Source organism: Streptomyces chryseus (assembly GCF_014650755.1).
GTDB lineage: Bacteria > Actinomycetota > Actinomycetes > Streptomycetales > Streptomycetaceae > Streptomyces > Streptomyces chryseus.
In genome coordinates this window covers 111,622-165,705 of record NZ_BMVO01000009.1, presented here as the reverse complement: position 1 = coordinate 165,705, position 54,084 = coordinate 111,622, and the positions used below count along the sequence as shown (strand labels likewise).

Below are 54,084 nucleotides of genomic sequence, written 5' to 3'. Positions count from 1 at the left end.
CCATCCGAAGCAACGCCCGCGCCAGCAAGGTCTCCGAGGCGCAGTTCGGCCAGTTCCACAGCTGGCTGCGCCGCGCGGAGGGCCTGCTGATCGAGGTCTGCGCCGAGCATCCGGCGTACGCCCTGGCCTGGTGCCACCGTGTGACCACCGCTCGCGGCCTCCAACTCGGCGCGAGCGAGGCGCGCCGCCGCTACGACCGCCTCGCCGAACACCACCCGCACCACTACGCCGCCCAGGCCAAGCTCCTCCAGCAGCTCTGCCCCAAGTGGGGCGGCTCCTGGGAGGCGGCCGAGGGCTTCGCCCGGGCGTGCGCCGCCGACGCGCCGCCCGGCGGCAACAACGGTGCGCTCGTCGCCGAAGTGCACATGGAGCGCTGGCTCGACCTCGACGAAGGTCCGGACGCCGCCCACATGTCCGCCCACGCCGTACGTGACGAGCTGCTCGCCGCGGCCCGACGGTCCGTACTCCATCCCGAGTACCGGCCGGGGTTCCACTGGGTCACCGCACACGGCCACTTCGCCGCCGCCCTCTCCCTCGGCCGCCACCACGCCGAGGCCGCCCCGCACTTCCGGGCCCTGGGCAACATGGCCGGCACGTTCCCCTGGACCTACCTCGGCGACCAGGAAGCCGCCTTCATCAAGCACCGCAAGACCGCACTGGCAAAGGGCTGACCCATGGCCGAAGGCATCATCGAAACCGAGGTCGACGGCATCCGCACGGTTCTCGCGCACCGTCCCGGACCCGTCACCGCCGGCCTCCTCTTCCGGGTCGGCCGCGCCGACGAGACCCTCGCCACCAGCGGCATCACCCATCTGGTCGAGCATCTGGCGCTGCACGGGCACGGCATGAGCGACCTGCACTACAACGGCGCCACCGCCGGAACCCACACCCACTTCCACGTCCAGGGTGGCGACGACGAGATCGTCGAGTACCTCAACGGGGTCTGCGCGTCCCTGCGCGATCTGCCGCTGCACCGGCTGGAGACGGAGAAGGAGATCCTGCGCACGGAGGCCGCCGGGCGCGGCGCGGGACCGCAGCACGACATGGCCCTGTGGCGTTACGGCGCCCAGGGACACGGCCTGACCAGCTACCAGGAGCTGGGCCTGCGGCGGGCCGACGCGACCGCTGTGAGCGACTGGGCCCGTACGCGCTTCACCCGCGAGAACGCCGTCCTGTGGATCACCAGCGGCACCCTCCCCGAAGGTCTGGATCTGCGGCTCCCGTCGGGTTCGTGGCAGCCGCTGCCGCCCGTCACCTCCGCGCTGCCGCGCACCCCCGCGTACATCAAGGGGGACGACGGAGTGGTCGTCCTCGACGCGGTGGTACGCCGCTCCACCGCCGCGAGCGTCTTCTCCGCCGTGCTCGGCAAGGCGCTCTTCCGCGATCTGCGGCAGAAGGGCGGCTACTCGTACACCGCCGAGAGCGACTACACCCCGCGCGACGCGGAGTTCGCGACCATCACCGCGGTGGCCGACTCCCTGCCCGCCAAGCAGGACGCGGTCGTCGGCGGATTCGTCGACGTTCTGGCGGCACTGCGGGTGGGACGTATCGAGCAGGCGGACCTCGACGCGGCGCGCACCGCCGTGCTGAAGCAGTACGAGATACCCGACCTGGCCGCCGCGAAGCTTCCCTCGTACGCGCTCGGGCTGCTCACCCGTCACCCCGTCCAGTCCGACGAGGAGCACATCGCCGAGCTGCGGGCGCTCACCGTCGCGGACCTGCATGCCGTCGCCCGCGAGGTCAGCGCGAACGCACTGCTCAAGGTGCCCGGCGGCGAGGCCGACTGGGCCGGGTACGTCGCCGCCCCCAGCGACTCCGCCGAGCTCCTGACCGGCAGCCGGCACGCGTACCTGGCCGACGACACGGCCGCTCTGCTGATCGCGCCCGAGGGCGTCAGCCTGACCTCGCCGGGCAACCGGGTCACGGTGCGGTACGCCGAGTGCGCGGTGATGCTCGCATACCCGGACGGTGGCCGGCATCTGATCGGCAACGACGGTTTCTCGCTGTCCGTCGAGCCGACGCTGTACCGGATGGACGCGGCGGACCTGGCCCGCATCGACGCGGGCGTGCCACCGCACGCGGTCGTCCCGATGCCGCCGCGCGATCCGCAGCGCATCCCGGGTCCGCCGCCGGAGCGGGACCGCGAGGGCCGGAAGGACAGGGCCCGGGTCCACGCCACACCCGCATCCCCTGGATCACCGGCGTCCATGTGGGTCTTCGGCGTCCTGGCGTTCCTGTGGGGCCTGGTCGCCCTGGTGGCGACGTCCGAGGAGTTCGACAGCACGCTCTACGCGGCGCCCGACTGGGCCTTCGTCGTGTTCCTGTGGCTCCTGGAGGCAGGACTGCTGTTCCCGGTGGTCACCGCCTTGCGACGGCGTCGCCGCGTCGCCTGAGCACGGTCGTGCGAAGGGGCCCGGACCACGCACGGTGGTCCGGGCCCCTTCACCCACGTACGCGAAAGCGTCAGCGCTTGTGCTCGGCCGGGGAGACCGTCACCTCGACGCGCTGGAACTCCTTGAGCTCGCTGTAGCCCGTGGTCGCCATCGAGCGGCGCAGCGCGCCGAAGAGGTTCATCGAACCGTCCGGGGTGTGCGACGGGCCGAGGAGGATCTCCTCCGTCGTGCCGACCGCGCCCAGGTCCATGCGCTTTCCGCGCGGTACGTCCTCGTGGACGGCCTCCATGCCCCAGTGGTGGCCGCGGCCGGGCGCGTCCGTCGCGCGGGCCAGCGGGGAGCCCATCATCACGGCGTCCGCGCCGCAGGCGATGGCCTTCGGCAGGTCGCCGGACCAGCCCACGCCGCCGTCGGCGATGACGTGCACGTACCGGCCGCCGGACTCGTCCATGTAGTCGCGGCGGGCCGCGGCCACGTCGGCGACGGCGGTGGCCATCGGGACCTGGATGCCCAGCACGTTGCGCGTGGTGTGCGCGGCGCCGCCGCCGAAGCCGACGAGGACACCGGCCGCGCCGGTGCGCATCAGGTGCAGCGCGGCGGTGTACGTCGCGCAGCCGCCCACGATGACCGGGACGTCGAGCTCGTAGATGAACTGCTTGAGGTTCAGCGGCTCGGCGGCGCCCGACACGTGCTCGGCGGAGACCGTGGTCCCGCGGATCACGAAGATGTCGACACCGGCGTCCACGACGGCCTTGGAGAACTCGGCCGTACGCTGCGGCGACAGGGCGGCGGCGGTGACGACGCCCGAGTCGCGCACCTCCTTGATGCGCTGCCCGATCAGGTCCGCCTTGATGGGGGCGGCGTAGATCTCCTGGAGGCGGCGGGTCGCGGTCTCGTCGTCGAGCTCCGCGATCTCCTGGAGCAGCGGCTCCGGGTCCTCGTACCGCGTCCACAGACCTTCGAGGTTCAGTACGCCCAGACCGCCCAGCTCGCCGATGCGGATGGCGGTCTGCGGCGAGACGACGGAGTCCATCGGAGCGGCCAGGAACGGCAGCTCGAAACGATAGGCGTCGATCTGCCAGGCGATCGAGACCTCCTTCGGGTCCCGGGTGCGCCGGCTCGGCACGATGGCGATGTCGTCGAACGCGTACGCCCTGCGGCCGCGCTTGCCGCGCCCGATCTCGATCTCAGTCACGTGTGTGGCCTTTCCCTCTTGGTATGCCGTTCCAGTATCGCCGACACACACGCGAGGGGCGGCCCCGGGAATCTCCGGGGCCGCCCCTCAGCGTGTACGTGGGAGGTTACTTCCTGCTGTAGTTCGGCGCCTCGACCGTCATCTGGATGTCGTGCGGGTGGCTCTCCTTGAGGCCCGCCGAGGTGATCCGTACGAACCGGCCGTTCTGCTGAAGCTCCGGAATCGTCCGGCCGCCGACATAGAACATCGACTGACGCAGGCCGCCCGCGAGCTGGTGCACGACGGCGGACAGCGGACCCCGGTAGGGCACCTGGCCCTCGATGCCCTCGGGCACGAGCTTGTCGTCGGCGCCGACGCCCTCCTGGAAGTACCGGTCCTTGGAGTACGACCTGGCCTGGCCGCGGGACTGCATGGCGCCGAGCGAGCCCATGCCGCGGTACGACTTGAACTGCTTGCCGTTGATGAAGAGGAGCTCGCCGGGCGACTCCTCGCAGCCCGCGAGCAGCGAGCCGAGCATCACGGTGTCGGCGCCCGCCACGATCGCCTTGGCGATGTCGCCGGAGTACTGGAGGCCGCCGTCGCCGATGACCGGCACGCCGGCCGCCTTCGCGGCGAGCGAGGCCTCGTAGATCGCGGTGACCTGCGGTACGCCGATGCCGGCGACGACGCGGGTCGTGCAGATGGAGCCGGGGCCGACGCCGACCTTGATGCCGTCGCAGCCGGCGTCGATGAGCGCCTGGGCGCCGTCGCGGGTGGCGACGTTGCCGCCGATGACGTCGACCGCGGAGTTGGACTTGATCTTGGCGACCATGTCGCCGACCAGGCGCGAGTGTCCGTGCGCGGTGTCGACGACGATGAAGTCGACACCCGCCTCGATGAGCGCCTGGGCACGGTCGTACGCGTCACCGGCGACACCCACGGCCGCGCCGACGAGCAGTCGGCCCTCGGCGTCCTTGGCGGCGTTCGGGTACTTCTCGGCCTTGACGAAGTCCTTGACCGTGATGAGGCCCTTGAGGATGCCCGCGTCGTCGACCAGCGGAAGCTTCTCGATCTTGTGGCGGCGCAGCAGCTGCACCGCGTCGACGCGGGAGATGCCGACCTTGCCCGTGACGAGCGGCATCGGCGTCATGATCTCGCGGACCTGGCGGGAGCGGTCCGTCTCGAAGGCCATGTCGCGGTTGGTGACGATGCCGAGCAGCTTGCCCGCCGGGTCGGTCACCGGCACGCCGCTGATGCGGAACTTGGCGCAGAGCTCGTCGGCCTCGCCGAGCGTGGTGTCCGGGCGCACGGTGATCGGGTCGGTCACCATGCCGGACTCGGAGCGCTTGACGAGGTCGACCTGGTTCGCCTGGTCGGCGATCGAGAGGTTCCGGTGCAGCACGCCGACGCCGCCCTGGCGGGCCATGGCGATGGCCATGCGCGACTCGGTGACCTTGTCCATCGCGGCGGAGAGCAGCGGGACGTTCACCCGGACGTTCTTGGAGATGTACGAGGAGGTGTCGATCTGGTCGGGCGCCATGTCCGACGCGCCGGGCAGCAGCAGCACGTCGTCGTAGGTCAGCCCGAGCATCGCGAACTTCTCGGGCACTCCATCGACGTTGGCAGTCATGCCTGACACCTTCCCAAATGGTCTTGCTCGGCGCGGATGTCCATGCTAACGGGATAGCGGGGTGTCTCATTCCACGAGCAAGATCACCTGGCGAGTTTGTACGTTCACACGGACACCGGGGGCTCCGTGCGGCGCGGCTACTGTCCGGCGAGGGCGCGCAGGCGGCTGAGCGCGCGGTGCTGCGCGACCCGCACGGCACCGGGCGACATGCCCAGCATCTGGCCGGTCTCCTCGGCGGTCAGCCCGACGGCGACCCGCAGCACGAGCAGCTCGCGCTGCGCCTGGGGAAGATTGGCCAGAAGTTTCTTCGCCCACTCGGCGTCGCTGCTCAGCAGCGCCCGCTCCTCGGGGCCCAGCGAGTCGTCGGGCCGCTCCGGCATCTCGTCGGACGGCACGGCGGTCGATCCGGGGTGGCGCATCGCGGCGCGCTGGAGGTCGGCGACCTTGTGGGCGGCGATGGCGAACACGAACGCCTCGAAGGGCCGGCCGGTGTCCTTGTAGCGGGGCAGCGCCATCAGCACCGCGACGCAGACCTCCTGCGCCAGGTCCTCGACGAAGTGACGGGCATCACCGGGCAGCCGGTTCAGCCGGGTGCGGCAGTAGCGCAGGGCCAGCGGGTGGACCCGGGCCAGCAGGTCGTGCGTCGCCTGCTCGTCGCCCTCGACAGCACGGCGGACGAGTGCACCGATCACCGTCGTCTCGTCGTCGCGCATCGGTCCATGGTGCCTTGGCGCCGAGGCATCCGCGGCACCACGCCCGTAGTTGTGCACCGAAGCGTTATGAGCAGGTACGCCGGAACTCATCCTCTGAGCCCTCCCCTCCCGCTCGACCGAATCGTCCCCGAGGAACTCCACCCCTCAAGGATGCGGCATCGGCGGCGGAAAGGGGCACGGGCGTCCGCCACCCCGCCCGCCGGAGGGCGGACGGGGATCGAGACACCCGCGCGGGAGCGCACCGGCCGGTCCTATCGGACCAGGCCCCAGCGGAACCCGAGCGCGACCGCGTGCGCCCGGTCCGAGGCGCCGAGTTTCTTGAAGAGCCGCCGGGCGTGTGTCTTGACCGTGTCCTCCGAGAGGAAGAGCTCCCGGCCGATCTCCGCGTTGGAGCGTCCGTGGCTCATGCCTTCGAGCACCTGGATCTCGCGCGCCGTGAGCGTCGGGGCCGCACCCATCTCCGCGGACCGGAGCCGGCGCGGGGCGAGCCGCCAGGTCGGGTCGGCGAGCGCCTGGGTGACGGTCGCCCGCAGTTCGGCGCGCGAGGCGTCCTTGTGCAGGTAGCCGCGGGCGCCGGCGGCGACCGCGAGCGCGACGCCGTCCAGGTCCTCGGCGACCGTGAGCATGATGATCCGGGCGCCGGGGTCCGCGGAGAGCAGCCGGCGCACGGTCTCGACGCCGCCCAGGCCGGGCATGCGTACGTCCATCAGAATCAGGTCCGAGCGGTCGGCACCCCAGCGGCGGAGGACTTCCTCGCCGTTGGCCGCCGTCGTCACGCGCTCGACACCGGGCACGGTCGCGACCGCGCGGCGGAGCGCCTCTCGGGCAAGCGGGGAGTCGTCGCAGACGAGGACCGATGTCATGACTGTCCTCCGCGGCTCTCACAGCTGCTGCGCGTCACCTTGAGCCTCCAGGCTGGTACATATTTCGTCACCTGTGCGATTGACGCTCTCGGACACTTGCCCGATCGCTTGTACTTTCAACCGCCTCGCACTCTCAACGACGGTCACTCGAAAGAGTTACGGGTCGGACGGGCGCCATCGGCACTCTACGTGAGGGCCTGGTCGCACAGAAGCGCATCGAGGGTCGCCATGCCAAGTAAGTAAAGGTATGCCCCATTTAGCGGCTTTTCTTCCGTTTTGCTGGTGTCTGTGGCTAGATTCGCAATGAGTCATATTTACATCTACTTCCACAAGTAGACGCCGCCTCACGGTCCAGACGCTCTCGATGCATCGACGCAAGGGGACAAGCAATGGCAGATTTCTCCCGCCTTCCCGGACCCAATGCCGACCTGTGGGACTGGCAGCTGCTCGCGGCGTGCCGCGGGGTGGACAGCTCGCTCTTCTTTCATCCGGAGGGAGAGCGGGGCGCGGCGCGAAGTGCGCGTGAGAACTCGGCTAAGGAGGTCTGCATGAGGTGCCCGGTACGCGCCGAGTGCGCGGCGCACGCCCTGGCGGTGCGTGAGCCCTACGGCGTGTGGGGCGGCCTGACCGAGGACGAGCGCGAGGAGCTGATGGGCCGCGCCCGCACCCGCCTCATCGCGGCGTCGTCGGGGCCCGCCGGGACGCCTGACCCCTGAACCTCTGAAGGAACGTTTCTGCATCACAGGGCGGGTCCATGTCACCCGGAGGGCCTGCCTCACACGGCGCACGGCCCCTCCGCGCAACGCCCCGCCGCTCAGCGAGCCGCGGCCAGTGCCAGCTGGTCGAGCGTGGCCGCGACCGCCGGCACCTGCGCGAGGTCCGGGAGCGTGAGCGCCACGATCTCGCGCCGCACGGCGGGCTCCACCGCCACGGTGCGCGCACCCTTCGGGCGTACCGACTCCATCGCCAGCTCGGGCAGGACCGCCACCCCCATCCCGGCGCCGACCAGGCCGATCACGGCGGGATAGTCGTCGGTCGCGAAGTCGATGCGGGGCGTGAAGCCCGCGCTCTCGCACACCTCCACCAACTGCCTGCGGCAGCGCGGGCAGCCGGCGATCCACGGTTCGTCGGCGAGTTCTCCGATGCCGACCTGACCGGCGTCCGCGAGCCGGTGCCCCTCGGGGACCAGGCCGACGAGGCGATCGGTCAGCAGCGGGCGTACGACCAGGTCGTCCCAGTCCTCGGCGGCCCCGCCCGGCCCGTACCGGAAGGCGAGCGCCACGTCGCAGTCGCCCTCGCGCAGCATCTCGACCGAGCGCGGGGGCTCCGCGTCGACCAGGGAGACCCGGGTGCCGGGGTGGGCGGCGCGGAGGGCGGCCAGCGCGGTGGGGACGAGGGTGGAGCTGCCGCTGGGGAACGACACCAGCCGGACGCGGCCGGCGCGCAGCCCCGCGATGGCGGCGACCTCCTCCTCGGCGGCGGTCAGCCCGGCGAGGATGCCTGCGGCGTGCCGGACGAGGACCTCGCCCGCCTGCGTGAGGCGCATCTCGCGGCCGGTACGGATGAGGAGGGGAGTGCCCGCGGACTGTTCGAGGGCCTTCATCTGCTGACTGACGGCGGGCTGGGTGCAGCCGAGTTCGCGCGCGGCGGCGGAGAAGGAGCCGGTGGCGGCGACTGCGCGCAGGACGCGGAGATGACGGGCTTCGATCACACTCCGAGCATAAGCGACGCTTGGATGTGATGCGGAATAATGGCGAGCGACTTTGATTCACGGCCGGTTAGCGTTCGGCCATGAAGCTTTTGACCGTGAATCTGGGCCGCGCCGAGGCGGTCGGCTGGACCGACGCCCCGAGCGGCACGACCGGCATCCACAAGCGTCCGGCCGACGGGCCCGTACGGGTGGTGGCGCCCGGTCCCAAGGGGGTCGGCGCGAGCGGTCTCGTGGGGGACGCGGTGTGCGACACGCGCCATCACGGAGGGGACGACCAGGCGGTGTACGCCTTCGCCCGCGAGGACCTCGACGGCTGGGAGCGCGAGCTCGGACGCACGCTGGCCAACGGGGCGTTCGGGGAGAACCTCACCACCCTCGGCCTCGACGTGAACGGCGCGCTGATCGGTGAACGCTGGCGGATCGGGGCCGACTTGGTCCTGGAGGTGACGTGCGGCCGCATTCCCTGCCGTACGTTCGCGGACTCCCTCGGTGAGAAGGGCTGGGTCCGGCGCTTCACGCGGCGGGCCGCGCCCGGGGCGTACCTGCGGGTGATCGAGCCCGGTGAGATACGGGCGGGCGACGCGGTCGAGATCGTGCACCGCCCCTCCCACGACGTGACGGTGAACGTGCAGTTCCGGTCGGAGACGACGGAGCGCGAGCTGCTGCCGCGGGTTCTCGCGGCCGGTGACGCGCTGCACCCGGAGGCGCTGGCGGCCGCGCGCAAGTACGTCACCCGACAGTCATCGGCCGCGAAGCCTGGCGGGCGCCCGGGATCCGCGGGGCACTAACGTGCCCCGCATGACGACTGCACTGATTACAGGAGCGACAGCGGGCATCGGCGCCGCCTTCGCCCGGCGCCTCGCCACCGACGGGCACAACCTGGTGCTGGTGGCCCGCGACACCAAGCGGCTCCAGGAGCAGGCGACAGAGCTGCACGACCTGCACGGCATCGAGGCGGAGGTGCTGACCGCCGACCTGTCGACGGAGGCCGGCATCGCGTCGGTCGAGGCGCGGCTCGCGGACCGCAGGCATCCGGTGGATCTGCTGGTCAACAACGCCGGCTTCGGCAACAAGGGGCGCTTCCTCGAAGTGTCCATGGCCGACGAGCTGACCATGCTGAAGGTGCACTGCGAGGCGGTCCTGCGGCTGACGGCCGCCGCCACGGCGGGGATGAAGGAGCGGGGGCGCGGCGGCGTCGTCAACGTCGCGTCGGTCGCGGCCTTCGTGCCGCGCGGGACGTACGGCGCCTCGAAGGCGTGGGTCGTGCAGTTCACGCAGGGCGCGGCGCGGGACCTGGCGGGGAGCGGAGTGCGGCTGATGGCGCTGTGCCCGGGCTTCGTGCGGACGGAGTTCCACGAGCGGGCCGGGATGGGGACGGACAACATCCCGGGCTGGATGTGGCTCGACGCGGACAAGCTGGTGGCCGCGGCGATGGGCGACCTGGCGCGCGGGAAGACGGTGTCGGTGCCGGACCCCCGGTACAAGGCGCTGATGGGCGCGGTGAAGCTGGCGCCGCGCGGGCTGCTGGGAGGGATCTCCTCGAAGACCGGCCGCAAGTACGGGCCTCAGTAGTCCAGGGACAGCCGGGTGGCCGGGCCGTCCGCCCAGGTGACGTGCACGGTGCGGCCGGTGACCCGGACGTCGGCGAGCGTGGCGACCGGCGCCGGGCCGGGTTCGGCGGTCAGCGAGGCGAGGGCGACGAAGAGCGAGTCGCCCGCCGTGGTGTGTCCGTCGAGCGCGGCGGTACGGGTGCGGGGCGCGGCCAGGGTCGAGCCGGTCGGCGCGTCGTGCGCGCCGGTGTAGCCGTGGACCGGGTGCAGTTGGGCGGTCAGCCGGCCCTCGGCCGGGTGGAGCGGGTCGGCCGGCTCGGCGTCGGTGGCCCAGCCGGTCTGGCGTACGGGCGTGCCCTCGGGCGCGCCGGTGACGAGGTGGGCGCGCAGTTCGGCGCGGCCGTGGGCGGCGGTGGCGGACACCACGCGGACGCCGGGCGCGGGCGTGTGCGCGGAGGCGGCCCGGCCGGGGCCGTTGTCCAGCGGCCGGGCGGGGCCGCGCCGGGTCCAGGCGCCGTCGATGAGCAGCGCGAAGTGGTTGTCGGCGCTGTCGTGGGTGGGTCCGGTGCGGGTGGAGTAGGCGAAGCGGGCGTAGCCGGGGTCGTCGTCCGGGCCGACGTGGTTGCTGCCGTGGTTGTGCAGGCGTACGAGACCGTCGGCCACCGTGGACTGGATCAGCAGGTTGGGCGGGCCGAGGGTGGTGACGGCGTCGCCCCTCTCCACCGGCAGCGGCTCTTCGGGGTCCGTCCAGACCGGGTGGCCGGCGGGGAGCAGCAGGCCGAGGAAGCCCTTGGACGCCCAGTAGGGGGAGGCGGGGCCCGAGTAGCTCTGGAGGACCGGGGCGTACGGGCCGTGCCAGCCCGGCGTCAGCAGCCCCCGGTCGTCGACGGCGCCGCGGTCGAGGAAGTACCGCAGGGTGCCGGTGGCCAGGCGGCGGGTGGCGCCGGGGGTGAGCGGGGTGTGGCCGGTGAGCGCGCCGAGCCAGGGGGCGGCCGCGGCGGCGAAGCGGTAGGTGAGGGAGCGGCCGTACGGCATGGGGGCGCCGTTGGCGTCGAACATCCGGGTGTGGGCTTCGAGTTGGGCGTGCAGGCGGGGGCCGTAGCGGTCGAGGAGGTCCCGGTCGCCGGCGAGGTGGGCGTGCAGGACCGGATAGAAGTGCAGGGCCCAGGGGTTGTAGTGGTCGAAGGCGCGGTTCGGGCCGTCGCTGTACCAGCCGTCGCCCAGGTGCCATTCCTCGACGCGGGCGAGGGAGCGGTCGATCGTGGCCCGGGCGCGGTCCGTCTCGATGCCGGCGTCCTGGAGGAATCCGGCGACGGTGAGGCCGAAGAGCCACCAGTTGTTGTCGACGGGGGACGGGCCGAGGGCGGGCAGCAGCCAGTCGACGGCGCGGGCGCGGGTGCGTTCGTCGAGGGTGTCCCACAGCCAGGGGCGGGTGAGGCGCAGGGCGAGGGCGAGGGAGGCGGATTCGACGACGGCCTGGCGCACGTCGGCCATCAGCGGCCATGACTCGGGCGCTTCGGTGGTCAACTCGCGGTCGGGGACCGGGTTCTCGGTGCCGGCGGCGAGCCCTTCCGCGTAGCGGGCGAGGTGGCCCAGCGGGTCGTGGCCGCCCGCGCCCGCTACCCGCAGGGCGGCGAGCAGGAACGTACGGGCGAAGCCTTCGAGGCCGTCGGAGCGCGGACCGGAGCGACTGGGGCGGGAGCCGGGCAGGTTGATCAGGGCGCGGCGCGGGGTCGCGTAGGGGCGTACGGCCAGCAGGAGCTGGTCGGCGGTCGCCGCCCAGTCGTCGCGGTTCCCGAACGGCATGATGCTCCCCTGGGTGCTGTCTGTGCGTCCCGGAATCTAGGACCCGGGCTGATCGAACGTCAATGGATTGCGGTTGGATGATCGAAACTTCTATCGTTCGATCGCACTGCTTCACTGAACGCCGTGCCACACACCGCGAGGGGACCGCCGCCGTGCGCGAGAGTGCTGCTGAACGTCACGACCGACTGCTGGGCCTGGTACGGGAACGGGGCTCGGCCCGGGTCTCCGACCTCGCCGGCCTGCTGGGCGTCTCGCCCGTCACGGTGCGCCGGGACGTGGAGGAACTGGCGGGGCGGGGGCTGCTCGACCGGGTCCACGGCTCGGTGTCGTGGCCCCGGGAGCGTGGCGGCCCGGCCGCCGCGCCGGCCGGGGGCTCCGGCGGTGTGGTGCTCGGCATGCTGGCCCCCTCCGCGACGTACTACTTCGCCGAGGTCGTCCGGGGCGCGCACGAGGCCGCCGCGCGGGCCGGGGCCCGGCTGGTCCTGCGGATCTCGGACTACCGCCCCGAGGAGGACCAGGCGCGCACCGAGGGCCTGCTGGCGGCGGGCGCCGAGGGGCTGCTGGTGGCACCGGGGTGGCGGCGGCCGGGCGACCCGGCGGCGTACGGCGACTGGATCGCCTCGCTGCCCGTGCCCACCGTGCTGCTGGAGCGGCGGCCCCCGGCGGGCTCGGCGCTGGACGGCATCGACCGGGTCTGCTCGGACCACCGGCACGGAGTACTGCTGGCCGTGCGCCATCTGAGGGAGCTGGGGCACGGGGCACCGCTGCTGATGGCCCGCGACGACTCCCCGACGGCTCTGGCGGTGCGCTCGGGGTACGCGCAGGCGCTCGGCGTGCTGGGGCTGCGGGCGCCGCGGGAGGTGATCGACTCCGTACCGGCGGAGGTGAGTCCGGACCGCTTCGAGGCGGCGGTGCAGGCCCTGCGCGCGGCCGTCGCCTCCGGGGCGGCGACGGCCGCGCTGGTCCACAACGACGTGGACGCGATCCAGGTGGCGCAGCGGCTCGCGGAGCTGGGGGTGCGGGTGCCGCGGGACCTGGCGCTCGTCGCGTACGACGACGAGGTGGCGGCGCTGGCGGACACCCCGCTCACGGCGGTGGCGCCGCCCAAGCGCGAGGTGGGGCGGCAGGCGGCCGGGCTGCTTCTGGAGCGGCTCGGGCAGGCGCGGGGCGGGGACGGGCCGGAGCCGCGGCGGCACCTGGCGCTGCTTCCTCAGCTGCGCGTGCGGGCGTCCTGCGGCGCGGCGGCGGTCTGATCTTTTTTCGATCAATCGAACTTTCGCTCTTGACTTCGCTCACCGCTGGCTCAAAACTCACGGCCAACGCAATGTCGCCGCCCGTTCAGGAGCCGTGCCGTGAGCCTCAGTTGGAACAGAACGTCCCATGTCATAGTCGGCGCCGCCACCGCACTCGCCGTTCTCACGGCCTGCGGCGGCAGCGGTACGGAGGACAAGAAGTCAGCCGCCCCCGGAAGTGACGGCAAGCCCGTCTCGATCACCTTCTGGGGCTGGGCCAAGGGCTCGAAGGAGGTGGTCGACGCCTTCAACGCCTCGCAGAAGAACATCCGGGTGAAGTACGAGGAGATCCCCTCGGGCAACGCCGGCGGCTACGCCAAGATCTCCAACGCCGTGAAGGCCGGCAACGCCCCCGACCTGGTCTCCATCGAGTACCCGATGCTCCCCGAGTTCGTCAGCCAGGGCTCGGTCCAGGACATCAGCGGCCACCTCACCGATGACGTGAAAAAGAAGTTCCTGCCGCAGGCGGTCGAGCTGACGACCCTCGGCGGCAAGAACTGGGCCGTCCCCTTCGATGCCTCGCCGCAGGCCTTCTACTACCGCAAGGACCTGTTCAAGAAGTACGGCGTCGAAGTCCCCAGGACGTGGGACGAGTTCCGCGAGGCCGCCGAGAAGGTCAAGAAGGCCGACAAGAAGGCCCGCATCGGCACCTTCTTCCCCGACGACCCGTCCACGTTCCAGGCGATGGCCTGGCAGGCCGGGGCGCGGTGGTTCAAGACCGAGGGCGACACCTGGAAGGTCGACACGACCGACCCCGCGACGACGAAGGTCTCGGCGTACTGGCAGGGGCTCCTCGACGAAGGCCTCGTCCACAACAACGCCTCCTTCAGCCCCGAGTGGACCAACTCCCTCAAGAGCGGCGGCACCATCGGCTACCTCGGCGCCTCCTGGGGCGCCGGCGTCCTGACGGGCACCCTGCCGGAGCAGAGCGGCAAGTGGGCCGTCGCCCCGATGCCGTCCTGGGACGGCAAGCCGGCCAGTGGCATGCTGGGCGGCTCCACCTTCGCCGTGACCAAGGACAGCGGGAAGACCGAGGCCGCCGTCGAGTTCGCGACGTGGATGACGACCACCGAGGACGGCGTCGAGGCGCGGATCGCCTCCGGCACGTCGAGCGCCTTCCCGGCCGCGGCCGAGCTGCGCCCGGCGGCCAAGGCCGCCTTCGACGCGGGGTACTTCGGCGGCCAGGACATCTACCAGGTCTTCGAGAACGCCGGCGCGTCCATTACGCCCGGCTGGGCGTGGGGCCCGAGCACCGGCACCACCAACACCGTCATGAAGGACCGGTTCGGCAAGGTGTCCGACGGCGGCGCGACCCTCGCGGACGCGGTGAAGGCCGGGCACGAGGCGACCGTCTCCGAGCTGAAGAAGCGCGGCCTGAAGGTGGAGGGCTGAGAAGCACGTGAAGGCCCGCACCCGCACCCATGCCGCCGCCGGCGTCCTGCTGACCCCGTTCTTCGTCCTCTTCACCCTGGTGATGGTGGTGCCGGTCGGATACGCGGTCTGGCTGAGCCTCTTCACCGAGAAGCAGTCGGGACTGGGCTTCGGGGGAACGCGGACCGTCTTCAGCGGCCTCGCCAACTACACGGCGGCGCTGGGTGACCCGGCCTTCCGCGAGGGCTTCGTCGTACTCCTCGGATACTGCGTCCTCTACATCCCGCTGATGATCGGCGGAGCCCTCGCGCTCGCCCTGCTCCTCGACTCCACGCTCGCCCGCGCACGCCGCTTCTTCCAGCTCGCGCTGTTCCTGCCGCATGCCGTCCCGGGCATCATCGCGGCGCTGATCTGGGTGTACCTCTACACGCCCCAGCTCAGCCCGGTCGTCGACGCCATGGAGGCCGGCGGCGTCGGCTTCGACTTCTTCGCACCCGAGGGCGCCCTGCCCTCCGTCATCAACATCGCCCTGTGGGAATGGCTCGGCTACAACATGGTGATCTTCTACGCCGCCCTCCAGGCCGTCGACCGCTCCGTGCTCGAAGCGGCCACGGTGGACGGGGCGGGCGCCTGGCGCACCGCGTTCAGCATCAAGGTGCCGCTGATCCGCGCCTCGGTCGTGATGGTCGCGCTGTTCACGGTCATCGGCTCGCTCCAGCTGTTCACCGAGCCGCTGATCATCAACAAGGGCACCGGATCCTCCGTCACCTCCACCTGGACGCCGAACATGTACGCGTACACCGCGGCCTTCGACCGGGGCGACTACGGGCTCGCGGCAGCCGCCTCCGTGCTCCTCGCGCTCACCGCCGCGCTGCTGTCCTTCGCGGTCACCCGCTTCACCGGCCGGAAGGGGAGGAAGGCATGAGCACTCCGGCCACGATCACCGGAAGAACCACGCGCACCGGAGGAACCACGAGCAGCGCAGGAGGCACGAGCACCGGCAGCACCACGAGCACCGGCCCCCGCCCCTGGCTGTCCAGGACAGCGGTCAACGGCGCCCTCGTCCTCGCCACGCTCTACATGCTGCTCCCCCTCGTCTGGCTGGTCACCGCCGCCACCAAGGACACCGGCGGCCTGCTCGCCGGGAACGCCTTCTCCTTCGAGGACTTCAACCTCGGCGCGAACCTCTCCGCCCTGGCGACGTACGGCGACGGCGTCTACTTCCGCTGGTACCTCAACAGCCTGCTGTACGCGGGCGGCGGCGCCGCGGTCAGCTCGCTGATCAGCGTCGCCGCGGGGTACGCCTTCGACAAGTACCGCTTCCGGGGCAAGGAGAAGCTGTTCGGCGTCGTCCTGCTCGGGGTGCTGGTGCCGACCACCGCGCTCGCGCTGCCCATGTACCTGCTCGCCAGCGAAGTGGGCATCGTCAACACCTACTGGGCCGTGCTCCTGCCCGTGCTGGTCCACCCCTTCGGCGTCTACCTCGCCCGGGTCTTCAGCGCCGGCTACATCCCCGACGAGGCCCTCGAAGCCGCCCGTATCGACGGGGCCGGCGAGCTGCGCACCTTCTGGTCCATCGGTATGCGCATGATCATGCCGGGCTTCGTGACCGTGTTCCTCTTCCAGTTCACCGCGATCTGGAACAACTTCTTCCTCCCCCTGGTGATGCTCTCGGACCAGCAGCTCTTCCCGCTGAGCCTCGGCCTGTACGTGTGGAACAGCAACGCCCACGGCGAGCCGGAGTTCTACCCCATGGTCGTCACCGGCTCGCTCCTCGCCGTCGTCCCCCTGATCGTCGCCTTCGTCTCCCTCCAGCGGCACTGGAAGGCCGGGCTCACCGCCGGAAGCGTCAAGTGACCGAGCGACGCACGCCGAGCGACCGTCAAGCGACCGAAGAGGAGCCCGAGTCCCACCATGCACCACGCCACTGACAATCAGCCGTCCCTGCTTCTCGCCATGGGCCCCGGCATCGCGCAGCGCCTGTTCACCGACCGCCACCGGACCCGGCTTGCCGCGCTCGCGCGCACCGACCCGTACCTGGTGGCGCACGACCTCGCCGCCCCCGACCCGCAGGTCGCCGCCGCCCTCGCCGAGGCCGAGGTCCTCCTCACCTGCTGGGGCGCCACCCCGCTCACCGCCGAGGTCCTCGACACCGCGCCGAACCTGCGCGCCGTCGTCCACGCGGCGGGCTCCGTCAAGCACCACGTCACCCAGGCGTGCTGGGACCGCGGCATCGCCGTGACCTCGGCGGCGGCCGCCAACGCCCTGCCCGTGGCCGAGTACACGCTCGCCGCGATCCTCTTCGCCGGCAAACGCGTCCTGCACGCCGCCGCCCGCTACCGCGCCCTGCGCGCCGACCACGACTGGCGCGAGGAACTGCACGGCGCCGGGAATCACCGCCGCACCGTGGGGATCGTCGGCGCCTCGCGCATCGGCCGCCGGGTCGTCGAGCTGCTCCACCCCTTCGACCTGGACGTCCTGCTGTACGACCCGTACGTCGCCCCGCGCGAAGCCGCCGCCCTCGGCGTCGAGCTCGCGCCCCTCGACGACCTGTGCGCCCGCAGCTCGGTCGTCTCCATCCACGCCCCGCAGCTCCCGGCAACCCGCCACATGATCGGTGCGCGGCAGCTGGCCGCGATGCCGGCCGGCGCGACCCTGATCAACACCGCCCGCGGCTCCCTGGTCGACGAGGCCGCGCTGCTCCCGGAGCTCGCCTCCGGCCGCCTGCACGCCGTACTCGACGTGACACACCCGGAACTGCCGCCACCGGACTCACCGCTGTACGACCTCCCGAACGTCCTGCTGACCCCCCACATCGCGGGATCGCTCGGCGACGAGCTGCACCGCATGGCGGACCAGTCCCTTGACGAGCTGGAGCGTTACGCCGCCGGCCGGCCCTTCGCCGACCCGGTCCGGCCCGCCTCCTTGCATCATTCGGCCTGAAGACCCACAAACCGGTCACATCACTAGACTGGACCTATCTCACGAGGGTCGGGAGGCGTCATGAAATTCGTACAGATCATCGATTACAAGACCGAGCGCTCCGACGACATGAACCAGCTCATGGACCGGTGGGTCGAGCAGACCAAGGGCAAGCGGACCGCCACGCACAACATCATCGGCAAGGACCGGGCCCGGGCGAACCACTACGTCGAGATCGTCGAATTCCCCTCGCACGAGGAGGCGATGAAGAACTCGCAGCTGCCCGAGACCGACCGGATCTTCCGGGAGATGGTGGAGCTGTGCGACGGGATGCCGTCCTTCACCGACCTCGACGTGGTCCGTGACGAGCAGCTGAACGCGACGGCCGCCCGCCGGTTCTTCCACGAGGTCGCGGTCGGAGGCAACCTCGACACCATCGACGAGCTGTTCGCGTCCGACTACCGGGACCACGACATCTTCAAGGAGGAGGAGAGCACCGTCGGCGCCGACGTCATCCGCAGCGACGTGACCGGCTGGCGCGCGGCCTTCGACTTCCGCTTCGACCTCGACCGGCAGATGTCCGAGGGCGACGACGTCTGCACGCTGTGGACGTGGACCGGCACGCACAAGGGCGACTTCATGGGCATGGCGCCCACCGGCAAGCAGTGCGTCATGACCGGCACGACGGTCTTCCGCTTCCACGACGGGAAGATCGTGGAGGGCTGGTGGCACATGGACGCCCTGGGCCTGATGCGGCAGCTCGGCGCGCTCGGCTGAGCCGCGCACCCGCCGGTCCCCGCGCGTCCCACGCGCCCGTACGCGAAAGGCCCCCGCCCCCACCGCCGAGCGGTGGGAACGGGGGCCTCACACGTCGTACGACGTCAGGGGCCTCAGTGGCTGTGGCCGTGACCGCCGTGACCGGCGTCCGCCTCGTCCTCGGCCGGCTTCTCGACGACCAGGGTCTCGGTCGTGAGCAGCAGCGACGCGATGGACGCGGCGTTCTCCAGCGCGGAGCGGGTGACCTTGACCGGGTCGATGACGCCGGCCTTGACCAGGTCGCCGTACTCGCCGGTGGCGGCGTTGAAGCCGTGGCCCTTGTCGAGCTCGCTCACCTTGGCGGTGATGACGTAGCCCTCAAGGCCGGCGTTCTCGGCGATCCAGCGCAGCGGCTCGACGACGGCGCGGCGGACGACCGCGACACCGGTGGCCTCGTCGCCGGTCTTGCCCAGGCCGCCCTCCAGCACCTTGGCGGCGTGGACCAGAGCGGAGCCACCACCGGAGACGATGCCCTCCTCGACCGCGGCGCGGGTCGCGGAGATGGCGTCCTCCAGACGGTGCTTCTTCTCCTTCAGCTCCACCTCGGTGGCGGCGCCGACCTTGATCACGCACACGCCGCCGGCCAGCTTCGCGAGGCGCTCCTGGAGCTTCTCGCGGTCCCAGTCGGAGTCCGTGGACTCGATCTCGGCCTTGATCTGGTTGACGCGGCCGACGACCTCGTCGCCGTTGCCGCCGCCGTCGACGATCGTCGTGTCGTCCTTGGTGACGGTCACGCGGCGGGCGGTGCCCAGCACGTCGAGACCTGCCTGGTCGAGCTTGAGGCCGACCTCTTCGGCGATGACGGTCGCACCGGTGAGGGTGGCGATGTCGCCGAGCATGGCCTTGCGGCGGTCACCGAAGCCGGGGGCCTTCACCGCGACGGCGTTGAAGGTGCCACGGATCTTGTTGACGACCAGGGTCGACAGGGCCTCGCCCTCGACGTCCTCGGCGATGATCAGCAGCGGCTTGGAGGCGCCGGCCTGGATGACCTTCTCCAGCAGCGGCAGCATGTCCTGGATCGAGCCGATCTTGCCCTGGTGGATCAGGATGTACGGGTCGTCGAGGACGGCCTCCATACGCTCCTGGTCGGTCACCATGTACGGCGACAGGTAGCCCTTGTCGAAGGCCATGCCCTCGGTGAAGTCGAGCTCCAGGCCGAAGGTGTTGGACTCCTCGACGGTGATGACACCGTCCTTGCCGACCTTGTCCATCGCCTCGGCGATGAGCTCGCCGACCTGCGAGTCCTGGGCGGAGAGCCCGGCCACGGCGGCGATGTCGGACTTGTCCTCGATCGGGCGGGCGTTCGCGAGGAGGTCCTCGGAGATCGCCTTGACCGCGGCGTCGATGCCCTTCTTCAGGGCGGCCGGGGATGCACCGGCGGCGACGTTGCGCAGGCCCTCGCGGACGAGCGCCTGGGCCAGCACGGTGGCGGTGGTGGTGCCGTCACCCGCGATGTCGTTGGTCTTGGTCGCCACCTCCTTCACGAGCTGGGCGCCGAGGTTCTCGTACGGGTCGTCGAGCTCGACCTCACGCGCGATCGTGACACCGTCGTTGGTGATGGTGGGGGCGCCGAACTTCTTGTCGATGACGACGTTGCGGCCCTTGGGGCCGATCGTCACCTTCACCGTGTCGGCAAGCTTGTTGACGCCGCGCTCGAGGGCACGACGGGCGTCCTCGTCGAACTTCAGAATCTTCGCCATGGAGCTTCTCTGTCCTCTCAAACGAAATGCGCCCCGGGCCGCCCGGCAATCGCTGGGGGCCAGGGGCGCAGATCAAAAGCAATCTTCGGGCGAACTACTTCTCGATGATCGCGAGCACGTCGCGAGCCGAGAGGACGAGGTACTCCTCGCCGTTGTACTTCACCTCGGTGCCGCCGTACTTGCTGTACAGCACGACGTCGCCGACGGCCACGTCGAGCGGAAGGCGCTTGCCGTCCTCGAAGCGGCCCGGGCCCACGGCCAGGACGACGCCCTCCTGGGGCTTCTCCTTGGCGGTGTCCGGAATGACCAGGCCAGAGGCCGTGGTCTGCTCGGCGTCGAGCGGCTGGACCACAATGCGGTCCTCAAGCGGCTTGATGGCAACCTTGGAGCTGGTGGTCGTCACGGTCCGGTCTCCCCCTTCGGAGATCTCACGGGGTTAACTGATGTGGGGTGGCGACCAGGTGGATCCGTCGTCGCGGGTGCCGGACCTGCCCGTCGCTACTGTTGGCACTCCCCAGTGGAGAGTGCCAACGCCGAGACTATGACGCGGTTAGCACTCGGTCAAGCGGAGTGCCAATCCAACGCGGCCGGACGTGTTGACGAGCGGGGCGCGCGGCGGGCGTGCGGGGGTCAGAGATAGTCCTCCAGGCGGGCCACGGCGAACCCCTGTTCCTGGATGCGCCGCAGCATCCGCGCCGTCATCTCGGTGATCGTCGCGCCCTTGAGTTCGCCGGGTCCCCGGAAGTGCGCGAGCACGATCTCGCCCGGCCGCAGCCGGTCACCGTGCGCGTACCGCAGGTCGTTGATCTGCATCGACGCCCCCCACAGCACCACCGCCCGCGCCCCGCAGTCGCCCGCCGCCCGCAGCGTCTGGTTGTTGTACGCGCCGTACGGCGGCCGGAAGAGCCGGGGCCTGGCCCCGAAGCGGGCCTCCAGGCGGTCCTGCTGTCCGCAGATCTGGGCGCGCTGGCCGGCGTACGGCAGGCCGGGCAGGTACGGATGGTCGACGGTGTGGTTCTGCACCGTGCTGAGACCGCCGCCCGCCCGCCTCAGCCGGTCGAAGTGGTCGTACCCGGGCGACGCGACGCTGTCGGTCAGGAACATGCTGATGGGCAGGTTCAGCTCGTCGACCATGCGCACGAAGGCGGGGTCCCGCTCGGCGCCGTCGTCGAAGGTGAGGAAGACGACCCTGTCGCGGGTCGGCACGCGGTCGACGACGAAGGGGCGGGCCGGTTTGCGGGCCGGGGGCGGCGGCGCGGCGGGGAGCGGCACCCGCAGCCCCCACCGCGCGTACGCCGCGGCCCTTGGGGCGGGCGGGGCGTGCGCCGCGAGCGCTTGGCCTCCCGCGTCGCGCACCTTGGGGGCGACGCTGCGGACGGCCTTCCTGCCCAGCCGCTCGATCGGGTCCACGGACTGGGCGCAGCCGGTGAGCGTCAGCGCACCGGCCGTCAGCAGCCCGGCCGCCAGCCGGTGCGCGCGCCTCACAGGTAGTCCTCCAGCCGGGCGACGGCGTACCCCTTGGCGGTGACCGTCTTCATGACCCGGCGGATCATGTCCGGCATGGTGCCCTTCCAGTCCTCCTTGCCCCGGAAGTGCGTGAGGATGATGTCGCCGGGATGCAGGTCGCGGTCCCACTCCCGCCACTCCATCCGGTCCGGGAACGCCTCGGCGGCCCACAGCGGCACGGCCTTGATGCCGCAGGAGCGGGCCGCGCGCAGGGTGTCGGCGTTGTAGTTGCCGTACGGCGGCCGGAAGAGCCGGGGCCGCTTGCCGTACCGCTTCTGGATGACGTCCTGCATGCCGCAGATCTCGCGCTTCTGCTGGGCGTACGAGAGGCCCGGCATGTAGCGGTGGTTGAGGGTGTGGTTGTGCAGGGACACACCCCGGCCCTGCATGCGCGCGAAGTAGCCGTAGTTCTCGCGCACCAGGTAGTCGCTGAGGAAGGCGCTGTACGGGATGCCCAGCTCGGTCATCATCTTCAGCAGCCTCGGGTCCTTCTCCGCGCCGTCGTCCATCGTCAGGAAGACGACCCGCTTCTTGACCGGGACGGTGGTGAAGACCGGCGGCAGCCCCGGGCCCGCGCTGAAGCCCTTGCGGGTGGCGATCCTCGGCTTCACGGCGGGTGGCGGGGGCGCGGCGAGCGGGGGCCGCGCGAGCCCCCACTTCTTGGCGGCGGCGACGCGCAGGGTCTGGGCGCGCCGCAGCCGTTCGGCGTGTTGGGCCAGGTCGCGGGCGGGGCCCTGCCGGTACTCCTGCTGCTGGCCGGCGGCGGGCGGGGCGGGCGCCGGGCGCCGCTCGGCGGCGGGGGTGGCGCAGGCGGCGGCGAGGGAGGCGGCCAGCAGGACGCCGAGCCCCGCCACGTACCCCTTGCCAGTCTTTTTTACCTTTTGTCGTACTAGTCGCATGGCGCCGCATACTGCCAGCGCGTGCCCCCGGATCCCGGCCGACACCCGTGCCGGCGACGGACCGTCCCCCGGGTGGCCGACGCCGGCGCCGGGGCGTCAGCCGTACGTCGCGGCCCCTTCCGGCTCGCTCTCGCCGAAGCCGCGCGGCAGCTCCCACGCCCGCCGTCGGACGGCGGCCCGCCGCTGACAGGGAGAATGGTGCGTGTGGATCTCGACTCCTTCTCCGCCCTGCTGACCGACGAGGGCCAACTGCTGCTCGCCCTCCTGCGCGACCACGACCCCGCGCGGGAGCTGGCGACCGCGACCCGGCTGCGCCGTGACCACCCCGCCGCACTCGTGTCGGCGGCCCTCGGGCAGGCGCGGCTGCGGCAGCGGGCGGTGGCGAAGTTCGGCGCCGAGGACGCGTACCGGATGTACTTCACCCCGAACGGCGTCGAGCAGGCCACCCGCACGACGGTCGCGACCTACCGCGCCGGACGCTTCGCCGCCCTCGGCGTACGGAGCGTCGCCGACCTGTGCTGCGGCATCGGCGGCGACGCGATCGCGCTGGCCCGCGCCGGTGTCCGGGTGCTCGCGGTCGACCGCGACCCGCTGACGGCGGAGGTGGCCCGCGCCAACGCGGAGGTGCTCGGCCTGTCCGCGCTCGTCGAGGTCCGCTGCGCCGACGTGACCGGCGTCGACACCTCCGCGTACGACGCGGTGTTCGTCGACCCGGCGCGCCGCGGCGGCCGGGGCCGGATCTTCGACCCCGAGGCGTACTCGCCGCCGCTGTCCTGGGCGATCGAGGCAGCCCGTACGTCCGCGCACGCGGCGCTCAAGATCGCGCCGGGGGTCCCCCACGAGGCGGTGCCCGACGACGCCGAGGCGGAGTGGATCTCGGACGGCGGGGACGTGAAGGAGGCGGTGTTCTGGTTCGGCACCGCCCCCGGGGCGGTCCGCGCCACCCTGCTCCCCGGCCCCCGCACGCTGGTCGGCGCCGGCCTGCCGGACCCGGAGCCGGGCGAGGTCGGGCGCTACCTGTACGAGCCGGACGGCGCGGTCGTCCGCTCGCACCTGGTGGCGGACGTGGCACGGGAGGTGGGCGGCCGGCTGATCGACGAGACGATCGCGTACATCACGTCGGACGCGCTGCACGCGACCCCGTATGCCACGGCGTACGAGATCACGGACCGGCTGCCCTTCGGCCTGAAGAAGCTCAAGGCGCTGCTGCGGGAGCGGGGGGTCGGCGTCCTGACGGTGAAGAAGCGCGGCTCGGCGATCGAGCCGGAGGAGCTGCGGCGCAAGATGAAGCTGTCGGGGCCGCACTCGGCCACGGTCTTCCTCACCCGGGTCGCGGGCGCCCCGACGATGCTGATCGGCCACCCCGCGGCGTAACGCCGCCCTGCGGGACCCCTCCCGCACCCGCCCCGCGCACCGCCGCGCCCTCGTGTCAGCCCTTCGCCCCGCCCGCCGGACCCACCCGCACCGCCCACCGGTAGTGCCCCACGGCCTTCGCCGCGCCGATCAGGCCCGCCACCCACAGGATGACGCCGAGCCCGATGAAGAAGACCGCGTCCGCGTACGTGTCGGAGCCGGGCCGGGCGGTCAGCGCGAAGCCAAGCGACGACCACAGCCCGAGCCCGCACCCCACGACGGACGAGAGCAGCCACGCGAGGCTGAGCCCGGGAACGCGCCACGGGGCGGCGGAGAAGCCGTGGTCCCGCCCGACCCGCGCCCAGCCCACCAGCAACTGACGGACCGTACGGTCGCGGCGCACCCCCATGCCGAGGAAGATCCAGCAGGTCACGACGCCCCCGAGCCCGAGCGCGCCGAAGGCCGCGACGAACACGGCGGTCAGCGGGTCGCCCGGCCCCTCGAACGCCCGCAGGGCCGCTCCGACCGTCCCCCACCCGAGCACGGCGCCGCCCACCAGCAGCCAGAACCGCACCAGCCGGCCGGGGCCGAGCCCGCGTGCGGTCAGCTCGTCCAGGGCCCGTGCCCGGTCGGCGCGCATCGCCTCGGGTCCGGGCCAGACGCGCAGGTGCTCGGGCGGCGGGGGCGGGGGAAGCGGCGTACGGCGAGGCATGAGCACGACAGTACCCAGAGCCCGCCGGGCCGATCAGGCCACGTCCACCGACTCGAAGCGCCAGCGGTGGACCGCCCGCGTGATCAAGTCCGCCTCGGGTTCCGGAAGTTCCGGCAGGTCGGCGTTGAACTCAGCGTCCCACCAGGTCAGTACGAGCACGCGGTCCTGCGGCGCCCGCAGGATCTCCGTGCGCACCGGCTCCGCCGCCAGGATCCGCGCCCGCGCCCGGGCCCACTCCAGCAGTTCCGCGCCCCGGCCCTCGACCGCGCGGGCCTCCCACATCAGGGCGACGGTCATGAGTAGAGGTTGTCCTTGCTCATCTCGTGCACGTGGTCGTGGTCGTGCGTGTGACCGTGCCCGGTGCCCGGTACGTGCGGCTCGGTGACCGGCAGCGAGGAGTCCGCCGACAGGTCCCAGTCCGACGCCGCCCGGCCCCGCGCGACCATCTCCGCGCCGAGGGCCGCCACCATCGCCCCGTTGTCCGTGCACAGCCCCGGCCTCGGCACCCGCAGCCGGATGCCGGCCCGCTCGCACCGCTCCTGCGCGAGCGCCCGCAGCCGCGAATTGGCCGCCACACCGCCGCCGATCATCAGATGGTCGACGCCCTCGTCCTTGCACGCCCGTACCGCCTTGCGGGTCAGCACGTCGACGACCGCCTCCTGGAAGGACGCCGCCACGTCCCGTACCGGAACCTCCTCGCCCGCGCTGCGCTTGGCCTCGATCCAGCGCGCCACCGACGTCTTGAGGCCCGAGAAGGAGAAGTCGTACGCCGCGTCGCGCGGGCCGGTCAGGCCGCGCGGGAAGGCGATCGCCTTCGGGTCGCCCTCGCGCGCGAGCCGGTCGATGACGGGACCGCCGGGGAAGCCCAGGTCCAGTACGCGCGCGATCTTGTCGAACGCCTCGCCCGCCGCGTCGTCGATGGTCGCGCCCATCGGCCGTACGTCGTTGGTGATGTCCGGCGCGAGCAGCAGCGACGAGTGCCCGCCGCTGACCAGCAGCGCCATCGTGGGCTCGGGCAGCGGGCCGTGCTCCAGCTGGTCGACGCAGATGTGCGACGCCAGGTGGTTCACGCCGTACAGCGGCTTGCCCAGCGCGTACGCGTACGCCTTCGCCGCGGAGACGCCCACCAGCAGCGCCCCGGCGAGCCCGGGGCCCGCCGTCACCGCGATGCCGTCCAGGTCGGAGGCGGCGACGCCGGCCTGCTTCAGCGCCCGCTCGATGGTGGGAACCATCGCTTCCAGGTGGGCGCGGGACGCGACCTCCGGCACCACACCGCCGAAGCGGGCGTGCTCGTCGACGCTCGACGCGATGGCGTCGGCGAGCAGGGTCGTACCGCGCACGACGCCGACGCCGGTCTCGTCGCAGGAGGTCTCGATGCCGAGGACGAGCGGTTCGTCAGCCATGGTGATTCTCGGTTTCTCGTACGGAGGGCGCGGGGTTCGCCGGGTCGGTCGTCGTCGTCAGCCGCATCACGAGCGCGTCGATGTTGCCCGGCTGGTAGTAGCCGCGCCGGAAGCCGATCGGCTCGAAGCCGAAGCGCTCGTACAGCTTCTGCGCGCGGGTGTTGTCGACGCGCACTTCGAGGAGCACCTCGGCGCATTCGAAGGCGGTCGCGTGCCCCAGCAGATCGGTGAGCAGCCGGGCCCCGAGTCCGGTCCCCCACTGGTCCTTGGAGACGGCGATGGTCTGTACGTCGCCCTGCTCCCCGGCGGCGGCCAGGCCCGCGTACCCGACGATCCGGCCCGCCTCCTCGGCCACCACGTACCGGCGGGTGGCCTGCGGCCCGCGCGCGTGGGCGAGTTCGGACCAGAACATGCCGGGCGACCAGGCGTCCTCGGGGAACAGCTCGCGTTCGAGTTCGAGCACCGGGTCGATGTCCCACCAGCGCATTTCTCTCAGGCAAGCGGTCACTGGGGAGTGACCACCTTGTAGTTCTTGGGGACCTGGGCGTCGGGCCGGCGCAGGTACAGCGGCAGCGGCGGCAGGAAGGGCTCCCCCGCCGCGAGCTTCTCGGCGGCGAGCGACGCCAGCGCGCCCGCCGACTGGTGCTCGGGCCCGCGCGCGTCCCCGAACGCCTCGGGGTAGAGAAGCGCCCCGGAGCCGACCACCGGGAGGCCCGCGAGCTGCTCCGCGATGTCGGCGGGCCGGTCGACTGCGGGCTCGGACACACGGGTGCGGGCGTCGTCGTAGCGCGCCCAGTAGACCTCCTTGCGGCGGGCGTCGGTGGCCACCGCGAAGGGGCCGGTGAGCCCGGCGGCGTACGCCAGTCCGTCCAGGGTGCACAGGCCGTGGACCGGCACTCCGAGCACGAGGCCGAAGGTCTCGGCCGTCGCGAGCCCGACGCGCAGTCCGGTGTACGGACCGGGGCCGACGCCCACGACGACACCGGTCACGGCGTCGAGTTTCAGGCCCGCCCGGGCGAGCACGCGGTCGACCGTGGGCAGCAGCAGCTCCCCGTGGCGGCGGGCGTCGACCTGGCCGGCCTCGGCGATGACGGAGTCACCGTCGTGGAGGGCGACGGTGACGGCTGGGGTGGCGGTATCAACGGCGAGCAGGAGCACACAAACAGCCTACGGCCCGCGCGGAGGGAGCACGGCGTCCCCCGCCCCTGTCGGCCCCTGCGCTACCGTCACCCCAAACACGCGAGCGGTACGGACACGAGGTGGAGCAAGGTGGCAAGGAGCAGCTCGGGAATGGTGGCCGGGCTCACCGCGGCGGCCGTGGCGGCGGTCGCCTTCCTCGCCTACCAGGCGTCGGCGAATGCCCCCTCCCCCGCCCAGCTCGCCGAACCCCGGGCCGGCAAGGCCCCCGCGGCGCACGCCACGCACCCGCCCAAGGCGCCGGCGAAGAAGGACGCCCTCGCGGTGCCGGCCCAGTCGGGCACGGGCACGCGGGTGGTGTACGCGCTGGCCGAGCGACGGGTGTGGCTGGTGGACGGGAACGGCCGGGCCACCCGGACGTTCCGGGTGGCGCCGAGCACGGTCAGTCCGCCGCCGGGTTCCTACGCGGTGGGCTCGCGTTCGGGACTCATCACCGGCTCCGACGGGGTGCAGGTGGAGCACGTCGTACGGTTCACGACGGTCGAGGGCGTGCCGATCGGCTTCAGCGCGGCGGTGGACGGCTCGATGCGGACCCCGGACCCGCGGAACAAGACCGGCGGCGTCCGCATGCAGCGGCCCGACGGCGACGCGCTGTGGAGCTTCGCGACGGTCGGGGTGAAGGTCGTCGTCGTCCCGTAGATACGCTCGTACGAGCTACGGCGCCGCTGGTCTACGCGGCGTCGCGCCGCTGCGCGGGTTCCTCGGCCGGGGCCCCGGACGCCTCGCCCTCCTGCGGCTTCTCTCTCGGCGGCGTGGAGACGGCTGTGGCCGCCACGCACGAGGCGAGCAGGTCGCGCATGGAGAGCGGCGGGGTCACTTCTCGTTCTGAAGCCGGCATGGATGCCTCCTGGGCTCCGGTTGAGCAGGCGTGGTTAGGTAGACCTAACCAGGTCTCGGTATCCATGTGACCACGCCCGGCCTCACCGGCGCAACATCTTGCCGACGTCTTGTCGGAACGTACGGACGTCAGGCGCCCAGCGCGGCCAGGTCCTCGCCGGCCCACCGGGCCCCGATCCCGCTCACCGTCACCCGGCGCACGTCGTCGTCGGCGTCCCCCACGGCCCGGTGGATCACCACGTGGAGCCGGTCGTCGGACAGCTCCTCGACCTTCCCTTCGCCCCACTCCACCACGACCACGGAGTCCGGCAGCGAGACGTCGAGGTCGAGGTCCTCCATCTCGTCGAGCCCGCCGCCCAGCCGGTACGCGTCGACGTGCACGAGGGCGGGCCCGCCGGTCAGCGGGGGGTGGACGCGGGCGATGACGAACGTCGGCGACGTCACGGCGCCGCGCACCCCCAGGCCCTCGCCGAGGCCACGGGTCAGCGTCGTCTTGCCCGCCCCGAGCTCACCGGTGAGCATCACCAGGTCACCGGGGCGCAGCAGCTTCGCGAGCCGGCGCCCGAACTCCTGCATCAGGTCGGGCGAGTGGACGGTGAGGACGGCGGTGACGTCAGCCGCCGGGCTGTGCGGTGCTTCCATACGTCCCAACGTTAGCGTCTGCCGGTACGGCGCCCACCCGCGCCAGCAGGTCCGCGAGCCGGTCGGTGACCACCTCGGGGTGCTCCAGCATGACCAGGTGGCCGGCGTCCGGCACTATCACCAGCTCGGCGTCCGGCAGCAGACGGGCGATGCCCTCGCTGTGCTCACTGGGCGTCACGAGGTCCTTGTCGCCCGCGAGCACCAGCACCGGAACCTCCGCGAAGATCTCCAGCGCCTCGGCCTTGTCGTGGTCGGTGAACGCCGGGTAGAACTCCGCGACCACGTCGATCGGCGTTCCCTCGATCAGCCGCTCCGCGAACCGCGCGACGGCCGGGTCGACGTCCCTCGAACCGAACGAGTACCGCTTGATGAGACCGGCGAACAGGTCCGCGGTGGCCCGCCGCCCGCGTTCGACGATCTCCGCCTGCGTGCCGAGGGCGCGCAGCACGCGGGGCAGGACCCGGCGCACGGCGTTCACGCCGGCCACCGGCAGACCGAAGTTGACCTCGCCGAGGTTCCCCGACGACGTACCGACGAACACGGCGCCGACGACCCGCTCGCGGATGAGCTCGGGGTACTGGTCGGCCAGGGCCATCACCGTCATGCCGCCCATCGAGTGCCCCACCAGCACCAGCGGGCCCTTGGGCGCGGCGGCGTCGATCACGGCCTTCAGGTCGCGCCCCAGCTGCTCGATGTCGACCGCGACACCACGGGCCTGGGCGGCGCCGCGATCCGAACGCCCGTGACTGCGCTGGTCCCAGTGGACGGTCCGTACGACGCCCCGCAGCGCCGCCCGCTGGAAGTGCCACGAGTCCTGGCTGAGGCAGAAGCCGTGGCTGAAGACGACGGTGACCGGCGCCGGGGTCCTGCGCCCGAAGAGCCGGCGCCGGCGCGGTCCCGACGAGCCGCCGTCCGACTCCACCTCGTCCACTTCGTAGTAGATCTCGGTCCCGTCGTCCGCGAGGGCCTGCCCCGGCATGCCGCGCAGAGCGCCGTACGGCCCGACGGCGTCCAGCGCCAGCCGCGCCTTCTTCCGCATGCCCCGGCCGACGGTCATCCGCTCCAGGGCGACCCCGGCCGCCGCGCCCGCCGCGACCACACCTATCGCGGCGCCGGCCACACCCGCCCGGCGCCAGTTGCCGACGGCGGAGGTGGCGACCTCGGCCGCCACCTCCGCCACGCCGGGCGCGCTGCTCTCGCTCACGGTGCCGCTCTCCTAGCTGTCGGGACTGCCGGGTTCCTCATCCACATAGACGCGTGGTACCCGCGATCCGATGCGAGTGACAATCTCGTACGCGATCGTGTCCGCCGCCCGCGCCCAGTCCTCGGCAGTCGGCTCGCCCCGGTCGCCGGGCCCGAACAGCACGGCCTCGTCCCCCGGCTCCACCACGTCCTCCCCGAGGTCGACCACGAACTGGTCCATGGCGACCCGCCCGGCCACCCGCCGCCACGTGCCGCCGACGAGCACGGGGCCGGTGCCGGACGCGTGGCGCGGCACACCGTCGGCGTACCCGACGGGGATCAGCCCGAGGTTCGTCTCCGCCGGTGTCACGTAGTGGTGCCCGTAGCTGACGCCGTGCCCCTGCGGCACCCGCTTGACCAGGGCCACGGAGGCGGCGAGCGTCATGACGGGCCGCAGCCCGAAGTCGGCGGGCGTGCCGAGCTCCGGACTCGGGGAGACGCCGTACATGGCGATGCCGGTCCGTACGAGATCGAAGTGCGACGCGGGCAGGGTCAGCGTCGCGGGCGAGTTGGCGATGTGCCGGACCTCGGGCTCGGCCCCGGCCTTCTCCGCGTGCTCGACCATGTCGTGGAAGACGGCCAGCTGAGCGTCGATCGAGGGATGCCCGGGCTCGTCCGCGCAGGCGAAGTGCGACCAGAGCCCGGTCACCTTGACGGCGTCCGGCGCCTCCAGGGCCCGGCGCACCAGCTCCGGCCAGTCGGCCGGCTGGCATCCGTTGCGTCCGAGTCCGGTGTCCGCCTTGAGCTGGACGCGCGCCACCCGCCCCGCCGCCCGCGCGGCGGCGGTCACTTCCTCCAGGGCCCACATCCCGCTCACGGACACGTCGATGCCCGCCTCGACCGCCTCGCGCCAGGGCCCGCCGGGGGTCCACAGCCAGCACATCAGCGGCCCGTCGAACCCGGCGGCGCGCAGCGCCAGCGCCTCGTCCGGGGTGGCGGTCCCCAGCCAGGTCGCCCCGGCGTCGAGGGCCGCGCGGGCGCAGCGCACGGCTCCGTGTCCGTACGCGTCGGACTTCACCACGGCCATCAGCTGGGCGCCCGCCGCGCGCGCACGCAAGGCCCGCACGTTGGCTCGCAGGGCCGCCAGGTCGATCTCGGCGCGGGCGCGCATGGGGGTATGGGTCATCGCGGTCATCGCGCCAAGTGTCTCAGAGCCGTACGACAGCCTCGGCCCGCCTCGCACCCACCGACCGGCCGCGGGGGCGGGCCCAAGCCAGGGGGCGGGCCGCGCAGGGGGCCACTGCTGGGGATGCAGAGCGTGCCGTGTGGGCAGCAGCGGGCTTCGCGCCCGCGCCCCCCGCCCGCGTCACGCGGTCCCGGACGGCGTCCCCGGAGCCGCCCGCCCCCGTCCCACGACCCCGCGCCAGGCCCCCGGCACCGCGTCCGCGACGTCGTGCGCCCCCACCGGCGCCCCGCCGAGCACGCCGTCGCCCCCCTGCCCGCCCGCCGCCAGCCGCCCCGCCAGCCCGTGCAGGTACGCCGCGACCGACCCGGCGTCCATCGCCCCCAGCCCCGCCGCCAGCAGCGCCCCCGCGAGCCCGGACAGCACGTCACCGCTGCCCGCCGTGGCCAGCCAGGGCGTCCCGGTCGGGTTCACCCGCACCGGCCGCCGTACCGCGAACCCCGCACCGCCCGGCGGCGCCACCAGCGTCGTGGACCCCTTCAGGAGCACGGTCGCCCCGTACAGCGCGGCCAGCTCCCGCACCGCGACCAGCCGCCCCGCCTCCACTTCCTCCCGGGAGACCCCGAGCAGCGCCGCCGCCTCCCCCGCGTGCGGCGTCAGCAGCGTCGGCGCGTCGCGGCCCCGCACCCGCTCCGGCTCCAGGGGCCGCAGCCCGTCCGCGTCCACCAGCACCGGCACGTCCGACGCCAGTACGTCCTCCAGCGCGCCGTCCGCGTCCTCCCCGAGCCCCGGCCCGACGACCCACGCCTGGACCCGCCCGGCCTTCGACGGCGGCCCCGCGTGCACCAGCGCCTCCGGGAAGCGCGCGACGACCGCGTCCGCCCCGTGCCCCACGTACCGCACGGCCCCGGCCCCGCCCCGCAGCGCCCCGGCGACCGCGAGCACCGCCGCCCCCGGGTACCGCTCCGAGCCTGCGACGACGCCCACCACCCCGCGCCGGTACTTGTCGCTCTCCGCGCCGGGGACCGGCAGCAGCGCGGCCACGTCCGCGTGCTGGAGCGCCTCGACGTCGGCCTCGGCCGTCCCGAGGTCGAGCCCCAGCTCGACCAGCCGCACGGCGCCCACGTACTCCCGGGCGGGATCGATCAGCAGCCCGGGCTTGTACGTGCCGAACGTCACAGTGGCGTCGGCCCGCACGCACTCCCCCCGGACCTCCCCGCTGTCCGCCTCGACCCCGCTGGGCAGGTCCACGGCGACGACGACCGCCCCCGAGTCCCGCGCGGCCCGCGCCAGCGGTACGGCGGCGTCCCGCAGGCCGCCCCGGCCGCCGATCCCGGTGATCCCGTCGACCACGAGGTCCGCCCGCGCGAGCACCCCGAGGGCGTCACCCGCGACCCGGCCCCCGGCCGACCGCAGCGCCGCGAGGCCGCCCGCGTGCACCCGCTCGGCGTCCAGCAGCACCGCCGTGACGCCCGCGCCGCGCCGGGCCAGCCGCGCCCCCGCGTACAGCGCGTCGCCGCCGTTGTCCCCGCTGCCGACGAGCAGCACGACCCGTGAGCCGTACACCCGCCCCAGCAGCCCCGCGCACACCACGGCGAGGCCGGCCGCGGCCCGCTGCATGAGAGCGCCCTCGGGGAGCCGGGCCATCAGCTCCCGCTCGGCGGTCCGGACGGTCTCCACGCCATACGCGGCACGCATCGGCTGCTCCACCTCATCCTTCGGCAATGACGACCGCGGAGGCGACCCCCGCGTCATGACTGAGCGACACGTGCCAGGACCGCACCCCGAGCGCCTCCGCCCGCGCCAGCACGGTCCCGCTCACCCGCAGCCGCGGCCGGCCGCTGTCCTCGACGTACACCTCCGCGTCCGTCCACTGCAGCCCGGCCGGCGCGCCCAGCGCCTTCGCGAGGGCCTCCTTCGCCGCGAACCGCGCGGCGAGCGAGGCCGTGCCGCGCCGGTCGCCGCTCGGCAGGTACAGCTCGCTGTCCAGGAACAGCCGGCGCGCCATCTGCGGCGTGCGCTCCATCGACGCCCCGAAGCGCTCGATCTCGGCGACGTCGATTCCCACCCCGATGATCATTCGCTCACTCCACCGTCACGGACTTCGCCAGGTTCCGGGGCTGGTCGACCTCGTTGCCCCGGGCCGTGGCCAGCTCGCACGCGAAGACCTGCAGGGGCACGGTGGACACCAGCGGCTGCAGGAGCGTCGGCGTGGCCGGGATCCGGATCAGGTGATCGGCGTAAGGGACGACCGCCTCGTCGCCCTCCTCCGCGATCACGATGGTCCGCGCCCCCCGGGCCCGGATCTCCTGGATGTTGGACACGATCTTGTCGTGCAGGACGGACCGGCCCCGGGGCGACGGCACGACCACCACCACCGGCAGGTCCTTCTCGATGAGCGCGATGGGCCCGTGCTTGAGCTCGCCGGCGGCGAATCCCTCCGCATGCATGTACGCGAGCTCCTTCAGCTTGAGCGCCCCTTCCAGCGCCACCGGGTACCCCACGTGCCGGCCCAGGAAAAGCACCGTGTTCTTGTCCGCCAGCGACCGGGCCAGCTCGCGTACCGGCTCCATGGTCTCCAGGACCCGCTCCACCCGGTCCGCGACGGCGGACAGCTCGCGTACGACGTCCCGTACCTCGTCCCCCCACTTCGACCCGCGCACCTGCGCCAGGTACAGCGCGACGAGATAGCAGGCGATGAGCTGCGTCAGGAACGCCTTGGTGGAGGCGACGGCGACCTCGGGGCCGGCGTGCGTGTAGAGCACCGCGTCCGACTCGCGCGGAATGGTCGACCCGTTCGTGTTGCACACGGCCAGCACCTTCGCGCCCTGCTCCCGCGCGTGCCGCAGCGCCATCAGCGTGTCCATGGTCTCGCCGGACTGCGAGATCGCGATCACCAGCGTCCGCGCGTCCAGGATCGGGTCGCGATAACGGAACTCGCTCGCCAGCTCGGTCTCGCAGGGAATGCGCGTCCAGTGCTCGATGGCCAGCTTCGCGATCATCCCCGCGTGGAAGGCGGTCCCGCACGCGATGACCACGATCTTGTCGATCTCCCGCAGCACGGAGTCGGGGATCCGCACCTCGTCCAGCGTCAGGGACCCGGCCGGATCGATCCGCCCCAGCAGCGTGTCGGCGACCGCCTTCGGCTGCTCGGCGATCTCCTTCAGCATGAAGTAGTCGTAACCGCCCTTCTCGGCGGCGGAGGAGTCCCAGTCGATGTGGTACGACCGTGCCTCGCCGGGGGCGCCGTGGAAGTCGGTGACCGCCACCGACACCCCGGCCGCCCCGCCGCCCTCGGCGTCTCGCCGCAGTTCGACGACCTGGTCCTGCCCGAGCTCGATCGCCGACCGCGTGTACGCGATGAAGGCGGCGACGTCGGAGGCGAGGAAGGCCTCCCCCTCGCCGAGGCCCACCACCAGCGGCGAGTTCCGCCGCGCCCCCACCACCACGTCGGGCTCGTCCGCGTGCACGGCGACCAGCGTGAACGCCCCGTCGAGCCGCCGGCACACCAGCCGCATCGACTCCGCCAGGTCCCCGCACGAGGAGAAGGACTCGGCGAGGAGGTGCGCCACCACCTCGGTGTCGGTCTCCGACACCAGCTCGTGCCCGCGCTCGGCCAGCTCGGCCCGCAGCTCGGCGAAGTTCTCGATGATCCCGTTGTGCACGACGGCGACGCGCCCCGCGTTGTCCAGGTGCGGGTGCGCGTTGGTGTCGGTGGGACCGCCGTGGGTGGCCCACCGGGTGTGTCCGATGCCCGTGGCCCCGGCCGGCAGCGGCCGTCCCACGAGCTCCTTCTCCAGGTTGACGAGCTTGCCCGCCTTCTTCGCCGCCGCCAGTCCGCCGTCGGCGAGGACGGCCACGCCCGCCGAGTCGTAACCCCGGTACTCCAGCCGCTTCAGTCCCGCGACGACAACATCAAGCGCCGACTGCCCGCCGACGTACCCCACGATTCCGCACATGTCCGCACCCTACGGCCGACGCCCCCACGTGACCGAGCACACCACCCACGACGACCCCGCAGACCCGACAATGGCGGTGTGATCACTTCGCCGCCACGAAGCTCCCCGCGTCGGCCGGACGCCTCGCCGTACCTGGACCTCACCCGGGCGGAGTGGAGCGCGCTGCGCGAGAAGACCCCGCTGCCCCTCACCGCAGAGGAGCTCGAACGGCTGCGCGGCCTGGGCGACGTCATCGACCTCGACGAGGTACGGGACGTCTACCTCCCGCTGTCCCGCCTGCTCAATCTGTACGTACAGGCGACCTCCGGTCTGCGGGGCGCCCTGAACACCTTCCTCGGCGACGGCGGCGACGGCCACGGCTCCCAGCGCGGCACCCCCTTCGTCATAGGGGTCGCCGGCAGCGTCGCCGTCGGCAAGTCGACCGTCGCCCGCCTGCTCCAGGCGCTGCTGGCCCGCTGGCCGGAGCACCCGCGCGTGGAGCTGCTGACCACCGACGGCTTCCTCTACCCCATGGCGGAGCTCGAGCGACGCGGCCTGACGGGCCGCAAGGGCTTCCCCGAGTCGTACGACCGGCGCGCCCTCACCCGCTTCGTCGCCGACATCAAGGCCGGCAAGGACGAGGTCACCGCCCCCGTCTACTCCCACCTGATCTACGACATCGTGCCGGGCGAGCGCCTCACGATCCGCCGCCCGGACATCCTGATCGTCGAGGGCCTGAACGTCCTGCAGCCCGCGCTGCCCGGCAAGGACGGCCGCACCCGCGTGGGCCTCGCCGACTACTTCGACTTCAGTGTGTACGTCGACGCCCGCGCCGAGGACATCGAGAGCTGGTACCTGGGCCGCTTCCGCAAGCTGCGCGCGACGGCGTTCCAGGACCCGTCGTCGTACTTCAGGAAGTACACGCAGGTCTCCGAGGAGGAGGCCCTGGACTACGCCCGTACGATGTGGCGGACCATCAACAAGCCCAACCTGCTGGAGAACGTGGCGCCCACCCGCGGCCGCGCCACGCTGGTGGTGCGCAAGGGCCCCGACCACAAGGTCCAGCGCCTGTCGCTCCGCAAACTCTGAGGAGTAAGCCCCGTGCTGCACCTGCGTCTGATCGTCCCCGCCGACCGCACCGACGAGGTCGTCCGCACGGTGGAGCAGACGGTCGGCACGACGCACCTCGCCGTCGTGCCCGGAGCGGCCCGCGACCCGGCGGGCGACCTCGTGCTGTGCGACGTGGCGCGCGAGGCGGGCGACGACCTCATCGCCGCTCTGCGCACCATGGGCATCGACGAAACGGGCTCGATCGCGGTCGAGAACATCGACCTCTCACTGTCCCGGCGCGCCGACCGGGCGGAGGAGAACGCGCCGGGCGAGGGCGCGGACGCGGTGCTGTGGGAGCAGTTGGCGGACGCGACCCACGAGGAATCGACGCTCTCCGTCACCTACATCGCTTTCCTGTCGCTGGCCACGATGATCGCGGCCTGCGGCGTGGTGCTCGACAACGCGATCCTGATCGTGGGCGCCATGGCGGTGGGTCCGGAGTTCGGCCCGCTGGCCGGGTTCTGCACGGCGCTGGTGCGGCGCGCGCCGAAGCTGGCGTGGCGCTCGTTCACCGCGCTGATCGTCGGCTTCGCGGTGGCCATGGCCGTCACCGTCGTGTTCAGCCTCTTCATGGACGCGACGGGCCTGTTCACCGAGGCGAAACTGGACGCCGACCGCCCCAACACCGGCTTCATCTACGCCCCCGACTGGTTCTCGTTCGTCGTGGCCGTCCTGGCCGGCGCCGCCGGGATGCTGTCCCTCACGTCGGCGAAGTCCGGCGCCCTGGTGGGGGTGGCCATCTCCGTGACGACGGTCCCGGCCGCGGCCAACGCGGCGGTGGCGCTGAGCTACGGGGACGTGCAGCAGACCTGGGGCTCCACCGAGCAGCTCCTGCTGAACCTGCTGGGCATCGTCGTCGCCGGTACGCTCACGCTGCTCATCCAGAAGTTCCTCTGGGCGTGGCAGCGCGAGCGCACCGTACGCAAGAGCGCCTAACCGAGCGCGGACTTCACCACGTCGGCGAGCCGCCCCGCGACCGCCTTCGCCTGCTCGATGTCGGCCGCCTCGACCATGACCCGCACGAGCGGCTCGGTGCCCGAGGAACGCAGCAGCACCCGCCCGGTGGCGCCCAGTTCGCGCTCGGCGTCGGCGACGGCCGCCGCCAGCTCGGCGGAGGTGGTGACGCGTGACTTGTCGACGTCCGGCACGTTGACGAGGATCTGCGGCAGCCTGCTCATGACCCCGGCGAGGTCCGCGAGCGTACGCCCGGTGGCGGCCACCCGCGCGGCCAGCATCAGGCCGGTCAGGGTGCCGTCGCCGGTGGTGGCGTGGTCCAGCACGATCACGTGCCCGGACTGCTCGCCGCCCAGCGCGTACCCCTCGGCCTTCATCGACTCCAGTACGTACCGGTCGCCGACGGCGGTCTGGACGAGCTCGATGCCCTCGCGCTCCATGGCCAGCTTGAAGCCGAGGTTCGACATGACGGTGCCGACCACGGTGTTCTTGCGCAGCTGACCGGCCTCGCGCATGGCGAGGGCGAGCACGGCGAGGATCTGGTCGCCGTCGACCTCACGGCCCTCGGCGTCCACGGCCAGGCACCGGTCGGCGTCGCCGTCGTGCGCGATGCCGAGATCGGCGCCGTGCTCGACGACGGCGGCCTGGAGCATCTCCAGGTGCGTGGAGCCGCACCCGTCGTTGATGTTCAGCCCGTCCGGGTCGGCGCCGATCGTGACGATCTCGGCGCCGGCCCGGGCGAAGGCCTCGGGGGAGACGCGCGAGGCGGCGCCGTGCGCCTCGTCGAGGACGACCTTGATCCCGTCGAGCCGGTTCGGCAGGACACCGATCAGGTGGGCGATGTACTGGTCGAAGCCCTCGTCGTAGGCGGTGACCCGGCCGACGCCCGCCCCGGTAGGCCGCGCCCAGGGCTCACCGGTGCGGTGCTGCTCGTACACGGCCTCGATCCGGTGCTCCAGCTCGTCGGCCAGCTTGTGCCCGCCGCGCGCGAAGAACTTGACACCGTTGTCCGGCATGGCGTTGTGGCTGGCGGAGAGCATGACGCCGAGGTCGGCCCCGAGCGCCCCGGTCAGGTACGCCACCGCCGGGGTGGGCAGTACGCCCACGCGCCGCACGTCGACGCCCGCGCTGGCCAGACCCGCCACGACGGCGGCCTCCAGAAACTCCCCCGACGCACGCGGATCGCGTCCGACCACGGCGGTCGGCCGATGCCCCTCAAAGGTGCCCGCCTCGGCGAGCACATGCGCCGCAGCGACCGACAGACCGAGCGCGAGCTCGGCCGTCAGGTCCCCGTTGGCGACGCCGCGCACACCGTCAGTGCCGAAGAGTCGTCCCACTGGTGTCCTCCGAAAATGCTCCGAAAATGCAAGGTGGCTACAAGCGATAAACGAACGCCCCGGCAGCACACGAGGTGCCGCCGGGGCGAACGTCTGATGCAGGCGAGCAGGCGGATTAGCGCTTGCTGTACTGCGGCGCCTTACGGGCCTTCTTCAGACCGGCCTTCTTGCGCTCGACCGCACGGTCGTCGCGGGAGAGGAAGCCGGCCTTCTTCAGCGTGGCGCGGTTGTTGTCCACGTCGGCCTCGTTCAGCGCGCGGGCGACACCGAGACGGAGCGCACCGGCCTGACCGGAGACACCGCCACCCGCGATGCGGGCGATGACGTCGTAGCGGCCGTCGAGCTCGAGCACCTTGAAGGGCTCGTTGACTTCCTGCTGGTGGACCTTGTTCGGGAAGTAGTCCTCGAGCGTACGCCCGTTGATCTTCCACTTGCCGGTGCCCGGAACGATCCGGACGCGGGCGATGGCGTTCTTGCGACGGCCCAGGCCGGCCGCCGGCTGCGGGTCACCGAAGCGGCCCGCGAGGGACTCGCTGGTGTACTCGCCCTCGACGGGAACCTCGGACTCGAAGGTGGTCACCTCGGCGAAGGTCTCTTCGGCCTCGGAACCCTCGACGGGCGTCTCAACAGTGGTCTCGGCCACGATTCTCCTCAGATTTCTTTCGTTCTTAGGGGGTGTGGCCGGAACTACTGCGCGACCTGGGTGATCTCGAACGGCACCGGCTGCTGGGCAGCGTGCGGGTGCTCGGGACCTGCGTAGACCTTCAGCTTGGAAAGCATCTGACGCCCCAGGGTGTTCTTGGGGATCATGCCCTTGATGGCCTTCTCGACGGCCTTCTCGGGGTTCTTCGCCAGGAGCTCGTCGTAGCGCACCGAACGGAGACCGCCCGGGAAACCGGAGTGGCGGTACGCCATCTTCTGGGTCTTCTTGTTGCCGGACAGGTGAACCTTGTCGGCGTTGACGATGATGACGAAGTCACCCATGTCCATGTGCGGGGCGTAAATCGCCTTGTGCTTGCCCCGCAGGAGGGTGGCGGCAGTCGTCGCCAGACGGCCCAGGACGATGTCCTGCGCGTCGATGATGTGCCACTGGCGCGTGACATCGCCGGGCTTGGGGCTGTACGTACGCACGGTCGTAGCCTTCGCTTCTTCAGTGAGTGGGTCCTGACAAGGCCACTGGGACGATCACGACAGCCTTGGCCGCATTCGGGGACGCAACCCGTCTGCCTGCCGCTGGTCATCGGCCCTGTGGACCGGCGTAAGGGCCCCTCGCGTGAGAACGACCAAGCCAATACGCATAACGAACTGGAAGCCTACCCGCCTGCCCCCGTACGGGTCAAAACGGCCCGGCGGGGCCCGTCGGCACCCCCTCGCGCCGCCGGCCGCCTATCGTGCCCGGTCCACCCGCCGCTCGTCCCACACCGGCTCCGCCGTCTCCCGTACGACTCCGTCCGACCCGAAGACCAGGTACCGGTCGAAGGACTTCGCGAACCACCGGTCGTGCGTGACGGCGAGCACCGTCCCGTCGTACGCGTCCAGCCCCTCCTGGAGCGCTTCGGCGGACTCCAGGTCGAGGTTGTCCGTCGGCTCGTCCAGCAGCAGCGCGGTCGTCCCCTCCAGCTCCATCAGCAGGATCTGGAACCGCGCCTGCTGCCCGCCCGACAGCCGGTCGAACGCCTGGTCCCCCTGGCGCTCCAGCTCGTACCGCCGCAGGGCGCCCATGGCTCCGCCCCGGTCCTTGGAGTGCTCGGACCACAGGATGTCGACGAGCGTGCGCCCGACCAGCTCGGGATGCGCGTGCGTCTGCGCGAAGTGCCCGGCCACCACCCGCGCGCCCAGCTTCCACTGCCCCGTGTGCCGGACGTCCTCCCCGGCGAGCAGCCGCAGGAAGTGCGACTTGCCGGAGCCGTTCGACCCGAGCACGGCGACCCGCTCCCCGTAGTAGACCTCCAGGTCGAACGGCTTCATCAGCCCCGTGAGCTCCAGCCCCTCGCACACCACGGCCCGCACGCCGGTGCGCCCGCCCCGCAGCCGCATCCGGATGTCCTGCTTGCGCGGCGGCTCCGGCGGGGGGCCCGCCTCCTCGAACTTCTCGAACCGCGTCCGCATGGCCCGGTACCGCGAGGCCATGTCGGGGCTGCTCGCGGCCTGCCCGCGCAGCCTCAGCACCAGCGCCTTGAGCCGGGCGCGCTCCTCCTCCCACCGGCGCAGGAGCTCCTCGAACCGCGCGAACCGCTCGGCCCGCGCCTCGTGGAAGGTGGCGAACCCGGCGCCGTGCACCCACGCGTCCGCGCCGGCCGGCCCCGGCTCCAGGCTCACGATCTTGTCGGCGGCCCGGGAGAGGAGCTCGCGGTCGTGGGACACGAAGAAGACCGTCTTGCGGGTCTCCTTCAGCCGCTCCTCCAGCCACCGCTTGCCCGGCACGTCCAGATAGTTGTCCGGCTCGTCCAGCAGCAGCACCTCGTCCGGCCCCCGCAGCAGCGCCTCCAGCACGAGCCGCTTCTGCTCACCGCCGCTGAGTGTGCGCACCTCGCGGAACTGCGCCTTGTCGTACTCGATGCCCAGCGCCGCCATGGAGCACATGTCCCAGACGGTCTCGGCGTCGTACCCGCCGACCTCCGCCCAGTCGGACAGCGCCTGCGCGTAGGCCATCTGCGCCTTCTCGTCGTCCACGGTCAGGATGGCGTGCTCGGCCCGGTCGACAGCGGCGGCCGCCTCCCGGATCCGGTCCGTGGACACCGAGACCAGCAGGTCCCGCACCGTCCGCTCGTCCCGCACGGACCCCACGAACTGGCCCATCACCCCGAGACCGCCGCTCACCGTGACCGTCCCGCCGTGCGGCTGGAGCTCCCGGGAGATCAGGCGCAGCAGGGTCGTCTTGCCCGCCCCGTTGGGCCCGACCAGGGCCACGACGGCGCCCTCCCCCACCCGGAAGGAGACGTCGCCGAGCAACGGCCGCCCGTCCGGCAGGTAGTACTCGACGTGTGCGGCCTCAAGATGTCCCATGCACCGCATTCTCGCCGCCGTCCGCCGCATCACCCAACCGGATTAGGATGCGCGGCATGAGCTTTGGGCAAGGGGGGCCCTCCTGGGGTGGCCCCGAGGGACAGCAGAGCCCTCAGGATCCGTACGGAACACACTCGACGTCCGACACGCCGGACTGGGCGGCGCTCGCCGACGCCTCCGCCGCGCGCGCCCGCCGCAGGCGCTGGACGTACATCGGCGGCGGCGTGCTGGCGACCGCCGTGGTCGGCGCCATCGTCGCCACCGCCGTCGTCACCACGAACAGCAACGACCCGGACAACGGCACCACCACCTCCGCGAGCGGTCTGCCGACCCCCGAGACCCTGCCGACCGGGTCCGCGCAGCCCGGCCCCTCGTTCTCGTCCCAGGCGCCGCCGCCCCCGCCGAACCCGAGGGACTTCATCTCCAGCGCGCAGAAGGACAAGCTGCCGCTGAGCGCCGACTCCCTCTTCCCCGGCAAGAAGCTGAAGTTCGGCGACCGCGCGTACGCCAAGGGCGCGACGAACCGCACGACCACCTGCTCCGCCGGCGCCCAGGGCGCGCTGGGCGCCGTACTGACCAACAACGGCTGCGACCAGCTCATCCGCGCCACGTACTCCACGAACGGCGTCGCCGTCACCGTCGGCGTGGCGGTCTTCGACACCGCCGCCCAGGCCCTGAAGGCCAAGGAGCAGGCGAGCGGCGGCCTCGCCTCCCTCCCCGGCGCCGGCGTCCCGACCTTCTGCCGGGCCGGCGCGATCTGCCGCAAGACCACCAACGCGTACGGCCGCTACGCCTACTTCACGGTGGGCGGCTTCACCAGCGGCAGGAACGTCGTCACGACCGACAAGGGCGTCTACACGGCCGGCGACGACCTGGCGGAGTTCACGTTCCGCCAGATCCACCAGCGCGGCAAGATCCAGGCGTCAGCAGCAGCCGGCTCCTGAGCCGGGCAGGGTCCGCATGTTGCGGGCCTGCCGGGCCCGCTCCGCCAGCAACGCGTCGGCGGGGTAGCCGACTTCCTCCAGGGTGAGGCCGTGCGGGCGTACGACATGGACCGACGAGTCCCGTACGCCCGCGGCCAGCACCTTCCCGGGCCAGTCCGCGTCCCGGTGCCCGTCGCCGACGAACAGCATCGCGCCGACCAGCGAGCGCACCATGTTGTGGCAGAAGGCGTCGGCGCGCACGGTCGCGGTGATGATCCCGTCCGCCCCGCGCTCCCAGCTCAGCTGCTGGAGGGTGCGGATGGTCGTCGCGCCCTCGCGCCTCTTGCAGTACGCCGCGAAGTCGTGCTCGCCGACCAGCCGTTCGGCCGCCCGGTTCATGGCGTCGACGTCCAACGGCCAGTCGTGCCACAGGACATGCCCGCGCAGCAGCGGGTCGACGCCCCCCGGGTCGTCCGTCACGCGGTACGCGTAGCGCCGCCAGACGGCCGCGAACCGGGCGTTGAACCCCGCGGGGGCCTCGGCGACCTTCCAGACCCGCACGTCGTGCGGCAGCCGCCCCGCGAGCCGCCGCAGCAGCTTGTCGTGGTGCTCGGCCCAGACGTCCTCCGGCAGGTCGACGTGCGCGACCTGGCCGCGCGCGTGCACCCCTGAGTCCGTACGACCGGCGACCGTCAGCTCGTACGTCCGCGAGGACCGCGTGACGGTCCGCAGCGCGCTCTCCAGCTCGCCCTGGACCGTGCGCCGCTCGGTCTGCTTCGCCCAGCCGGAGAAGTCCTTGCCGTCGTACGAAAGATCCAGCCGGACCCGCACGAACCCCGGCGCCGCACCCTCAATGTCCTCGCTCACCAGCGCATCCTCTCAAAGCAGCAAAAAACAGAGCGGGCCCGCACCGCCCCGAAGGGTGATGCGGGCCCGCCCGGTGGAATCAGAACGCTCAGGCGTCCTTGGACTCACCCTCGGCAGCCTCGGCGGCCGGAGCGTCGTCCTGAGCAGCCTCGTCCTTCTTGGCTGCGTCTTCCTTCACCGCGCGCTTCGTCGCGGCCTCGGCCTCACCGGTGGCCTGCTGGGCCACGGTCAGGGCCTCGACCAGCTCGATGACCGCCATCGGGGCGTTGTCGCCACGACGGTTGCCGATCTTCGTGATGCGGGTGTAACCACCGGGGCGGTTCTCGTACCGCGGGGCGATCTCGGTGAAGAGCGTGTGCACGACGCTCTTGTCCGTGATCGTCTGCAGCACCAGGCGACGGTTGTGGATGTCGCCCTTCTTCGCCTTGGTGACCAGACGCTCGGCGACGGGGCGCAGGCGGCGGGCCTTGGCCTCGGTCGTCGTGATGCGGCCGTGCTCGAACAGCGACTTCGCCAGGTTGGCGAGAAGCAGACGCTCGTGCGCGGCGCTGCCGCCCAGACGGGCACCCTTTGCGGGACGCGGCATGGTGTTTCTCCTCGTGTCTGCACCGGCCGTATCAGGTACCGGTGTCAGTTACCGGCGAGCTGCTGCCCGCCGGAAGTTTCTAGTACTGCTCGGTCTCGACGAAACCGGCGTCCGCGTCGTCGTCGGCGCCGAAGGCGTCGGCGGCGGCGGTCGGGTCGAATCCGGGCGGGCTGTCCTTGAGGGCCAGGCCCATGCCGGCCAGCTTCGCCTTGACCTCGTCGATCGACTTCGCACCGAAGTTGCGGATGTCGAGCAGGTCGGCCTCGGAGCGCGCCACGAGCTCACCCACGGAGTGGATGCCCTCACGCTTGAGGCAGTTGTACGAACGAACGGTGAGCTCGAGCTCCTCGATCGGCAGCGCCAGGTCGGCGGCGAGGGCGGCGTCCGTGGGGGACGGGCCCATGTCGATGCCCTCGGCGTCGATGTTGAGCTCGCGCGCCAGACCGAACAGCTCGACCAGGGTCTTGCCGGCGGACGCCATGGCGTCACGCGGGCGCATGGCCTGCTTGGTCTCGACGTCGACGATCAGCTTGTCGAAGTCGGTGCGCTGCTCGACACGGGTCGCCTCGACCTTGTACGTGACCTTGAGCACCGGCGAGTAGATGGAGTCGACCGGGATACGGCCGATCTCCTGGCCCACCTGCTTGTTCTGGACGGCGGAGACGTAGCCGCGACCGCGCTCGACGGTCAGCTCCATCTCCAGCTTGCCCTTGCCGTTGAGCGTGGCGAGCACCAGGTCGGGGTTGTGCACCTCGACGCCGGCCGGCGGGGCGATGTCAGCGGCGGTGACCAGACCCGGGCCCTGCTTGCGCAGGTACATCACGACGGGCTCGTCGTGCTCGCTGGAGACGACCAGCTGCTTGATGTTCAGGATGAGGTCGGTGACGTCCTCCTTGACACCCGGCACGGTGGTGAACTCGTGCAGGACGCCGTCGATCCGGATGCTGGTGACAGCGGCACCGGGGATCGAGGAGAGGAGCGTACGGCGAAGGGAGTTACCGAGGGTGTAACCGAAGCCCGGCTCGAGGGGCTCGATCACGAACCGCGAGCGGTACTCGTCGACGACCTCTTCGGTCAGCGACGGACGCTGAGCGATAAGCATGAGAAATGCCTCCAGTCTTGGCACCCACTATTTGATGCCAACTACTACAAGGGTACGGGCGGCACGGCCCGAAGGACCGTACCGCCCGAGTACAACGCGGTCGGAGTGAAGGTCGGTCTTCACCCGTCACGCACTGCAACAACCTGGATCAGACGCGGCGACGCTTGGGCGGCCGGCATCCGTTGTGCGGGGTGGGGGTGACGTCCTGGATCGAGCCGACCTCGAGGCCGGTGGCCTGGAGGGAGCGGATCGCGGTCTCACGGCCGGAGCCGGGACCCTTGACGAAGACGTCGACCTTGCGCATGCCGTGCTCCTGCGCGCGGCGGGCGGCCGACTCGGCGGCCATCTGCGCGGCGAAGGGGGTGGACTTGCGCGAGCCCTTGAAGCCGACGTGGCCGGCGGAGGCCCAGGAGATCACGTTGCCCGAGGGGTCGGTGATCGAGACGATCGTGTTGTTGAACGTGCTCTTGATGTGGGCGTGCCCGTGAGCGACGTTCTTCTTTTCCTTGCGGCGCACCTTCTTGGCGGCGCCCTGACGACCCTTGGGGGGCATCTATATCTCCTACGGGAGGTGGTCGGTCCTACAGCGAAGACCGCTGATGAGCGTCCGGCTGAGGACTACTTCTTGCCCGGCTTCTTCTTACCGGCGATGGCGCGACGCGGGCCCTTGCGGGTACGAGCGTTGGTGCTGGTGCGCTGACCGTGGACCGGCAGGCCGCGGCGGTGACGCAGACCCTGGTAGCAGCCGATCTCGACCTTGCGGCGGATGTCGGCCTGCACCTCGCGACGGAGGTCACCCTCGGTCTTGAAGTTGACGTCGACGTACTCGCGGATCTTGACGAGGTCTTCCTCGCCGAGGTCGCGAACGCGCGTGTCGGGGTTCACGCCGGTGGCGGCGAGGGTCTCCTTGGCACGGGTGCGACCGATGCCGAAGACGTAGGTGAGGGCGACCTCGATACGCTTTTCGCGCGGGAGGTCAACGCCTTCAAGGCGTGCCATGCATGGCTCCTGTTTGCTCGGAGGTCTTCCGCAGAACCGTTCCGTGGCCGCCGTACGAGGTACGTTCCAGGTCCCCGGCCTCCGCCGGAGGTGTCAGCACCCTCGGGTGCTGGGTTCTGCGTATGTACGTATTTACGTGCGTCGCGCGAAGTTCTGCGAGATGCAGGGGGTCGTGCGTCAGCCCTGGCGCTGCTTGTGGCGCAGGTTGTCGCAGATGACCATGACCCGGCCGTGACGGCGGATCACCTTGCACTTGTCGCAGATCTTCTTGACGCTCGGCTTGACCTTCATGGGATGTGAGGTTCTCCGGGTCAGTGCCACCACCCCGTGAGACACGGGGCGCGGGCAAGATCTACTTGTACCGGTAGACGATCCGGCCACGCGTCAGGTCGTACGGAGACAGCTCCACCACGACCCGGTCATCCGGGAGGATGCGGATGTAGTGCATACGCATCTTGCCGCTGATGTGCGCTAGGACTTTGTGACCGTTCTGAAGTTCCACCTTGAACATTGCGTTCGGGAGGGACTCGATCACGGTGCCCTCGATTTCGATGGCACCTTGCTTCTTGGCCACGCTTCGCCCTTCGAATCGGCTACCTTGATCGACTTACGCACCCGTATGCAGGCATACGGGCACACGCGAGCCGACTAGTCAGTGTACGTCAGGCGCCCGGAAAAGACGAATCCGGCAAGTGTGCCCAACAGTCAAGATCATTACGCCGTTCAGCCCAGCGGATCGGGGGCCGCGGTGATCCCGTACTCCGCCAGCTTCGCCTTGCCGCCGTCGACGGCGGTCAGGACCAGCGGTCCCTCCTCCGTCAGCGCCACGGAGTGCTCCCAGTGCGAGGACCAGGTGCCGTCGGTGGTGACGACGGTCCAGTTGTCCTCCAGGACGTCCGTCTGCGCCGTACCGAGGCTCACCATCGGCTCGATCGCCAGGCAGAAGCCGGGGACCAGCTTCGGGCCCTTGCCGCGCTTGCGCGTGACGTAGTTCAGCAGGTGCGGGTCCATGTGCATCTCGGAGCCGATGCCGTGGCCGCCGTAGTCCTCGATGATCCCGTACTTGCCGGTGGCCGGACGCGGCTGGCGGCGGATGTACGACTCGATCGCCTTGGAGATGTCGACCAGCCGGTTGCCCAGCTTCATCGCGGCCAGGCCGGCCCACATCGACTCCTCGGTCACCCGGGAGAGCTCGATCAGCTCGGGCGCGTGCCCGGTGCCGACGAAGGCGGTGTACGCGGCGTCGCCGTGCCAGCCGTCGACGATCGCGCCCGCGTCGATCGAGATGATGTCGCCGTCCTTCAGGACCGTCTTCTCGTCCGGGATGCCGTGGACGACGACCTCGTTGACCGAGGTGCAGATGGTGGCGGGGAAGCCGCCGTACCCGAGGAAGTTCGACTTCGCGCCGTGCTCGGCGAGCACCTTGCGGGACACCTCGTCCAGATCCCTGGTGGTGGCGCCCGGAACGGCCGCCTCACGCGTGGCCGCGTGGACGGCGGCGACGACCAGCCCCGCCTCGCGCATCTTCGCGATCTGCCCGGGGGTCTTGATCTCCACCATGTGTGTGCCTTCCACCTTCGCTGTCACTACGTACCACGTACTGCGTACCACGCGCTTCCGCGCTCAACAGTACGGCCGCGGCGCCTCTCGGACACCGCGGCCGCAACCGTCGTACTGCTCGCTCGATCAGCCCTCGGGGGAGGACTTCTTCAGGGCTTCCATCGCGCGCCTGGTCACTTCGTCGACCTTGCCCAGCGCGGAGATGGTGACCACCAGGCCCTGAGCCTTGTAGTGGTCGATGATCGGCTCCGTCTCGCTGTGGTAGACCTCCAGCCGGCGGCGCACCGTTTCCTCGGTGTCGTCGCCGCGCTGGTACAGCTCGCCGCCGCAGACGTCGCAGACGCCGTCCTGCTCGGGCGGGCTGTACGTCACGTGGAAGACGTGGCTGGAGTCGTTGCGGCAGGTACGGCGGCCCGCGATGCGCTTGACGACCTCGTCCTCGGGTACTTCCAGGTCCAGCACGCCGTCGAGCTGCTGCCCCTCGGCCTTCAGCCACTCGTCGAGCGCCACGGCCTGCGAGACGTTCCGCGGGAAGCCGTCCAGCAGGAACCCGCCCTCGGCGTCGGGCTTGGACATGCGGTCCTTGGCCATCCCGATGGTGACCTCGTCCGGTACCAGGTTGCCGGCGTCCATGAACGCCTTCGCCTGCTTGCCCAGCTCCGTGCCCTGGCTGATGTTGGCGCGGAAGAGGTCGCCCGTGGAGATGTGCGGGATCTTCAGGTTCTTGGCAAGGAACGCGGCCTGCGTTCCCTTGCCCGCACCGGGCGGCCCGACGAGGACGATTCGCATCAGCGGAGGAACCCTTCGTAATTGCGCTGCTGGAGCTGGCTCTCGATCTGCTTCACGGTCTCCAGACCCACACCCACGATGATCAGGATGCTTGTTCCACCGAAGGGGAAGTCCGCGTTCGCGCCGAAGCCCGCCAACGCCATCGTCGGCACAAGAGCGATCAGACCCAGATACAGCGAGCCCGGCCACGTGATCCGGTTGAGCACGTAGCTCAGGTACTCGGCGGTAGGCCGACCTGCCCGGATACCCGGGATGAAGCCACCATACTTCTTCATGTTGTCGGCGACTTCCTCGGGGTTGAACGAGATCGCCACATAGAAGAAGGCGAAGAACACGATCAACAGGAAGTACGTGGCGATGTAGATGGGCTTGCCATCCACGAAGTTCGCCTGAATCCACGTGCCCCAGCCGGAACTTGCCCCGCCACCGCTGAACTGGACGATCAGCATGGGGATGTAGAGCAGGGACGAGGCGAAGATGACCGGGATCACACCGGCCTGGTTCACCTTGAGCGGGATGTACGTGGACGTACCGCCGTAGGACTTGCGGCCGATCATGCGCTTCGCGTACTGGACGGGGATCCTGCGCTGCGCCTGCTCGACGAAGACCACGAGCCCCACCATGGCGAAGCCGACCAGGATCACCACACCGAACTCGATCCAGCCGTTCGCGAGATCGCCCTGCTTCTTGATGGCCCACAGCGCGCCCGGGAAGCCGGCGGCGATCGAGATGAACATCAGGATCGACATGCCGTTGCCGATGCCGCGGTCGGTGACGAGCTCACCGAGCCACATGACGGCCGCGGTGCCCGCGGTCATCGTGATCACCATGGTGATCGTCACGAAGATGGACTTGTCGGGGACGATCTGGCCGGCGACCGGGCAGCCCTGGAAGATCGCGCCGTTGCGGGCGGTGGCCACCAGGCCGGTGCCCTGCAGCACGGCCAGCGCGACCGTCAGGTAACGCGTGTACTGCGTGATCTTGGCCGTACCGGACTGCCCCTCCTTCTTGAGGGCCTCCAGTCGCGGGATGACCACGGTCAGCAGCTGCAGGATGATGCTCGCCGTGATGTACGGCATGATGCCGAGCGCGAAGATCGTGATCTGCAGCAGGGCGCCACCGCTGAACAGGTTGACGAGCCCGAAGAGCCCGCCAGTCTGCGCCTGGTCGACACAGGTCTGAACGTTCTTGTAGTTGACGCCGGGAACCGGAACATGGGCCCCGAGCCGGTACAGCACGATGATGCCCAGTGTGAAGAGCAGCTTCTTGCGCAGGTCGGGCGTCTTGAACGCCCGGGCGAACGCGGTGAGCACGGTGCCTCCTGCGACCCCCGCGCTACTGCGTCAGAGGTGACGGTATTGAGGATCGACGAATCCGACGGAACAACGAGTTGCGACTAGTACACGAATACAAGCAGTCAAAAGCCGTGCGGGCGCACCGCACGGAAGTTAACGGTGCACGCCACCATACCGGCGACCATGCCCCCCTTGGAACGACCAACCGGGGATGCCCCTTTTGGGAGGCATCCCCGGTCGGTGTTCAAGCCATCGGGCTCGTCTCTCAGACGAGCTCGGTGACGGTGCCGCCAGCGGCAGCGATCTTCTCCTTGGCGGAGGCGGAAGCGGCGTCAACCGTCACCGTCAGCGCCACGGAGACCTCGCCGGCGCCGAGCACCTTGACGAGCTGGTTCTTACGCACCGCACCCTTGGCGACCAGGTCGGCCACCGTGACCTCTCCACCCTGCGGGTAGAGCTCGGCGAGCTTGTCCAGGTTCACGACCTGGTACTCGGTGCGGAACGGGTTCTTGAAGCCCTTGAGCTTCGGGAGACGCATGTGGAGGGGCATCTGCCCGCCCTCGAAGCGCTCCGGAACCTGGTAACGGGCCTTGGTGCCCTTGGTACCACGACCTGCGGTCTTACCCTTGGACGCCTCACCACGACCCACACGGGTCTTGGCGGTCTTGGCGCCCGGGGCGGGCCGGAGGTTGTGGACCTTCAGCGGGTTGTTCTCCGCCATGTCAGTCGACCTCCTCAACCGTCACGAGGTGGCGGACGGTGTGAACCATTCCGCGGAACTCGGGGCGGTCCTCCTTGACAACCACGTCGTTCAGGCGCTTGAGCCCGAGCGAACGCAGGGTGTCGCGGTGGTTCTGCTTGCTGCCGATGTACGACTTCGTCTGCGTGATCTGGAGACGGGCCATTACGCACCCGCTCCCGCACGCGCACGGAGCAGGGCCGCGGGGGCCACGTCCTCGAGGGGCAGACCACGGCGAGCCGCGATCTCCTCGGGACGCTGCAGACCCTTGAGGGCCGTCACAGTCGCGTGGACGATGTTGATGGGGTTCGACGAGCCGAGCGACTTCGACAGGATGTCGTGAACGCCGGCGCACTCGAGCACGGCACGCACCGGGCCACCGGCGATAACGCCGGTACCGGGGGAGGCCGGCTTGAGCAGGACGACGCCCGCAGCCTTCTCGCCCTGAATCGGGTGAGGGATGGTGCCCTGGATGCGCGGAACCTTGAAGAAGCTCTTCTTGGCCTCTTCAACGCCCTTGGCAATGGCCGCGGGAACTTCCTTGGCCTTGCCGTATCCGACGCCTACAGTGCCGTCACCGTCGCCCACCACGACCAGCGCGGTGAAGCTGAAGCGGCGACCACCCTTGACAACCTTGGCGACACGGTTGATCGCGACAACGCGCTCAACGTAAGCGGTCTTCTCGGCGGCAGCGCCACCGTCGCGACCCTTCCGGTCCCGCCGCTCGCCGCCACCGGCACCGCTTCCGCGGCGCTGGGGTCCAGCCATTGGATTTACCTCTCTCTGTTACGTCCGTTAGTCCCGGAACCGGGGCTTAGAACTTCAGCCCGGCTTCGCGGGCGGCGTCAGCCAGAGCGGCAATGCGCCCGGCGTACCTGTTGCCACCACGGTCGAACACGACGGCCTCGACGCCGGCAGCCTTGGCACGCTCGGCGACAAGCGCGCCGACCTGCTGGGCCTGGGCGCTCTTGTCGGCCTCGCCACCGCGGATCGAGGCGTCCAGGGTCGACGCCGACGCGAGCGTGTGGCCCGCGATGTCGTCGATGACCTGAGCAACGATGTTGCGGTTGGAGCGCGTCACGACCAGGCGAGGACGCTCCGGCGTACCGGAGACGTGCTTGCGGACGCGGATGTGGCGGCGCTTGATGGCAGCGCGCTTGTACGCGTCACCCTTGGCGATCTTTACACCGTATGCCATGGCTTACTTACCCGCCTTTCCAACCTTGCGGCGGATAACCTCGCCGGCGTACTTGACGCCCTTGGCCTTGTACGGGTCGGGCTTCCGCAGCTTGCGGATGTTAGCGGCGACCTCGCCGACCTTCTGCTTGTCGATGCCCTCGACGCTGAGCTTCGTGGGCGACTCGACCTTGAAGGTGATGCCCTCGGGGGCCTCAACGACGATCGGGTGGCTGTAGCCCAGGGCGAACTCCAGGTTGGAGCCCTTCGCCTGGACGCGGTAACCGACACCACTGATCTCGAGCGCCTTGGTGTAACCCGTGGTCACGCCGGTGATCATGTTCGCCACCAGCGTGCGGGACAGGCCGTGGAGGGCCTTGTTCTGACGCTCGTCGTTCGGGCGGGTGACGCTGAGCACGCCGTCCTCACCCTTGGTGACCTCGATCGGCGCGGCGACGGTGTGCGTGAGGGAACCCTTGGGGCCCTTCACCGCGACCGTGCGGCCATCGATGGTGACGTCCACACCGGCGGGAACCTGGATGGGGAGCTTGCCGATTCGCGACATTAGCTTTCCTTCCTTTCCCGACTACCAGACGTAGGCGAGGACTTCCCCACCTACGCCCTTCTTGCCTGCCTGCTGGCCGGTCAGAAGACCGTGCGACGTGGAGATGATCGCCACGCCCAGGCCGCCAAGGACCTTCGGCAGGTTGGTGGACTTCGCGTACACGCGCAGACCCGGCTTCGAGATCCGCTTGATGCCCGCAATGGAGCGCTCACGGTTCGGGCCGAACTTCAGCTCGAGAACGAGGGACTTGCCGACTTCGGCGTCCTCGACCTTCCAGCCGGTGATGAAGCCCTCCTGCTGGAGGATCTCCGCGATGTGCGACTTGATCTTGCTGTGCGGCATAGCCACGGTGTCGTGGTACGCCGAGTTCGCGTTACGCAGACGAGTCAGCATGTCCGCGATCGGATCAGTCATGGTCATGAATTGGCCTTCGGCCTCTCTCGCCGGGGTTTCCTGTATGCGCCATCCCTCTCCCCACTCAGTGGCGGGACGGGTGCGGTGCGGGGACCTACGGCGTAGTAAGTCGGTCAGGGCGGCAGGCGCCCAACCCCGCAAGCCTACGGCATGCGGGGTCGGGCTCCTGCCGACCAGATACTTACCGAGAGCCTCTGGAAATCCGTACGCCCGAAGGGCAGTACTGGACTACCAGGAGCTCTTGGTCACGCCCGGCAGCTCGCCACGGTGAGCCATCTCACGAAGGCACACGCGGCACAGGCCGAACTTGCGGTAGACGGAGTGCGGCCGGCCGCAGCGCTGGCAACGCGTGTACGCGCGCACAGCGAACTTCGGCTTGCGGGCCGCCTTAGCGATCAGGGCCTTCTTCGCCACGGTCAGTTCTCCTTGAACGGGAAGCCGAGGTGACGAAGGAGGGCACGACCCTCGTCGTCGTTGGTCGCCGTGGTGACCACGGTGATGTCCATGCCCCGGACCCGGTCGATCTTGTCCTGGTCGATCTCGTGGAACATGACCTGCTCCGTGAGACCGAACGTGTAGTTGCCACGGCCGTCGAACTGCTTCGGCGACAGACCACGGAAGTCACGGATACGCGGCAGCGCGAGCGACAGCGTACGGTCCAGGAACTCCCACATGCGGTCACCGCGGAGGGTGACGTGGCAGCCGATCGGCTGACCCTCGCGCAGCTTGAACTGCGCGATGGACTTCCGGGCCTTGGTGACGGCCGGCTTCTGGCCGGTGATCGTGGTGAGGTCGCGGATGGCGCCGTCGATCAGCTTGGAGTCGCGGGCGGCGTCGCCCACACCCATGTTGACCACGATCTTGACGAGACCGGGGATCTGCATGACGTTCTCGTACGAGAACTCTTCACGCAGCTTGCCCGCGATCTCCTCGCGGTAGCGCAGCTTCAGACGCGGCGCGGTGGTGGTAGTCATCAGATGTCCTCACCAGTCCGCTTGGCAACGCGGATCTTGTTGCCCTCGTCGTCAAAGCGGTAGCCGACGCGAGTAACGACCTTCTTGCCGTCCTTCTCAACAACCAGCTGCACGTTGCTGACGTGGACCGGGGCCTCGGTCGTCACGATGCCACCGGTCTGCGAACCGCGAGCGGTCTGACCGGCCTTGGTGTGCTTCTTGACCCGGTTGACACCCTCGACGAGGACGCGGTTCTCGCGGGGGAAGGCCACGATGACCTTGCCCTGCTTGCCCTTGTCCTTACCGGTGATGACCTGAACCAGGTCGCCCTTCTTGATCTTCATGCTTACAGCACCTCCGGCGCGAGCGAGATGATCTTCATGAACTTCTTCTCGCGCAGCTCACGGCCCACCGGGCCGAAGATACGGGTGCCACGAGGGTCGCCGTCGTTCTTGAGAATGACAGCGGCGTTCTCGTCGAAGCGGATGTACGAGCCGTCCTGGCGGCGGCGCTCCTTGACGGTGCGAACGATGACCGCCTTGACGACGTCACCCTTCTTCACGTTGCCGCCGGGGATCGCGTCCTTGACGGTGGCGACGATGACGTCGCCGATGCCCGCGTAGCGGCGACCCGAGCCACCGAGAACACGGATGGTGAGAATTTCCTTCGCACCCGTGTTGTCGGCGACACGCAGTCGCGACTCCTGCTGGATCACGTCTATCTCCTGATCGTCTGCCGGTTCCCGGCAGGGACGCCTGGGCGCCCCTGCCGAGCCTGGCGGAACTACTTAGAAGGAAACCCTTCTAAGGATTTACTTGGCCTTCTCGAGGATCTCGACGATGCGCCAGCGCTTGCTCGCCGACAGCGGACGCGTCTCCATGATGACAACGCGGTCGCCGACGCCTGCGGCGTTGGA

Annotated in this window: 63 protein-coding genes (2 of these 63 cut by a window edge); 16 read left to right on the top strand and 47 right to left on the bottom strand. The window is 70.9% G+C overall.

The features are described 5' to 3' along the window. Nucleotides 1–671, top strand: partial view of a hypothetical protein gene (locus IE185_RS16725; protein ID WP_229843548.1) — the 3' portion only. Its footprint begins 277 nt before the window's first position; only the last 671 of its 948 coding nucleotides appear in the window; its start codon lies beyond the left edge, outside the window; it ends in the stop codon at nt 669–671. Between the two features lie 3 nt (nt 672–674). Beyond that, nucleotides 675–2,393 (top strand): peptidase M16 family protein, encoded by a 1,719-nt coding sequence (locus IE185_RS16720; RefSeq protein WP_138896201.1) that lies wholly within the window; start codon nt 675–677, stop codon nt 2,391–2,393. A gap of 70 nt (nt 2,394–2,463) precedes the next feature. On the opposite strand, the gene IE185_RS16715 is transcribed toward IE185_RS16720, so the two are convergent. The 4 genes from IE185_RS16715 to IE185_RS16700 all read right to left on the bottom strand — a co-directional run bounded on the left by IE185_RS16715 (nt 2,464) and on the right by IE185_RS16700 (nt 6,773). Continuing rightward, complete coding sequence (locus IE185_RS16715) at nt 2,464–3,588, bottom strand: GuaB3 family IMP dehydrogenase-related protein (RefSeq protein WP_028812319.1); 1,125 nt, start codon at nt 3,586–3,588, stop codon at nt 2,464–2,466. A 106-nt stretch (nt 3,589–3,694) separates the two neighbouring features. Continuing rightward, nucleotides 3,695–5,197, bottom strand: coding sequence for an IMP dehydrogenase (gene guaB / locus IE185_RS16710; protein ID WP_138896200.1), 1,503 nt, complete (start codon nt 5,195–5,197; stop codon nt 3,695–3,697). Between the two features lie 137 nt (nt 5,198–5,334). Next, the gene (locus IE185_RS16705) at nt 5,335–5,910 is read right to left on the bottom strand and encodes a sigma-70 family RNA polymerase sigma factor (RefSeq protein ID WP_138896199.1); all 576 of its coding nucleotides are present in this window, start codon (nt 5,908–5,910) and stop codon (nt 5,335–5,337) included. Nucleotides 5,911–6,161: 251 nt separating this feature from the next. Further along, nucleotides 6,162–6,773 (bottom strand): response regulator transcription factor, encoded by a 612-nt coding sequence (locus IE185_RS16700; protein WP_003948568.1) that lies wholly within the window; start codon nt 6,771–6,773, stop codon nt 6,162–6,164. A 389-nt stretch (nt 6,774–7,162) separates the two neighbouring features. Between IE185_RS16700 and IE185_RS16695 the strand changes: the two genes are divergently transcribed. Next, a complete protein-coding gene (locus IE185_RS16695; protein ID WP_138896198.1) occupies nt 7,163–7,489 on the top strand; it encodes a WhiB family transcriptional regulator in 327 nt (108 codons plus the stop codon). A 98-nt stretch (nt 7,490–7,587) separates the two neighbouring features. Here IE185_RS16695 and IE185_RS16690 read toward each other — a convergent pair whose 3' ends face one another. Next, on the bottom strand, nt 7,588–8,484 hold the full coding sequence (locus IE185_RS16690; RefSeq protein ID WP_138896197.1) for a LysR family transcriptional regulator: 897 nt from the start codon (nt 8,482–8,484) through the stop codon (nt 7,588–7,590). Nucleotides 8,485–8,564: 80 nt separating this feature from the next. Here IE185_RS16690 and IE185_RS16685 point away from each other — a divergent pair, with 80 nt between their 5' ends. Beyond that, on the top strand, nt 8,565–9,272 hold the full coding sequence (locus IE185_RS16685) for an MOSC domain-containing protein (RefSeq protein ID WP_138896196.1): 708 nt from the start codon (nt 8,565–8,567) through the stop codon (nt 9,270–9,272). 10 nt (nt 9,273–9,282) lie between these two features. Next, nucleotides 9,283–10,056 carry an SDR family NAD(P)-dependent oxidoreductase gene (locus IE185_RS16680; RefSeq protein ID WP_138896195.1) on the top strand — a complete coding sequence of 258 codons (774 nt, stop codon included), beginning with the start codon at nt 9,283–9,285 and terminating at the stop codon, nt 10,054–10,056. Here IE185_RS16680 and IE185_RS16675 read toward each other — a convergent pair. Beyond that, nucleotides 10,050–11,840 (bottom strand): DUF2264 domain-containing protein, encoded by a 1,791-nt coding sequence (locus IE185_RS16675; protein WP_189715411.1) that lies wholly within the window; start codon nt 11,838–11,840, stop codon nt 10,050–10,052. The genes IE185_RS16680 and IE185_RS16675 overlap by 7 nt on opposite strands. A 152-nt stretch (nt 11,841–11,992) precedes the next feature. On the opposite strand from IE185_RS16675, the gene IE185_RS16670 reads away from it, so the two are divergent. The 6 genes from IE185_RS16670 to IE185_RS16645 all read left to right on the top strand — a co-directional run bounded on the left by IE185_RS16670 (nt 11,993) and on the right by IE185_RS16645 (nt 18,202). After that, complete coding sequence (locus IE185_RS16670) at nt 11,993–13,093, top strand: substrate-binding domain-containing protein (protein WP_138896881.1); 1,101 nt, start codon at nt 11,993–11,995, stop codon at nt 13,091–13,093. 99 nt (nt 13,094–13,192) lie between these two features. Then, complete coding sequence (locus IE185_RS16665; protein ID WP_138896882.1) at nt 13,193–14,524, top strand: ABC transporter substrate-binding protein; 1,332 nt, start codon at nt 13,193–13,195, stop codon at nt 14,522–14,524. 7 nt (nt 14,525–14,531) lie between these two features. Beyond that, nucleotides 14,532–15,428: a carbohydrate ABC transporter permease gene (locus tag IE185_RS16660; protein WP_138896883.1), complete on the top strand. Its 897-nt coding sequence runs from the start codon at nt 14,532–14,534 to the stop codon at nt 15,426–15,428. Then, nucleotides 15,425–16,360 (top strand): carbohydrate ABC transporter permease, encoded by a 936-nt coding sequence (locus IE185_RS16655; RefSeq protein ID WP_138896884.1) that lies wholly within the window; start codon nt 15,425–15,427, stop codon nt 16,358–16,360. The genes IE185_RS16660 and IE185_RS16655 overlap by 4 nt, the downstream gene beginning before the upstream one ends. Before the next feature lie 57 nt (nt 16,361–16,417). After that, nucleotides 16,418–17,446 carry a hydroxyacid dehydrogenase gene (locus IE185_RS16650; RefSeq protein ID WP_138896885.1) on the top strand — a complete coding sequence of 343 codons (1,029 nt, stop codon included), beginning with the start codon at nt 16,418–16,420 and terminating at the stop codon, nt 17,444–17,446. A 60-nt stretch (nt 17,447–17,506) separates the two neighbouring features. Beyond that, nucleotides 17,507–18,202 (top strand): ester cyclase, encoded by a 696-nt coding sequence (locus IE185_RS16645; protein WP_138896886.1) that lies wholly within the window; start codon nt 17,507–17,509, stop codon nt 18,200–18,202. Nucleotides 18,203–18,315: 113 nt separating this feature from the next. On the opposite strand, the gene groL is transcribed toward IE185_RS16645, so the two are convergent. The 4 genes from groL to IE185_RS16625 form a co-directional block, all read right to left on the bottom strand. Continuing rightward, complete coding sequence (gene groL / locus IE185_RS16640) at nt 18,316–19,941, bottom strand: chaperonin GroEL (protein ID WP_138896887.1); 1,626 nt, start codon at nt 19,939–19,941, stop codon at nt 18,316–18,318. A gap of 94 nt (nt 19,942–20,035) precedes the next feature. Continuing rightward, a complete protein-coding gene (groES, locus tag IE185_RS16635) occupies nt 20,036–20,344 on the bottom strand; it encodes a co-chaperone GroES (protein WP_138896888.1) in 309 nt (102 codons plus the stop codon). Between the two features lie 227 nt (nt 20,345–20,571). After that, a complete protein-coding gene (locus IE185_RS16630) occupies nt 20,572–21,426 on the bottom strand; it encodes a polysaccharide deacetylase family protein (RefSeq protein ID WP_189715409.1) in 855 nt (284 codons plus the stop codon). Next, nucleotides 21,423–22,346, bottom strand: coding sequence for a polysaccharide deacetylase family protein (locus IE185_RS16625; protein WP_189715406.1), 924 nt, complete (start codon nt 22,344–22,346; stop codon nt 21,423–21,425). The genes IE185_RS16630 and IE185_RS16625 overlap by 4 nt, the downstream gene beginning before the upstream one ends. 195 nt (nt 22,347–22,541) lie before the next feature. On the opposite strand from IE185_RS16625, the gene IE185_RS16620 reads away from it, so the two are divergent. Further along, on the top strand, nt 22,542–23,720 hold the full coding sequence (locus IE185_RS16620) for a THUMP-like domain-containing protein (protein WP_138909876.1): 1,179 nt from the start codon (nt 22,542–22,544) through the stop codon (nt 23,718–23,720). A 55-nt stretch (nt 23,721–23,775) separates the two neighbouring features. Here IE185_RS16620 and IE185_RS16615 read toward each other — a convergent pair whose 3' ends face one another. From IE185_RS16615 to tsaB, 5 genes are read right to left on the bottom strand one after another with little or no spacing between them, the layout of a single operon-like run. Further along, on the bottom strand, nt 23,776–24,411 hold the full coding sequence (locus tag IE185_RS16615; RefSeq protein WP_229843547.1) for a hypothetical protein: 636 nt from the start codon (nt 24,409–24,411) through the stop codon (nt 23,776–23,778). 33 nt (nt 24,412–24,444) lie between these two features. Next, entirely contained in the window at nt 24,445–24,708 is a 264-nt protein-coding gene (locus IE185_RS16610; RefSeq protein WP_138899048.1) for a hypothetical protein, read from the bottom strand. Continuing rightward, complete coding sequence (gene tsaD / locus IE185_RS16605; protein ID WP_138899049.1) at nt 24,705–25,814, bottom strand: tRNA (adenosine(37)-N6)-threonylcarbamoyltransferase complex transferase subunit TsaD; 1,110 nt, start codon at nt 25,812–25,814, stop codon at nt 24,705–24,707. The genes IE185_RS16610 and tsaD overlap by 4 nt, the downstream gene beginning before the upstream one ends. Continuing rightward, nucleotides 25,807–26,301, bottom strand: coding sequence for a ribosomal protein S18-alanine N-acetyltransferase (gene rimI / locus IE185_RS16600; RefSeq protein WP_138899051.1), 495 nt, complete (start codon nt 26,299–26,301; stop codon nt 25,807–25,809). Before rimI ends, tsaD begins: the two co-directional genes overlap by 8 nt. Before the next feature lie 17 nt (nt 26,302–26,318). Beyond that, nucleotides 26,319–26,972, bottom strand: a complete 654-nt coding sequence (gene tsaB / locus IE185_RS16595; RefSeq protein ID WP_138899050.1) for a tRNA (adenosine(37)-N6)-threonylcarbamoyltransferase complex dimerization subunit type 1 TsaB — start codon at nt 26,970–26,972, stop codon at nt 26,319–26,321. A 111-nt stretch (nt 26,973–27,083) separates the two neighbouring features. On the opposite strand from tsaB, the gene IE185_RS16590 reads away from it, so the two are divergent. Further along, nucleotides 27,084–27,650 carry a hypothetical protein gene (locus IE185_RS16590; protein ID WP_373303731.1) on the top strand — a complete coding sequence of 189 codons (567 nt, stop codon included), beginning with the start codon at nt 27,084–27,086 and terminating at the stop codon, nt 27,648–27,650. A 31-nt stretch (nt 27,651–27,681) separates the two neighbouring features. On the opposite strand, the gene IE185_RS16585 is transcribed toward IE185_RS16590, so the two are convergent. The 7 genes from IE185_RS16585 to glmS form a co-directional block, all read right to left on the bottom strand. Beyond that, complete coding sequence (locus tag IE185_RS16585) at nt 27,682–27,849, bottom strand: hypothetical protein (RefSeq protein ID WP_167519094.1); 168 nt, start codon at nt 27,847–27,849, stop codon at nt 27,682–27,684. 128 nt (nt 27,850–27,977) lie between these two features. Then, entirely contained in the window at nt 27,978–28,490 is a 513-nt protein-coding gene (tsaE, locus tag IE185_RS16580) for a tRNA (adenosine(37)-N6)-threonylcarbamoyltransferase complex ATPase subunit type 1 TsaE (RefSeq protein ID WP_138898811.1), read from the bottom strand. Further along, entirely contained in the window at nt 28,462–29,694 is a 1,233-nt protein-coding gene (locus IE185_RS16575) for an alpha/beta fold hydrolase (protein ID WP_138898810.1), read from the bottom strand. Before IE185_RS16575 ends, tsaE begins: the two co-directional genes overlap by 29 nt. Before the next feature lie 12 nt (nt 29,695–29,706). Beyond that, complete coding sequence (alr, locus tag IE185_RS16570) at nt 29,707–30,867, bottom strand: alanine racemase (protein WP_229843546.1); 1,161 nt, start codon at nt 30,865–30,867, stop codon at nt 29,707–29,709. Nucleotides 30,868–31,038: 171 nt separating this feature from the next. After that, nucleotides 31,039–32,553, bottom strand: coding sequence for an NAD(P)H-hydrate dehydratase (locus IE185_RS16565; RefSeq protein WP_189715402.1), 1,515 nt, complete (start codon nt 32,551–32,553; stop codon nt 31,039–31,041). Between the two features lie 13 nt (nt 32,554–32,566). Beyond that, on the bottom strand, nt 32,567–32,935 hold the full coding sequence (locus IE185_RS16560; RefSeq protein ID WP_138899344.1) for a holo-ACP synthase: 369 nt from the start codon (nt 32,933–32,935) through the stop codon (nt 32,567–32,569). Between the two features lie 4 nt (nt 32,936–32,939). Further along, nucleotides 32,940–34,814: a glutamine--fructose-6-phosphate transaminase (isomerizing) gene (glmS, locus tag IE185_RS16555; protein ID WP_189715401.1), complete on the bottom strand. Its 1,875-nt coding sequence runs from the start codon at nt 34,812–34,814 to the stop codon at nt 32,940–32,942. Between the two features lie 78 nt (nt 34,815–34,892). Between glmS and coaA the strand changes: the two genes are divergently transcribed. Both coaA and IE185_RS16545 read left to right on the top strand, forming a co-directional pair. Then, nucleotides 34,893–35,882 (top strand): type I pantothenate kinase, encoded by a 990-nt coding sequence (coaA, locus tag IE185_RS16550; RefSeq protein ID WP_138894212.1) that lies wholly within the window; start codon nt 34,893–34,895, stop codon nt 35,880–35,882. 12 nt (nt 35,883–35,894) lie between these two features. After that, on the top strand, nt 35,895–36,839 hold the full coding sequence (locus tag IE185_RS16545; RefSeq protein WP_138894211.1) for a DUF389 domain-containing protein: 945 nt from the start codon (nt 35,895–35,897) through the stop codon (nt 36,837–36,839). Here IE185_RS16545 and glmM read toward each other — a convergent pair. The 4 genes from glmM to IE185_RS16525 form a co-directional block, all read right to left on the bottom strand. Continuing rightward, complete coding sequence (gene glmM, locus IE185_RS16540; protein ID WP_138894210.1) at nt 36,836–38,194, bottom strand: phosphoglucosamine mutase; 1,359 nt, start codon at nt 38,192–38,194, stop codon at nt 36,836–36,838. The two genes, IE185_RS16545 and glmM, sit on opposite strands and share 4 nt — an antisense overlap. A 115-nt stretch (nt 38,195–38,309) precedes the next feature. Continuing rightward, a complete protein-coding gene (rpsI, locus tag IE185_RS16535) occupies nt 38,310–38,837 on the bottom strand; it encodes a 30S ribosomal protein S9 (protein ID WP_028812350.1) in 528 nt (175 codons plus the stop codon). Nucleotides 38,838–38,881: 44 nt separating this feature from the next. Continuing rightward, nucleotides 38,882–39,325 (bottom strand): 50S ribosomal protein L13, encoded by a 444-nt coding sequence (gene rplM, locus IE185_RS16530; RefSeq protein ID WP_069927435.1) that lies wholly within the window; start codon nt 39,323–39,325, stop codon nt 38,882–38,884. A gap of 255 nt (nt 39,326–39,580) precedes the next feature. Then, nucleotides 39,581–41,209 carry an ABC-F family ATP-binding cassette domain-containing protein gene (locus tag IE185_RS16525; RefSeq protein WP_138894209.1) on the bottom strand — a complete coding sequence of 543 codons (1,629 nt, stop codon included), beginning with the start codon at nt 41,207–41,209 and terminating at the stop codon, nt 39,581–39,583. 47 nt (nt 41,210–41,256) lie between these two features. Here IE185_RS16525 and IE185_RS16520 point away from each other — a divergent pair, with 47 nt between their 5' ends. Next, nucleotides 41,257–42,144 carry a hypothetical protein gene (locus tag IE185_RS16520; protein ID WP_138894208.1) on the top strand — a complete coding sequence of 296 codons (888 nt, stop codon included), beginning with the start codon at nt 41,257–41,259 and terminating at the stop codon, nt 42,142–42,144. Here the strand turns inward: IE185_RS16520 and truA are convergent. The 21 genes from truA to rpsQ all read right to left on the bottom strand — a co-directional run. Further along, a complete protein-coding gene (gene truA, locus IE185_RS16515) occupies nt 42,124–42,990 on the bottom strand; it encodes a tRNA pseudouridine(38-40) synthase TruA (RefSeq protein ID WP_138894207.1) in 867 nt (288 codons plus the stop codon). The genes IE185_RS16520 and truA overlap by 21 nt on opposite strands. Nucleotides 42,991–43,078: 88 nt before the next feature. Continuing rightward, complete coding sequence (rplQ, locus tag IE185_RS16510; protein ID WP_028812355.1) at nt 43,079–43,576, bottom strand: 50S ribosomal protein L17; 498 nt, start codon at nt 43,574–43,576, stop codon at nt 43,079–43,081. Nucleotides 43,577–43,655: 79 nt separating this feature from the next. Further along, nucleotides 43,656–44,678 (bottom strand): DNA-directed RNA polymerase subunit alpha, encoded by a 1,023-nt coding sequence (locus IE185_RS16505; RefSeq protein ID WP_003956430.1) that lies wholly within the window; start codon nt 44,676–44,678, stop codon nt 43,656–43,658. Between the two features lie 148 nt (nt 44,679–44,826). Next, nucleotides 44,827–45,231 (bottom strand): 30S ribosomal protein S11, encoded by a 405-nt coding sequence (gene rpsK, locus IE185_RS16500; RefSeq protein WP_003956432.1) that lies wholly within the window; start codon nt 45,229–45,231, stop codon nt 44,827–44,829. Nucleotides 45,232–45,296: 65 nt separating this feature from the next. Continuing rightward, nucleotides 45,297–45,677, bottom strand: a complete 381-nt coding sequence (rpsM, locus tag IE185_RS16495) for a 30S ribosomal protein S13 (protein ID WP_138894206.1) — start codon at nt 45,675–45,677, stop codon at nt 45,297–45,299. 177 nt (nt 45,678–45,854) lie between these two features. Next, nucleotides 45,855–45,968 carry a 50S ribosomal protein L36 gene (rpmJ, locus tag IE185_RS16490; RefSeq protein ID WP_003956441.1) on the bottom strand — a complete coding sequence of 38 codons (114 nt, stop codon included), beginning with the start codon at nt 45,966–45,968 and terminating at the stop codon, nt 45,855–45,857. A 61-nt stretch (nt 45,969–46,029) separates the two neighbouring features. Beyond that, the gene (gene infA, locus IE185_RS16485) at nt 46,030–46,251 is read right to left on the bottom strand and encodes a translation initiation factor IF-1 (RefSeq protein WP_003956442.1); all 222 of its coding nucleotides are present in this window, start codon (nt 46,249–46,251) and stop codon (nt 46,030–46,032) included. A 149-nt stretch (nt 46,252–46,400) separates the two neighbouring features. Then, a complete protein-coding gene (gene map / locus IE185_RS16480) occupies nt 46,401–47,237 on the bottom strand; it encodes a type I methionyl aminopeptidase (protein WP_138894205.1) in 837 nt (278 codons plus the stop codon). Between the two features lie 126 nt (nt 47,238–47,363). After that, nucleotides 47,364–48,026 carry an adenylate kinase gene (locus IE185_RS16475; RefSeq protein ID WP_138894204.1) on the bottom strand — a complete coding sequence of 221 codons (663 nt, stop codon included), beginning with the start codon at nt 48,024–48,026 and terminating at the stop codon, nt 47,364–47,366. Further along, entirely contained in the window at nt 48,026–49,339 is a 1,314-nt protein-coding gene (secY, locus tag IE185_RS16470; RefSeq protein WP_138894203.1) for a preprotein translocase subunit SecY, read from the bottom strand. Before secY ends, IE185_RS16475 begins: the two co-directional genes overlap by 1 nt. A 247-nt stretch (nt 49,340–49,586) precedes the next feature. Beyond that, nucleotides 49,587–50,042 (bottom strand): 50S ribosomal protein L15, encoded by a 456-nt coding sequence (gene rplO, locus IE185_RS16465; protein ID WP_138894202.1) that lies wholly within the window; start codon nt 50,040–50,042, stop codon nt 49,587–49,589. A 1-nt stretch (nt 50,043) separates the two neighbouring features. After that, nucleotides 50,044–50,226: a 50S ribosomal protein L30 gene (rpmD, locus tag IE185_RS16460; protein WP_028812361.1), complete on the bottom strand. Its 183-nt coding sequence runs from the start codon at nt 50,224–50,226 to the stop codon at nt 50,044–50,046. Next, nucleotides 50,226–50,828 carry a 30S ribosomal protein S5 gene (rpsE, locus tag IE185_RS16455; RefSeq protein WP_028812362.1) on the bottom strand — a complete coding sequence of 201 codons (603 nt, stop codon included), beginning with the start codon at nt 50,826–50,828 and terminating at the stop codon, nt 50,226–50,228. The genes rpmD and rpsE overlap by 1 nt, the downstream gene beginning before the upstream one ends. A gap of 46 nt (nt 50,829–50,874) precedes the next feature. Next, nucleotides 50,875–51,258, bottom strand: coding sequence for a 50S ribosomal protein L18 (gene rplR, locus IE185_RS16450; protein ID WP_028812363.1), 384 nt, complete (start codon nt 51,256–51,258; stop codon nt 50,875–50,877). 3 nt (nt 51,259–51,261) lie between these two features. Continuing rightward, a complete protein-coding gene (gene rplF / locus IE185_RS16445; RefSeq protein WP_138894201.1) occupies nt 51,262–51,801 on the bottom strand; it encodes a 50S ribosomal protein L6 in 540 nt (179 codons plus the stop codon). Nucleotides 51,802–51,822: 21 nt separating this feature from the next. Then, the gene (rpsH, locus tag IE185_RS16440) at nt 51,823–52,221 is read right to left on the bottom strand and encodes a 30S ribosomal protein S8 (RefSeq protein WP_028812365.1); all 399 of its coding nucleotides are present in this window, start codon (nt 52,219–52,221) and stop codon (nt 51,823–51,825) included. A 222-nt stretch (nt 52,222–52,443) separates the two neighbouring features. Continuing rightward, nucleotides 52,444–52,629, bottom strand: coding sequence for a type Z 30S ribosomal protein S14 (locus IE185_RS16435; protein ID WP_004571834.1), 186 nt, complete (start codon nt 52,627–52,629; stop codon nt 52,444–52,446). A gap of 2 nt (nt 52,630–52,631) precedes the next feature. Further along, nucleotides 52,632–53,189 carry a 50S ribosomal protein L5 gene (gene rplE / locus IE185_RS16430; RefSeq protein ID WP_028812366.1) on the bottom strand — a complete coding sequence of 186 codons (558 nt, stop codon included), beginning with the start codon at nt 53,187–53,189 and terminating at the stop codon, nt 52,632–52,634. Further along, entirely contained in the window at nt 53,189–53,512 is a 324-nt protein-coding gene (rplX, locus tag IE185_RS16425; RefSeq protein ID WP_028812367.1) for a 50S ribosomal protein L24, read from the bottom strand. Before rplX ends, rplE begins: the two co-directional genes overlap by 1 nt. Before the next feature lie 2 nt (nt 53,513–53,514). Then, on the bottom strand, nt 53,515–53,883 hold the full coding sequence (gene rplN / locus IE185_RS16420; RefSeq protein WP_003966950.1) for a 50S ribosomal protein L14: 369 nt from the start codon (nt 53,881–53,883) through the stop codon (nt 53,515–53,517). 96 nt (nt 53,884–53,979) lie between these two features. Beyond that, on the bottom strand, nt 53,980–54,084 hold the final stretch of the coding sequence (rpsQ, locus tag IE185_RS16415) for a 30S ribosomal protein S17 (RefSeq protein WP_138894200.1). It continues 180 nt past the right edge of the window; the window shows 105 of its 285 coding nt (coding positions 181–285); its start codon lies beyond the right edge, outside the window — the gene reads right to left on this strand; the stop codon is at nt 53,980–53,982.

What these genes read in the sequence shown, in the direction of transcription:
- IE185_RS16720 (WP_138896201.1), top strand. Translation starts at nt 675, where the DNA reads ATGGCCGAAGGCATCATCGAAACCGAGGTCGACGGCATCCGCACGGTT.
- guaB (WP_138896200.1), bottom strand. Translation starts at nt 5,197, where the DNA reads ATGACTGCCAACGTCGATGGAGTGCCCGAGAAGTTCGCGATGCTCGGG.
- IE185_RS16705 (WP_138896199.1), bottom strand. Translation starts at nt 5,910, where the DNA reads ATGCGCGACGACGAGACGACGGTGATCGGTGCACTCGTCCGCCGTGCT.
- IE185_RS16700 (WP_003948568.1), bottom strand. Translation starts at nt 6,773, where the DNA reads ATGACATCGGTCCTCGTCTGCGACGACTCCCCGCTTGCCCGAGAGGCG.
- IE185_RS16695 (WP_138896198.1), top strand. Translation starts at nt 7,163, where the DNA reads ATGGCAGATTTCTCCCGCCTTCCCGGACCCAATGCCGACCTGTGGGAC.
- IE185_RS16685 (WP_138896196.1), top strand. Translation starts at nt 8,565, where the DNA reads ATGAAGCTTTTGACCGTGAATCTGGGCCGCGCCGAGGCGGTCGGCTGG.
- IE185_RS16680 (WP_138896195.1), top strand. Translation starts at nt 9,283, where the DNA reads ATGACGACTGCACTGATTACAGGAGCGACAGCGGGCATCGGCGCCGCC.
- IE185_RS16675 (WP_189715411.1), bottom strand. Translation starts at nt 11,840, where the DNA reads ATGCCGTTCGGGAACCGCGACGACTGGGCGGCGACCGCCGACCAGCTC.
- IE185_RS16655 (WP_138896884.1), top strand. Translation starts at nt 15,425, where the DNA reads ATGAGCACTCCGGCCACGATCACCGGAAGAACCACGCGCACCGGAGGA.
- IE185_RS16650 (WP_138896885.1), top strand. Translation starts at nt 16,418, where the DNA reads ATGCACCACGCCACTGACAATCAGCCGTCCCTGCTTCTCGCCATGGGC.
- IE185_RS16645 (WP_138896886.1), top strand. Translation starts at nt 17,507, where the DNA reads ATGAAATTCGTACAGATCATCGATTACAAGACCGAGCGCTCCGACGAC.
- groL (WP_138896887.1), bottom strand. Translation starts at nt 19,941, where the DNA reads ATGGCGAAGATTCTGAAGTTCGACGAGGACGCCCGTCGTGCCCTCGAG.
- IE185_RS16625 (WP_189715406.1), bottom strand. Translation starts at nt 22,346, where the DNA reads ATGCGACTAGTACGACAAAAGGTAAAAAAGACTGGCAAGGGGTACGTG.
- IE185_RS16620 (WP_138909876.1), top strand. Translation starts at nt 22,542, where the DNA reads ATGGTGCGTGTGGATCTCGACTCCTTCTCCGCCCTGCTGACCGACGAG.
- IE185_RS16615 (WP_229843547.1), bottom strand. Translation starts at nt 24,411, where the DNA reads ATGCCTCGCCGTACGCCGCTTCCCCCGCCCCCGCCGCCCGAGCACCTG.
- IE185_RS16610 (WP_138899048.1), bottom strand. Translation starts at nt 24,708, where the DNA reads ATGACCGTCGCCCTGATGTGGGAGGCCCGCGCGGTCGAGGGCCGGGGC.
- tsaD (WP_138899049.1), bottom strand. Translation starts at nt 25,814, where the DNA reads ATGGCTGACGAACCGCTCGTCCTCGGCATCGAGACCTCCTGCGACGAG.
- rimI (WP_138899051.1), bottom strand. Translation starts at nt 26,301, where the DNA reads ATGCGCTGGTGGGACATCGACCCGGTGCTCGAACTCGAACGCGAGCTG.
- IE185_RS16585 (WP_167519094.1), bottom strand. Translation starts at nt 27,849, where the DNA reads ATGCCGGCTTCAGAACGAGAAGTGACCCCGCCGCTCTCCATGCGCGAC.
- tsaE (WP_138898811.1), bottom strand. Translation starts at nt 28,490, where the DNA reads ATGGAAGCACCGCACAGCCCGGCGGCTGACGTCACCGCCGTCCTCACC.
- alr (WP_229843546.1), bottom strand. Translation starts at nt 30,867, where the DNA reads ATGACCGCGATGACCCATACCCCCATGCGCGCCCGCGCCGAGATCGAC.
- IE185_RS16565 (WP_189715402.1), bottom strand. Translation starts at nt 32,553, where the DNA reads ATGCGTGCCGCGTATGGCGTGGAGACCGTCCGGACCGCCGAGCGGGAG.
- IE185_RS16560 (WP_138899344.1), bottom strand. Translation starts at nt 32,935, where the DNA reads ATGATCATCGGGGTGGGAATCGACGTCGCCGAGATCGAGCGCTTCGGG.
- glmS (WP_189715401.1), bottom strand. Translation starts at nt 34,814, where the DNA reads ATGTGCGGAATCGTGGGGTACGTCGGCGGGCAGTCGGCGCTTGATGTT.
- IE185_RS16525 (WP_138894209.1), bottom strand. Translation starts at nt 41,209, where the DNA reads ATGCGGTGCATGGGACATCTTGAGGCCGCACACGTCGAGTACTACCTG.
- IE185_RS16520 (WP_138894208.1), top strand. Translation starts at nt 41,257, where the DNA reads ATGAGCTTTGGGCAAGGGGGGCCCTCCTGGGGTGGCCCCGAGGGACAG.
- rplQ (WP_028812355.1), bottom strand. Translation starts at nt 43,576, where the DNA reads ATGCCGCGTCCCGCAAAGGGTGCCCGTCTGGGCGGCAGCGCCGCGCAC.
- IE185_RS16505 (WP_003956430.1), bottom strand. Translation starts at nt 44,678, where the DNA reads ATGCTTATCGCTCAGCGTCCGTCGCTGACCGAAGAGGTCGTCGACGAG.
- rpsK (WP_003956432.1), bottom strand. Translation starts at nt 45,231, where the DNA reads ATGCCCCCCAAGGGTCGTCAGGGCGCCGCCAAGAAGGTGCGCCGCAAG.
- rpsM (WP_138894206.1), bottom strand. Translation starts at nt 45,677, where the DNA reads ATGGCACGCCTTGAAGGCGTTGACCTCCCGCGCGAAAAGCGTATCGAG.
- rpmJ (WP_003956441.1), bottom strand. Translation starts at nt 45,968, where the DNA reads ATGAAGGTCAAGCCGAGCGTCAAGAAGATCTGCGACAAGTGCAAGGTG.
- map (WP_138894205.1), bottom strand. Translation starts at nt 47,237, where the DNA reads ATGGTGGAGATCAAGACCCCCGGGCAGATCGCGAAGATGCGCGAGGCG.
- IE185_RS16475 (WP_138894204.1), bottom strand. Translation starts at nt 48,026, where the DNA reads ATGCGAATCGTCCTCGTCGGGCCGCCCGGTGCGGGCAAGGGAACGCAG.
- rplO (WP_138894202.1), bottom strand. Translation starts at nt 50,042, where the DNA reads ATGGCGGAGAACAACCCGCTGAAGGTCCACAACCTCCGGCCCGCCCCG.
- rpmD (WP_028812361.1), bottom strand. Translation starts at nt 50,226, where the DNA reads ATGGCCCGTCTCCAGATCACGCAGACGAAGTCGTACATCGGCAGCAAG.
- rpsE (WP_028812362.1), bottom strand. Translation starts at nt 50,828, where the DNA reads ATGGCTGGACCCCAGCGCCGCGGAAGCGGTGCCGGTGGCGGCGAGCGG.
- rplR (WP_028812363.1), bottom strand. Translation starts at nt 51,258, where the DNA reads ATGGCATACGGTGTAAAGATCGCCAAGGGTGACGCGTACAAGCGCGCT.
- rplF (WP_138894201.1), bottom strand. Translation starts at nt 51,801, where the DNA reads ATGTCGCGAATCGGCAAGCTCCCCATCCAGGTTCCCGCCGGTGTGGAC.
- rpsH (WP_028812365.1), bottom strand. Translation starts at nt 52,221, where the DNA reads ATGACCATGACTGATCCGATCGCGGACATGCTGACTCGTCTGCGTAAC.
- rplE (WP_028812366.1), bottom strand. Translation starts at nt 53,189, where the DNA reads ATGACTACCACCACCGCGCCGCGTCTGAAGCTGCGCTACCGCGAGGAG.
- rplX (WP_028812367.1), bottom strand. Translation starts at nt 53,512, where the DNA reads ATGAAGATCAAGAAGGGCGACCTGGTTCAGGTCATCACCGGTAAGGAC.